Origin of the sequence: Streptomyces fractus (genome assembly GCF_049844455.1) — a bacterium.
Lineage (GTDB): Bacteria > Actinomycetota > Actinomycetes > Streptomycetales > Streptomycetaceae > Streptomyces > Streptomyces fractus.
This window is the reverse complement of record NZ_JBMYHI010000002.1, coordinates 1,479,984-1,537,654: the sequence shown is the minus strand read 5'-3', so window position 1 is coordinate 1,537,654 and position 57,671 is coordinate 1,479,984. Positions and strand designations below refer to the sequence as shown.

The following is a 57,671-nucleotide window of genomic DNA, read 5'->3' as shown; positions in this document are numbered from 1 at the left end:
AAGAACAAGTACGACCACGAGTTCACCGTCCGGCCCGCGAGCGAGGCGTCGGAGGTTGTCGACTGGGTGACCCGCATCCTCTCCGAGGAGCGCGACATCGTCATCTCCGCGCGCCCGCTGGAGGCGACATCCTTCGAGGTGGACGGGCTTCGAATGGCTTACGTCTTCTACGAGTCCGGCCTGGCGATCAACGTGATGTACGGCATCGAGAACGGATCGAAGCGCGCGGTGGGGTTCAAGCTCTCGCAAGGCATGGACGTCCCCGAGGAACTGGAGTCGAAGTTCAAGTTCGCGCGCCAGAAGTCGAAGCTGGCCGGCGAGATCCGTGGCTCCTTCTTCGTGATCAAGGGCGAGTACTGAGCGCCGTCCCGCGGTGCCGGTGCCCCTGCGATCCGACGATCGGAGGACGATCGCAGCCGATCGGTTGATGCCGGGAGGCAGGTGGGCCGCCGATGATTGGGGTATCGACATCATCTCGCTCGCGCACGTGATTCCCGGCGAGTGAGGTGCGGTACGGCCGACTAAGGAGACAACATGGGTCTCTTCTCTCGAATGCACGAGCGAACTGCCCGGAAGATGGACGAGTCACGCACGAAGGCCTATGAGAAGGCCCGCGCGCGGGGCGCCACGGAGCAGGACGCGATCGCCGCGGGCGAGCGAGCCGCGCGGCGCCGCCGTCGTGCGCGCCGGTCGATGCCCATGTAGCGCGGTCCAAGCGGGGAGCCCGGCGGGCGGGGTGTTTCACCACACGCGGCCCGCCAGAGTCAGCGGTTCACCGCGGCACGGAACCGGGCGATGCGCTCGGGCAGCGGAGCGAAGAGGTCCTCCGGTGGAACGGATGCCGCGATCCGCGCTACTTCGGTGGCCATGTCCTCGTGACGCGCCCAGAAGTCCACCGGAACCTCCAGTACAGATCCCAAGAGGTCCCCCGGGTAGTAGTCGCCTTCGGCGAGTGGGGCCTCACGCAGGAGCGTCACAGCGCGTGGGACCAGCACCTCAAGGCCGATGTCCTGGCTGATGAGCAGGCGCAGGCTCTCGGCGTCCAGTGCGCCGATCGGCTCTTGGCGCAGCGCATGGGCGGTCCGCACCATCCTGCTGTCGTCGTCGCTGGGGGCGGGCCAGGGGGCACCCTCGATCTGTTCGAGGGAGAGTTCCAGGTGGGTCATTCCTGACTCCGATGGGTCGTGAAGTGGGCGGTTCGGATGGTCGTCACCTGGTCCTTGGTCCTTGGTACGTACTGCTCGGAGGGGTCGAGCAGGGGACGAGCCGGACCGGGGTAGCGCCTGCCCCCGGCCCGCGCCGGGTCAGCGTCTGCCGCCCGCGTGCAGGTCCAGGTGCTCGGCCTCGAAGCTCGTGCGGAAGTCGCGGTCGTGTGAGACCGCGACCACCGCCCCGGGGTACGCCGCGAGGGCCGACTGGAGGTCCTCGGCCAGGTCGACCGCGATGTGGTTGGTCGGCTCGTCGAGGATGAGGAGGTCTGCGGGGCGGGTCACCAGGGTCGCGATCTGAAGCCGCCGCTGTTGTCCTACGGACAGGGTGGCGACCGGGACGTACAGATCCTGTTCGCGGAACAGGCCCAGGGACAGGAGCTGTTCGGCGTACTCGTCCGGCGGCCCGGGCCGCCCGGAGGCGAACGCGGCGAGCAGCGGCAGACGCGTGGCGTGCGCGGGAAGTTCCTGGGCGAGGTAGCCGATGCGAGCAGGGCGGCGCGCCGTGCCCGCGTCCGGCTGGAGGTCGCCCGCCAGAACGCGAAGCAGCGTCGACTTGCCCGCGCCGTTCTCGCCCGTGACGAGGAGGCGCCCTCCGGGCTCGATCGACAGGAGCCCGTCGAGGCGCAGCCGTTCCCCGACCCGTACGTTGTCGAGCTCGGCGAGCGCGCCCTGGGCCGGGGCGCAGGCCGCCGACGACAGGGCCGTCGTGAACCGGAGTGGCACCGGCGGCTTGGCCACCGGGTCGCGCCGCAGCCGGTCCAGGCGCTCCCGCACCGAGCGCACCTGCCCGCCGAGCTTCGCCTCGCTGGAGCGGCGGTGCTTGCCGAAACCCTGCTTCGGATCGCGGCCGGTACCGGCGAGCCGCCGGCCGGCGGACTCCAGCAGCTCTTCCGCACGGGCCACTTCCTCGACCCAGTCCGCGTACCGCTGCTCCGCTCCGCGCCGGGCGGCGGCCTTCGCGGCGCGGTAGCCGGCCCACCCGTCGCCGTACCGGCGCACGGTGCGCTCGTCCCGGTCGACCTCGAGGATCGTCGTGGCGACGCGCTCCAGGAAGCCGCGGTCGTGCGTGACCGCGATGACGGTGCCGCGGTGCGCGCGCAGGTGTTGCTCCAGCCAGCGCACGGCGGACGCGTCGAGGTGGTTCGTCGGTTCGTCCAGGAGCAGGAGTTCGGGGGAGGCGGCCAGGACGCAGGCGAGCGCGAGGCGCGACTGCTCGCCGCCGGACATCGAGCCGAGCGTGCGCTCCCGGGTGATGCGGGCGAGGCCGAGCCCGTGCATGGCGGCTTCCACGCGGGCGTCCGCCTCGTATCCGCCGCGTTCCTCGTAGGCGATCAACTGCTCGCCGTACGCGGCGAGTTCGTCGTCCGACGCGTCGGCGAGGGACTCCTCTGCGGCACGGAGTTCTCGTTCCATGGCGCGGAGTTCGGCCAGGGCGAGGTCGACGGCGTCCTGGACGGTGCGGTCGGCGCCGAGGTCGAGGGTCTGGGCGAGGTGGCCGGTTCCGCCGGGGAAGTGGACGGTGATCTCCCCGGCGTCCGGCGTCTCGGCCGTGGCGAGCAGCCGCAGCAAGGTGGACTTGCCGGAGCCGTTCTCTCCGATGACGGCGGCCCTCTCGCCGGGCCGGACGGTGAAGGACACCTGATCGAGGACGGTACGGGTGCCGTACGACTTGGTGACGGACCTGACGGACAGTTGCGCCACGGCGGGAGCGGGGGCGGTGGTGGACAGGCCGGTGTGAGCGCGATCGCGCATAGAGCTTTTCCCTGGGCGTGCGAAGGGTCGACGGGCAGCAGAAACGGCGGCAGGGGCCGTGCCCGGACTCAGACGAAGAAAAGGAAAGCCATGCCCTCACCATAACAAGACGAACCGTCTCGCCTCAACACCTGCGCTTGGCCGAATCGCTAACCTTGTACGTGTCAGGTGACAGTCGTAAGGTGATGCTTCCGGGATCGACGGGCCGACGGAGGCCCGCCGAAAGTGATCACTGAAAGGTCGAGTGACGTGAAGATCACTGTTGATGAACCGAAGTGCTGCGGAGCGGGCCAGTGCGTGCTGGTCGCCCCGGAGGTGTTCGACCAGCGCGACGAGGACGGCATCGTGCTCCTCCTCGACGCGACGCCCCCGCAGGAGCAGCACGCCGCGGTTCGTGAAGCGGCGCAGGTGTGCCCCGCCGCCGCGATCGCCGTCGAGGAGGGCTGAGGTGCCGGCCGGGCCGGAGCCGCGCAGGATCGTCGTGGTCGGCGGTTCGGCCGCGGGGCTCGCGGTCGCGGAGGAGGTGCGGCGCCGCGGGTTCGGCGGCGAGGTGGTCCTGGTCGACCGGGAGCCCGGTCTGCCGTACGACCGGCCGCCGCTGTCCAAGCAGTTGCTGGCGGGGGAGTGGGAGGTCGAGCGGCTGCTGCTGCGCCCGCAGGAGCAGTGGTCGTCCCTGGGCGTCACCCACATACCCGACACCGACGCCGTGGGTGTCGACGCGGCCACGTCCACGGTGACGCTCGCCGACGGCAAGGAGCTGGCGTACGACGCACTGGTCGTCGCCACCGGCGCCCAGGCCGTCCATCCGCCGTCCCTGGGCGCCGAGTTGTCCGGTGTGCAGGTGCTGCGGAACCTGCCGGACGCGCTCCGGCTGAGGGACGTGCTGAGGCAGGGCGGGCGGCTCGTCGTGGTGGGTGCCGGCTTCGTCGGCGCGGAGGCCGCGGCGGTGGCCCGGGGCATGGGTGTGCCGGTGACCCTGGTGGATCCGCTGCCCCTGCCCATGGTCAACGTGCTGGGCGAGGAGGTGGCGCGCATGGTCGAGTCCCGCCACCGCGCCGCCGGTGTCGATCTGCGCTGCGGCCGGGGAGTCGGCAAGGTCCTCGCCGAGGACGGCCGGGCCACCGCGGTGGTGCTCGACGACGGAACCGTCGTCGAGGCGTCCACCGTCCTCGTCGCGGTCGGGGCCCGCCCGGCCGTCGGCTGGCTCGACGGGTCCGGCGTGCCGCTCGGCAGCCGAGAACGCGACGGCGTCGAAGGTGTGTTGTGCGACGCGCGCGGCCAGGCCACGGAGAACATCTGGGCCGTCGGTGACGTGGCGGCCTGGCTCGATCCGGCCACCGACCGGCACGTCCGCAGCGAGCACCGGCTCGCCGCCACCGAGCAGGGCCGCTCCGTCGGCGCCGCCCTCATGGGCGCCGAGCCGAGCGCACCCTCGCTGCCCTACTTCTGGTCCGACCAGTACGACCTGAAGCTCCAGTCCTACGGGGCGACCGGCCGGGACATGGCATTCACGGTCGTCGAGGGATCGCTGGACGAGGGCCGATTCGTCGGCGTCTACGGCCACCGCGACGCCGAGGGACATCCGCACCGGATCGACGGCGTACTGGGCAACAGAATGGCCCGCTCCCTGCGCACTTGGCGCCAGGCCGTGATCGACCGTGCCCCCTGGCCCGCCGCCACCCCCACGGCCGCGGCCCGCACCACCGCACAAGCACCGGCTCTCTGACCGAGGAAGACACATGACGACCACCGCATCCGAGACGTCCACACCCGCCGGGGACGCACCGTTCTTCCCGGCCGAGCGGAGCTGCCCGTTCAGCGCGCCGCCGAAGTACACCGAGTTCCGGGAGGCCGGCGGCCTGCACAAGGTCACCATCTGGGACGGCTCCCAGCACTGGCTGGCCACCCGGCACGAGGACATCCGCGCCGTGCTGTCCAGCCCGGCCTTCAGCGCCGACGTCCGCAAGCCCGGCTTCCCGCTGGTCCACGAGGGACAGGACGAGCACCAGGGCGGCCTGTTCCTGCGCCTGGACGACCCCGAGCACGCGCGGCTGCGGCAGATGCTCACCAAGGAGTTCAGCGTCAAGCGCACCCAGGCGATGCGCGAGAAACTCCTTGAGATCACGGACGAGTTGATCGACGCGATGCTCGCCAAGGGCGGCCCCGTCGACCTCATCAAGGAATTCGCCCTCCCGATGCCCTCCCTCGCCATCTGCCTGATCCTCGGCGTCCCCTACGAGGACCACGAGCTCTTCCAGGAGCACGCGAACGCGGGCACGGACCTGGACGTCAGCCCCGAGGAACGCGGGCGGCTCCAGCGCAAGGCGTTCGAGTACTACACGGCGCTCGTCGAGCGAAAGCGCCGCGAGCCCGCCGACGACATGGTCAGCCGCCTCATCGCCGACCGCACCGGGCCCGACGGCTTCGCGCCGGAGATGCTGCCCAGCCTGGTCGCCATCCTGGTCGGGGCCGGCCACGAGACCACGGCGAACATGCTCGGCCTCGGCACCGTGGCCCTGCTGCTCAACCCCGAGCAGCGCGAACGGCTGCGCGAGCACCCCGAGTTGGCCCCCGGCACCGCCGAGGAGATGCTGCGGTACTGGAGCATCGTCTCCACCGACCCGCGGCGAGTGGCGACCGAGGACGTGGAGATCGGCGGGCAACTCGTCCGCGAGGGCGAGGGAGTCATCGTCTCCCTGGTCGCCGGCAACCGGGATGCGCGTGCTTTTGGCAGTGGTGAGGGCGAGTGCCCGGTGGACCACGTGGACATCGGCCGCAAGGCCCGCCACCACGTGGCCTTCGGCTTCGGCTCCCACCAGTGCCTGGGCCAGAACCTGGCACGCGTCGAGATGCAGGTCGCCTGGCCCCGGCTCTTCGAACGCATCCCCGGCCTGAAGCTCGCCGTCCCCGAGGGCGAACTGCCCTTCAAGAAGAACTCCATCGTCTACGGCCTCAAGTCCCTCCCGGTCACCTGGTGAACGCCATGCCTGAGCACGAGACGAGCGGGACGAGCGGGACGTTCGAGGTCGGCGGGCACACCGACGGCCGCGGCACCCGCCTGGCGGGCAAGGCGGTGCTGGTGACCGGCGCCGGGAGCGCGGGCGACTTCCTGGGCACCGGAGCGGCGACGGCCATGCTGCTCGCGGCCCAGGGCGCCACGGTCGGCATCGTCGACATCGACGTAGAACGGGCCGAGCACACACGTAAGCGCGTCGAGAACAGTGGCGGGCGGGCGATAGCGATCGCGGCCGACATCACCGACGAGGCGTCGGCGACGGGCGCGGTGGACGAGTTCGCCGACCGGGCCGGCCGTCTGGACGGGGTCGTCAACAACGCGGGCATGAGCGGGGACGGCGGCCTCATGGGCGCCACCCGCGAGGGCTGGGACAAGGTCTTCGCCCTCAATGTCACCGCGGCCATGCAGGTGGCTCGCGCCGCCCACCCCCACCTCGTACGCGGCGGTGGTGGCTCGGTCGTGAACGTCTCCTCCATCGCGGCGCTGCGCGGGTTCGGCAGCGGCGCGTACGGGGCCAGCAAGGGTGCGTTGCAGTCCCTGACCACCGACCAGGCGTACGCCTGGGGGCCGGACAACATCCGCGTCAACTGCCTGGTCCCCGGTCACCTGCACACCCCGATCGGTGACCGCGGCGGCGAGGAGGGCCGTCGCATGCGTGCCGCCGCCAACCTCCTCGGCGTCGAGGGCACGGCCTGGGATCTCGCCTGGGCGGTCCTCTTCCTCGTCGGCGGCGAATCGCGCTGGATCACCGGCACGGTCCTCCCCGTCGACGCGGGCACCACCACGGCCACCGTGCTCGGCATGCTGCCGCGCATGACATCCCACCAGGAGGACACCGATGAGCAGCAGTGAGGCGACCGACCGCCGGGCGGCCGGTGAGCAGGTCGTGCGGGAGATGTTCGGCGAGGAGTTCTTGCAGGACAACATGGTGGCCCAGGGGCAGGGCGAGGGCCCCGCGGCCGACATGGCGCGATTCGCGCTGGAGCAGTGCTTCGGTGACATCTGGGCCCGGCCCGGCCTGGACCGGCGCAGCCGCAGCCTGGTCACGCTGGGCGTCCTCGTGGCACAGGGCCACCAGTGGGAGGTGCGCAATCACGTCCTCGGAGGGCTGGCCAACGGCCTGACCCCGGAGGAGATTCTGGAGGCCGTCGTCCAGACGATCCCCTACGTGGGGCTCCCCGCCGCCGGGCAGGCCATGGGGTCCGCGACCCGAGCCATCGCGGAGACGTAGTCAACGCCGCGTGTGGGCCCCCGGCCGTGGCCGGGGGCCCACACGCGCTGGTCTGTCGCAGAATGAGGGACATGAACGACTCCGACTCCGACACCGAGGTCGCCCGCAGACGCAATCCCCGTGGCCAGGGGGACCGGCTCCGTGCGGAGATCCTGGCCGCCGTGGCCCGCCTCCTCGACCAGAAGCTGACGGACAACGCCCTGCCGGTGTCGCTCCGGGAGGTCGCGCGCGAGGTCGGCATCGCCGCCCAGAGCATGTACCTGCACTTCGCCGACAAGGACCAACTCGCCCACGCCGTCGCGGAGGACGGCTACCAGCGGGTGGTCGCCGCCATGCGCGAAGCCGACAGCCGGGCGGCGGCCGACGGAGCCGATGCCACCGACCGCCTCCGCGCCCAGGCCAAGGCCTTCTGCACGTTCGCCGTCGCCGAACGCGGCGTCGTACGCATGATGTTCGGCCACGACGCCTCCAGCTTCGGCGAGCCCGGCCAGGTGCATCCCGCACGCCTGCTGTGGCGCCAGTGGGTGGACGCCGTCCACGCGTGCGAGAAGGAGGGGCTGCGCTGGCCGGGCGGCGCCGAAGAGGTCGCGATGATCCTCTGGTCCGGTCTCTTCGGCCGCTTCGCGCTGTGGACGACCACGTTCGGACGCCACGACGACCAGGACCTCACCGCGTTCGTCGACCGCCTCGTCGACGTGATCCTGCGCGACGCGGACCGGTAGCCGACCCCCCGGACTCCTTGGTCTCCCCGGCCAGGGGTCGCCACCTCGCGTCAGACCGCCATGCTCCCCATCTTCCAGACCGTCAACGACGTGATCGTGCTGCCCTCGCCGAAGAGCTGCAGCCCGAGGGAGTCGTCGCGGGACGGGTAGGCCCGGGTGGTGATCGAGCGGTGGGTGTTCGCGTACGCCTCGATGATCGAGCGGTCGACGAACACGTCCAACGTGAGCTTGCCGTCGGCGAGCGCGAGCGGGCCCTTCTGGGTGCCGAGATCGGGTGTCGCGCTGGAGACGTTGCCGGAGCGGGTGCGGTCGACGCCGAACTCCGAGGCCGCCTTGTCGTAGAAGAGGCGGGTGCGTTCCTCGTCGCCGGGGCTGCGCAGCACGTCGAGGCCGAACGTGGACGCGCTGCCCGCCTCCAACGTCAGCTTGATGTGGAGCAGGGCTCCCTTGACCGAGGCCAGGGCGGCGTTCGCGTCGGACACGGACGTCGGGCTGTCGAGGGAGACGAGTGCCGCGCCGTCGTGGAGGTTCGCCACCTCGGCCACCGGCTCGAAGGCGAGGTCGCCGTCGTCCCGCATGGACAGCGCGATCGGCAGGCCCGCGTTGTGCGCCCAGCCGGCGTCGTAGTGGCCCTGCTCGGAGCGCCGGTCCTGGGCGATGGTGAAGACGATCGAGCGGCCCTTGGAGTCGACCAGGCCGCTGGGGCCGGTGAAGTGGTCACCGTAGTCGAGGAGTTGGGGCTCGGTGCTGTCCGGCTTCCAGGTGCGGGAGGACGCGTCCCAGGTGCCGACCCAGTAGAAGACGTACTTGCTGCTGTACTCGCCGGGGCCGTCGGGGAAGGCCGGGTTGATGAGGAGTGCGCGGCGCTCGCGGCCCTGCGCGTCCTTCCCGATGGGGAGGAAGGTGGGCAGCTCCCACACCTGGCCCGTCTTGGCGTGGGCGGCCACGTCCCCGACCATGAGCGGGCCCGCGTACGTCCAGTCGGTGAGGTTCGTCGAGGTGTAGAGGAGGGCGGTGCCGCCGACGGCGCCGCCCGAGGATGTCTGGACGCCCGAGCCCACCAGCTGGAACCAGGTGCTTCCCTCCTTCCAGGCGAATGGATCGCGGAAGTCGCCGAAGCGGACCTTGCGGTCGGCGCCGACGTCGAGGTCGGCCTTCTGGCTGATCACCAGCGTGGGGTGCATCTTCCACTCGGCGAAGTCGGGATCGCTCGGGTCGGCGGGGCGGGCGAGGCCGACCGCCTGGTTGGGCTTCTGGGAGTCGTTGCCCGCGGTGAACAGCAGGGCCGGGACGCCGTCCGCGTCGAGGGTCGAGGCGCCGGACCAGACGCCGTCCGGTGCCACGCTGTCGGCCGTCGGGACGAGCGCGACGGGGAGGTCGCGCCAGTGCACCAGGTCCTTGCTGACCGCGTGGCCCCAGCAGATGTTGTGCCAGTACGGGCCGTGCTGATTGTGCTGGTAGAAGAGGTGGTACGAGCCGTCGACCTGGATGGGGGCGTGCGGTTCGTTCATCCAGTGGTTGGGCGCGGTGAAGTGGAACGCCGGGCGGTAGCGGTCGCCGTCGTAGCGTGAACGGTCCATCGCCAGGGCCGCCTTGGGGATCGTGCCGCCCGAGAACGTCTTGACGTCGGCGTCGTGGCTCGCCGCGACCTCGGCGGCGGTCAACGCGCCACCGTGCAGCTTCAGTTCGTCGATGAGGCCGTTGAACATGTTCACCGCGAACGTGCCGTTGATGACGGCGGGCTGGTTGTGCCGGCCGACGAGCAGTGGGACATCCGCCTTGCTCAGCCGGGCGGCCGCGGGGACCGTTCCCTGGGCGACCGACTCGCCGTTGACGTACAGCGTGATCGCGCCGTCGGCGGGGGAGAACACGCCCGCGACATGTGCCCACTTGCCCGCGGTCAGCGCGGCGGACTTCGGGACGGTCACCTCGTACCAGGCGTCTGACGTGCCGACGCCGAACTGCCACAGGCCGTGCCTGCCGACGCCCAGGCAGAAGCCGCGCTGGGCGCCCTTGTCCTGCTGGTTGACGATGACGGAGGGCTTGCCCTCGTCGCCCCATTCGAAGGCGCGCGGCGCGACCCACGCCTCGACGGTCAGCCCGTCCGTGGGCAGCGTGGTCTCCGCGGCCCCGCGGGCGACCCAGGTGGAGTAGCCGTCGAACAGCAAGGCACCGGAGAGGACCCCGTCAGCGGCCTTCTTCGCGCCCCACAGGGGGTCGCTGTCCGGCTTGTAGACGGCGTCGTTGAAGACGTAGTCGATCGGGTTCGTGGTGTGGGTGACCTGTTCCTGGGTCGTCGCGCCGGTTCCTTCGGCGAAGTCCCAGTGGGCGGCGAGACCCGCGGCCAACTGCCGTGGTGTGGCTGCCGAGGCGGCGACGGGACGGGCCGGCGGGACGAGCGCGCCGCCGGCGGTGAGCGAGAGGACGCGCAGGACTGTTCTTCTCTTCATGGGGGCTCCTGAGCGATCGGTGGGGTCAGGTGATGCCATGTGGGGTCAGGTGGAGCCAGAGATGCCAAATCGGTTTACCTCCGGCGACCGGTGGCATCGTTCGACCGCTGAGGCTGCTAACGCAAGAGCTAACGCAACGTGGGTTACATCCCCGTAGCGTGAAAACGGGCACAACTGCCCATAGTGGCAGCGGTTGTTGATCCCTGGTGTCCGGGATATTGACAGGGCGTGGAACGCGCAGCATTCTCATCGGCGACTTGCTAATCCGATTTAACGGAGGTCGAGACGTAGATGCCCGGGAACCGAGTGACCATGGCCGATGTGGCCCGACGCGCGGGGGTGTCACCGACGACGGCGTCCTTCGCACTGTCCGGCCGTACCGACATGCGGATCTCGGACGCGGCCCGGGACAAGGTCCTCGCGGCGGCCGCCGACCTGGGGTACCGCCCCAATGTCACGGCCCGCAGCCTGCGCACGAAGTCCAGCCAGACCATCGGCTTCGTCTCCGACACCATTACCACCACACCCTTCGCCGGGGAGGTGATCCGCGGGGCGCTCGACGCGGCGCGCGAGAAGGACCACCTGCTGTTCATCACGGAGACCGGCGGCGACAGGGCCGTCGAATCCGGCCTGGTCAACGCCCTGTTGGACCGCCAGGTCGACGCCGTGATCTACGCGGCGATGTACACCCACTACGTCACCCCGCCGCCCGAACTGCACGGCCGGCGCGTGGTCCTGCTCAACTGTCTGGCCCCGGGGTTCGACGCTCCTTCGGTGATCCCGGACGAGATCGAGGCCGGCCGGACGGCGGGACGCACACTGCTCGCCGCGGGACACACCACCGGTATCTGGGCGATCGGCGGCCACCAGGCCATCCCCGCCTCCCCGGACGGTGTGTTCGCCGGGCAGGAACGCATGCGGGGCCTCCAGGAAGTCCTGCGCGACGCCGGGGTCGGACTCGACGGCGTGGTGGAGTGCGACTGGGGGGCCGAGGACGGCTACGTGGCGGTGCGGCGGCTGCTCACCACCGGGAAGCGGCCCCGCGCGCTGGTGTGCTCCACCGACCGGGTGTCCTTCGGTGCCTACCTGGCGCTGACCGAGGCCGGTCTGTCCGTCCCTCAGGACATGTCCGTCGTCTCCTTCGATGACCAGGACATCGCCGGCTGGCTCAAGCCGGCGCTCACCACGGTCGCCCTACCCCATCACGAACTCGGCCGCAGGGCCGTCGAGTTGATCCTCGGTGACGGCCCCCTGGGTGCGTCCACGCACCGCGTTCCCATGCCGCTGCGTGACCGCGACTCCATCGGGCCCGCCCGCCAGGCGGACTGATACCGGCACATCCGGTGGGGCCGGGCTGCCACCCGGCCCCACCGCAGTCCATCCGTGCTCGCCACAATTCAAGAACGGACGAACCTCTATGCGCAGAACCATCGTAGCCGCGGCCTGCGCCGCTCTGGCGCTGACCGCCAGCGGTTGCTCGGGATCGGGCGACGCCGCCTCCTCGGCAGGCTCGTCGTGCGACGGGAAGATCGACGGAAAGCGGACGATCAGCGCCTTCTACCACGCCGGCGGTGCGGAGAAGAAGGCGTTCCTGAACGTGGTCAAGGGCTTCAACCAGAGCCAGGATCAGGTCACCGTGAAGGTGCAGAGCGTCCCCGAGGGCACGTACAACGACTCCGTCCAGGCCGCGTCGGCGTCCGACAAGCTGCCCGACGTGCTCGACTTCGACGGGCCCAATCTCTACAACTACGCCTGGAACGGCGACCTCATACCGCTCGACGAGTGCCTCAAGAAGTCGACGCGCAGCGATTTGCTGCCGTCGATCGTCCAGCAGGGCACGTACAACAAGAAGCTGTACGGCGTCGGCGCGTTCGACTCGGGCATCGTCCTGTACGCGTACAAGTCCGCCCTCAAGAAGGTCGGGGCCCGCATCCCCACCGGCGTCGACGACGCGTGGAGCGCCGAGGAGTTCACCGACATCCTCGGCAAGCTGAAGAAGGCCGGCTACGACCGGCCGCTGGACACACACATGTGGTTCGGCCGCCAGGGCGAGTGGTTCACCTACGCCTTCAGCCCCATCGTCGAGTCCGCCGGCGGCGACCTGATCAACCGTGACGGGTACAAGACGGCGGCGGGGTCACTGGACAAGCCCGAGGTCGTCAAGGCGCTGACGACGTTCCAGTCCTGGTTCAAGAAGAAGTACGTGAACACCGAGGCCCAGGACGACAGCCCGTTCCTCAAGAAGAAGAGCCCGATCTCCTGGCACGGCATGTGGGCCTACAAGAACGGCAACAAGAAGGCGGCGGGCGACGACCTCGCCGTCATCCCGCTGCCCGACTTCGGCACCGGCTCCAAGACCGGCATGGGGTCATGGCAGTTCGGCATCACCCGCAAGGCCGAGGACCCCGACGCCGCCGCCGCGTTCCTGGAGTATCTCCTCAAGAAGAAGAGCCTGCTGTCCATGTACAAGGCCGTGGGCGCGCCGCCCTCGACGAAGGCGGCCCTGAAGGGCACCGACATCTACGCGCCCGGCGAACCGATGAGCCTGGTGACCGACAGCCTCAACAAGTCGCCCAAGGTGGCGGTGCCGCGTCCGCAGACGCCGGCGTATCCCGCCATCACCCAGGCGTACTCGCAGGCCATCGACGACATCAGCCAGGGCAAGGACGTCAAGGCCGCGCTGAAGAAGGCCGTCGCGACGATCGACCAGGACATCAAGGACAACGACGGCTACCCCGTCAAGTGAGACCGGCCCCGGCGCGGCGCTGTCCTCCCCGGACAGCCGCCGCGCCGGGCGCCACACACGCCGGCACCGCACCCTGTCCTGCGCCTTGAGGTGACCCACCATGTCCCACACCACTCTCGACAAGCCCACGCGAGGGGCGCCGCCGATCCCTGCGATCCGGCGCCGGTCCCCCTCGAAGGCGAGCGGCCGCGGCCGCCTCGCCGCGATCCTGTTCTCCGCCCCGGCCGTGATCCTGCTGGCCGTCTTCCTGATCTTCCCGTTCGTCTCCGCGGTCGTTCTGTCGTTCACCAACCAGCGGCTCGCGTCGCCGCTCCCGGTCGAGTTCACCGGCCTGGAGAACTACCAACGCATCTTCACCGACCCGCAGTTCTGGCGCTCGTTCGGCAACAACACCCTGTTCGCCGTCATCGTCGTGCCGGTGCAGACGGCCGCCGCGCTCGCCCTGGCCGTCCTGGTCAACCGGCAGCTGCAGATGCGCCTCTTCTTCCGCACGGTCTACTTCCTGCCCACCGTCACGGTGATGGCGGTCGCCTCCGTCGTGTGGAAGGTGCTCCTGCTGCCCGACTCGGGCCTGGTCAACGGGGTGTTGGGGACGCTGACGTTCGGTCACCTCCAGCCCGGCTGGCTGTCCAGCACGAGCTGGGCGATGCCCGCGATCGTGCTGACCTCGGTGTGGCAGGGCGTCGGATTCCAGATGGTCATCTTCCTGGCAGGACTCCAGGCCATCCCCGCCTCGCTGTACGAGGCGGCCCGCGTCGACGGGGCGAGCGCCTGGCAGCAGTTCCGCCATGTCACGATCCCGGGCCTGCGCAACACTCTGGTGTTCGTGATCAACGTGACGGCGATCTTCGCCTTCCGGCTCTTCGATCAGGTGTACATGATGCCGCAGTTCCCCGGCGGCCCCACGGACTCCACTCGCACGATGATGCTGCAACTGCTCCAGACCGGCTACACCCGGCGCATGATCGGCCAGGCCTCCGCCATCGCCGTCGTCTTCTTCCTGTTCGTTCTCGCCGTCACGCTCGTCCAGCGCCGGCTCGGCCGTGAGGAGCGCGCCGTACGATGACCCTCTCCACAGCTCCCGGAAGCCGCGCGGCGAAGCGCGCCCCGGGCCCCACGAAGCGTGCCTCCGGGCGCTCCCGCAGCGTCCACAACCGGCCGCTCCACTATCTGATCTGCACAGTCCTCGCGCTGGTCATGCTGGTCCCGCTGGTGTTCATGTTCACCGGCGCGCTCAAGCCCAACGCCAACGTCCTGTCCGACGGCGGCAGTTGGCGCGCCCTGATCCCGCTCCATCCGACGCTCGACAACTTCGCCAGCGCCTGGGAACGCTCCGACTTCGGCCGCCTTCTGCTGAACTCCCTGATCGTGTGCGGCACCACGGTCGGCCTCGGCCTCGTCGTCAACAGCATGTTCGGCTACGCGCTCGCCCGACTGCGCTGGACGGGCCGGAACATCGTGCTCGCGGCCGTGGTCGCGCTCATCATCATCCCGTTCGAGGCGCTCGCGATCCCGCTTCTGCTGATGATGACGGAGCTGGGCTGGCTGGACACCTACCAGGCGCAGATCGTGCCGTTCATCGCCAACCCCTTCTTCGTCTACCTCTTCTACTCGTTCTTCCTCGCGCTGCCCCGGGAACTGGAGGAGGCCGCCCGCGTGGACGGGGCCGGCCCCTGGCGCGCGTTCCGCAGCATCATCGTGCCGCTGTCGAAGCCCGCGTACGCGTCAGTGGCGATCCTGAGTTTCCTGATGACGTGGGGGCAACTGCTGTGGCCGGTCATGGCGACGCGCAGCGAAAGCGTACGGCCGCTGCCGGTGGGCATGTCCGTCTTCCAGACACTGCCGCCGCTGCAGTGGGGCGACATCATGGCGTTCGCCGCGATGATGACCGTCCCGACGCTCGTGGTGTTCCTCATCTTCCAGCGTGCCTTCGTGCAGGGCGTGGCCGCGCAGGCGGTCAAGGAGTGAGCCCGGATCCGCATCTGCCCGAGGTGCATCTCAGACCGCCGGCCAACTGGATCAACGACCCCAACGGCCTTGTCCACCACGACGGTTGGTACCACGTCTTCTTCCAGTACAACCCGCAGGCGCCCACGCACGAGCAGGTCCACTGGGGCCACTTCCGCAGCCGCGACCTGCTGCGCTGGGAGCCCCAACCCCTCGCGCTCGCCCCCGACTTCGGGGGGCCGGACGAGGACGGCTGCTTCTCCGGCAACGCGGTCTCGCACAACGGCCGCATCACCGCCTTCTACTCGGCCCACCGCGCCGGACACCCCTGGCAGCCCGTCGCCGCGGCCGACTCGGGGCCGGACGGCACCACGTTCGTCAAACGACCCGAACTGCTCGTGCCGGAGGCCCCGTCGGGAGTCACGACCTTCCGCGATCCGTACGTATGGCGGGACGGCGGCCGCTGGCGCATGCTCGTCGGCGCGGGCTGCTCCGACGGGGACGGCGCCGCACTGGCGTACTCGTCGCCGGACCTCGACACGTGGACGTACGACGGGCCCCTCCACCGGAGGGCGGACGAGGCGCCGACGGCCGACTCGACGGTCCGCACGGGCGAGGCATGGGAGTGCCCGCAGCTCGCCGTGTACGAGGACGGGCGAGCCCTGCTGCTCACGAGCGCGTGGTACCAGCGCACGGGGCCGTCCCACGTGGTGGCCTGGTCGGGTCATCGGGACGGGGACGGGGGTGGGAGCGGCCCCGGCGGCGGCTTCGGATTCGATGACGGGGCGACCCGCTTCGACCACGGGCCCGACTTCTACGCCCCCGCCCTGATGCGCGCACCGGGCGGCCGGTGGCTGCTGTGGGGCTGGTCCTGGGAGGCGCGCGACGCGATGTGCGCCAAGGAAGCGGGGTGGGCGGGAGTCCTGACCGTCCCGAGGGAGATCACCCTGCGACCCGACGGAACCCCGCACCAGGCACCGGCGCGTGAGCTGGCCGGCCTGCGGGCCGATGGGTGGCGGGAGACCTGCCGGGCCCTGCCGGACACCACGACTGTGCTCGGCGGCATCGGCGCCGCAGCGGATGTCCGGGTCCGCGTGGGCTTCACCGGTGACCCGGCATGGGGGCTGCGGATCGTGTGGGGGAGCGGCGGCGCCGAGTACCTCGACCTGGAGATCCGTGACGGCGCGCTGACGGTCGACCGCGGGCACGCGTCGGGCGATACCCGCGCCCATGTGGGGGCGTACAGGATGCCGCTGCCCGAGCTCGTCGCGGGAGGAGAGGTCGAGCTGCGGATCATCCTGGACCACTCCATCGCGGAGATCTTCAGCGGCTCCGGGGAGGCGCTGACGGTCCGCTTCTATCCGTCGGCCTGCGACACATGGACCTTGGTGTCTCGCAGTATCGCGAGCGACGGGGTGGTTGATGTGTCGGTGGAGGCGCACGAGTTGAGGACGCCTTGAGGTTGCCGTACCCGCCAACCCGATGCCCCCCTTGGAAAGGAAAACGGAAACAGAATCGGGGCCCCGTCGGCCACCCCGGCCCCCGGCCCCGAGCTGGGCCCCGAGCCGGCTCCGCGCCACGGGGCGACCGCCGACGGGCTCGCCGAGATGCGCGCCGCGCACGAGGCGCGCCAGCTCCGCTGTCAGGGCGTTCAACTCCCGTACCGCAGATGCCCGTTCCAACCATGCCCGCTCCAGCGCCCCTGTATCCGCAGCGAGAGCTGACCCGTGCAGACCGCCGCCGTACGAAAGGCAGAGACGTGCCCTCCACCGCGCGGGACCCTCACTTCCCCGCATTCCATCTGCGCCCACCGCTGGGCTGGGTCAACGACCCCAACGGCCTCGTCTTCCACGACGGCCACTACCACGTGTTCTTCCAGTACAACCCGCAAAGCGCCCGCCACTCCGCCATGCACTGGGGCCACTTCCGCAGCGCCGACCTCCTGCACTGGGAGCTGCTGCCGATCGCGCTCGCACCCACACCGGACGGCGAGGACTCGGACGGTGTCTGGTCCGGCAACGCCGTCACCGGGCCGGACGGCGACCTGGTCGCCTTCTACTCGGCCAAGCGCGACGACCGCTGGTACCAGCCGGTCACCGCGGCCCGCTCGACCGACGGCGGTGTCACCTTCGCCAAGCGCGACGGCCTGCTGATCGCCGAACCGCCCACCGGCACGACGATGTTCCGCGACCCCTACGTGTGGCGGGACGGCGAACGCTGGCGGATGCTCGTCGGCGCCGCGCTGGACGACGGCCGGGGCGTGGCCGTCCAGTACGAGTCGCACGACCTGGAGAGCTGGGCGTACAAGGGTGTCTTCCTCGCCCGCTCGCCCGAGCCACTGCCGGGTGGCCGGGACACGGAGGAGGGATGGGAGTGCGCCCAGTACGCACCCTTCGGTGACGGGCGCGGCGCCGTGCTGGTCAGCGCCTGGGACCCGAACGAGGGCGCGCTGTGCACGGCGGCATGGCCGGGACGCGAGGAGGACGGCGCGTTCGTCGCCGAATCTCCGCAACGCCTCGACCACGGACCCGACTTCTACGCCCCCGCCCTGCTGCCCGCGCCCGACGGCCGCATGCTGATGTGGGCCTGGATCTGGGAGGCGCGCGACGAGGAAAGGGTCGGCGCGCCGAGTGACTGGACCGACGAGGTGGGCTGGGCCGGGATGCTCAGCGTGCCGCGCGAGGTGAGCCTCGACGCGGCGGGCACGCTGCGCCAGCGCCCCGCCGCCGAGATCGACCGGCTGCGTGGCCTACGGCGCGTGCACGTCGAGGGCGTCGGCGCGGCCGGGCTCGGCGACATCGGACGCAGTACGGACGTGGTGGCGCGGCTCGGAACCGACTCCGGTCTGAGGGTGGTCACGTCGTCCGACGGCGACGAGTTCCTGGACGTGCGCCGTGACGCGGAGACCGGTGACGTGGTCGTCGACCGGTCGAGCGCATCGCTCGACTCCCGTGCGAAGAGGGGGAGTTGGCGCCTGCCGGCCGCTCCGGGACCCGTCGAGTTGCGCGTTCTGCTCGACGGGTCGGTGGCCGAGATCTTCACCGCCGACGGGCAGGCGCTGACAGCCCGGTTCTACCCGGTGGGTGACGCGGACTGGCGGCTCGTCACGACCGGGACCGACGCCTACGCGGTCGACGCCTGGGACATCGACGCACCCGCCGTTCAGGACAAGCGTCCTGCCACCGAGACCCCGGCGGAGGCCCGGCCATGACCGCACTCGTCATCGGTGAGGTCCTCGTCGACCTGGTGTGGCGGGCCGGCGCGGAGGCCATCGTCCCGCTCGCCGGCGGCAGCCCCGCCAACGTCGCCGTAGGTCTTCAGCGCCTCGAACGGCCCGTGCGGCTCGCGACGACCTGGGGCGACGACGTGCCCGGCGAACTCGTCGCCGCGCACCTCGCCGCCACCGAAGTCACCATCGACCGGGCCGCCACTGCCTCGGGCCGCACCACCCTTGCCCTCGCCTACGTCGACAAGGGGACGGGCGCCGCGACGTACGACTTCCTGGCGGCGTGGGACCCGGTCCACATCGACGTACCGCCGGAGGTGACTCTCCTGCACACCGGGTCCCTCGCGATCGTCGTGGAACCCGGCGCCTCACGGGTGCGGGAGGCAGCGCGCACCGTACGCGGCCGCCCCTGCGGCGCCGTCGCCGTGGACCTCAACGTACGGCCCTCCGCGCAGCCCGACCGCGCCGCCTACCTCGAAGCCGTGCACGCCATCGTGGGCGAGGCCGACGTCGTGAAGGCCAGCGACGAGGACCTCGCCTGGCTCTACCCGGACGACACACCCGAACAGGCTGCGCGGGCACTCCTGGAACGCGGACCCGGCCTGGTCGTCGTCACCTCCGGCGGCACCGGTGCCTACGGCGTCATCGACGGCGCCGAAGCCCGGTGCCCCGCGCCCGCCGTGGACGTCGTCGACACCATCGGGGCCGGCGACTCCTTCCAAGCGGCCCTGCTCGCGGCGCTGTTGGAGCCCCAGCCGGACGGGACCCACACCGTGTCCCTGCCCAAGGACGAGAAGGACCTGGCGGGCGTGCTGCGCCGGGCCGTCACCGCAGGAGCGCTCGCCTGCCAGCAATCGGGCGCCCAGCCACCCACCCTCGCGCGGCTCGAAGCCGCCCTCACCACCGCCTAGTCCGAGTCACCTCGGACGGGCATTCCTACCGCGGCCGGCTGCCTGAGACGGGCGGCCCGCCGCGCGGAGGAAGGGAGGCGACGGAACGCGAATGATTCCTCGCCTCCGGTCGGGGACGCTGACCCCGACACGTCACGGCGGAGGAGGCAGCTCCCCCGACCCCCGTTCCACGAGCCTGACCGGAAGCGTGATCGTGCGTGCCCCGGAGCGGTCGCCGTCTAGGCGGGCGAGGATTCGGTCCGCGGCTGCGTGGCCGAGGGCCGCCGGGTCCTGGGCGACGACCGTGAGGCCGGGCTCGACCGCGGCGGCCAGCGGGAGGTCGTCGAACGCGACCAGGGCCACATCGCGCCGCCCCGATTCCGCGAGGGCCGGGACGACGCCCATGGAGGCGAAGTTGTTGCCGCAGAACACGGCCGTGGGCGGCGACGGGGAGTCGAGGAGGCGGCGGACCGTGACCGCCGCCGTGTACGGGTTGTGGGCCGAGACCGCGAGCGTCGGGTCGTACGGGATGCCGGCCGCGTCGAGCGCAGAGCGGTAGCCGCGCTGGCGCATCTTGCGGGTGTAGAGGGTGGCCGGGCGGTCGCCGATGAACGCGATGCGGCGGTGCCCGTGGGCGATGAGGTGGGCGACGGCCGTGCGTGCGCCCTCCTCGTTGGCGCTGACCACCGCGTCGGCCGCGAGGCCGGCCGCGGGCCGGTCGAGGAAGACCAGCGGCAGGCCGCCCTCGCGCTCACGGCGCAGGTAGCGGTGGCGCGAACCGGCGGCGGGGACGACGAGCAGTCCGCTGATGCGGCGCGCCAAGAAGGCGGTAATCAGGGCGAGTTCACGCTCCTCGGACTCCTCCGACGAGCCCAGGAGCAGGGTCAGGCCCCGGTCCCGCACGACGGACTCCACGCCGCCCGCGACCGTGCCGAAGAACGGGTTGCCCATCTCGGGGACGACCAGGCCGACCGTGGCGTCCCGCGCCCCGACCCGCATGTTCCGGGCCATGAGGTTGGGCCGGAAACCCAGCTCCTCGACGGCCGCGAGCACCTTCGCCCGGGTCTCCTCGGAGACCGGACCGTCCTCGTTCAGGACCCGGGACACCGTCTTCCCGCTGACCCCGACGCGCTGCGCGACATCGGCCAGGGTCGGCCGCCGGCCGCCGCCACCACCTGCCATGGTCCCCGACCCACCCCTTCTACTCCCGCATGCCGACCGCCTTCGCGGCCGCCTCGTCCGCGATGACCGTACCCTTGCCCTCCGCCTGCACCTCAAGAGCCCCGGTCATGATCGCGACGACCTCGGACATGGTGTGGTCGCCGGGCCTGAGCTGGGCGACCCGGCGGCCGAGGCGCTGAACGTGGATACGGTCGGCGATCTCGAAGACGTGCGGCATGTTGTGGCTGATGAGGACGACCGGCAGGCCCCGGTCGCGGACCCGCCTGATCATGTCGAGGACCTGGCCCGACTCCTTCACGCCGAGCGCCGCCGTCGGCTCGTCCATCACGACGACATGGCGCGCCCAGGCGACCGCGCGGGCGACGGCCACGCCCTGCCGCTGGCCGCCGGACAGCGTCTCGACGGACTGCGTGAGCGAGCGCAGCCCGATCTTCAACTCGGCCATGTGCGCGGCCGATTCCTCCCGCATCCGCTTCTTGTCGAGCATGCGGAACACGGAGCCGAGCGGTCCCCGGCGGCGCAGCTCGCGCCCCAGGAACATGTTCGACGCGATGTCGAGCGACGCCGCCACCGCCAGGTCCTGGTACACGGTCTCGATGCCGTGCCGGCGGGCGTCGAGCGGGCCGCGGAAGCGGACCGGCGCGCCGTCCACCTCGATGGTGCCCTCGTCGGGCTGTACGGCGCCGGTGAGCGCCTTGATGAGGGACGACTTGCCGGCGCCGTTGTCACCGATGACGGCGAGCACCTCGCCGGGCATGAGGTCGAGGTCGGCGCCGTCGAGCGCGGTGACATGTCCGTAGCGCTTGACCAGGCCGCGGGCGCGCAGCACGGGAGTGGGCTCGGTCATCGGCTGGCCTTCCTGCGGGAGAACTGGTCGACGGTGACGGCGAGGATGACGAGGCCTCCGGTGATCAGCGTCTGGTAGATCGAGCCGACCCCCATCAGTTGCAGGCCGTTGCGGAACACACCCACGATGAGCGCGCCCACGAGCGTGCCGAGGACGGCGCCGCGCCCGCCGAACAGCGACGTGCCGCCGATCACGACCGCCGTGATGGCGTCCAGGTTGTCCGTCTGCCCGGCCTTCGGGTCGCCGACTCCCGTACGGGACACGAGGAGCAGAGCCGCGATCCCGTACACGACACCGGCCAGCGCGTAGATGCCGAGGCGCAGGCGGGTGGTGCGGATGCCGGTGAGGCGGGCGACGTTGTCGCTGTTGCCGAGCGCGTACGTGTGCTTGCCCCAGGCTGTCTGGCCGAGCGCGTAGGCGAGGACGAGGAAGAGTCCGATGGTGAGGATCGAGCCGTACGTGATGTCGGTGCGGCCCATCGGGAACGTCTGGCCGAGCGCCGTGAGCGGGCCCGGCAGGTTCGTGATCGTCTGCTCGTCGGAGTAGATGTGGGTGAGGGCGAAGGCGACGTTCAGCATGCCCAACGTCACGATGAACGGCGGGAGTTTGACGTAGGTGACGAGGGCGCCGTTCGCGATTCCGAAGGCCGCGCAGACCGCGATGCCGACGGCTATCGCGACCAGCGGCGGCAGGGTGCCGTCCGCGGCGAGCTTGGTCATGACGATCGCGCCGAACGCCATGACCGCCCCGCAGGACAGGTCGATGCCCGCGGTGAGGATGATCAGGGTCTCGCCGAGGGCCAACGTGCCGACGACCATGACCTGTTGGACGACGAGCGAGAGGTTTCCTCCGGAGAGGAACTCGTCGGACTGCGCGGCGAAGAAGACACACGCCGCGAGCAGGGCGACGAGCGGCCCCGCGGTGGGGTGGGTGGTGAGCCTGCGCCAGTCGAGCGCGGCGGCGGACGTGGTGGGTGGCGTAGTGGGTGGCGTGGTGGTGGTCATGGGCGTCCCAATGGTGGTGGTCATGAACTGAACGGCGGGGTCCGGGCCGGAGCCCCGGGGCCTATCCCCAGCAGTTCTTCAGGCCGTACGACGTGTCCTTGGAGTCGACCGCGGCCTGCGGCTCGTTGGTGATCAGGTGGACGCCCGTGTCCACGTACCCCTTCGGCTTCGTCGACTTGTCCTTGGCGTACGCGGTGACCGCCGCGACACCCTTGGACGCCATCAGCAGCGGGTACTGCTGCGAAGTCGCCGCGATCTGACCGGACTTGACGGCTCGCGTGCCGGTGCAGCCGCCGTCGACGGACACGACGAGGACGTCCTTCTCGCGGCCCTTCGCCTTGAGCGCCGTGTACGCGCCGAGGGCGGCCGGCTCGTTGATGGTGTAGACGACGTTGATGTCGGGCGCCTTCTGCAGGCAGTTCTCCATCGCCGTCTGGCCCTTGGCCTGGTCGCCGCCCGTGTCCTGCTGGCAGACGATCGCCGGGTCCTTCTTGCCGAGGCCGTAGCCCTTCAGGAAGCCGTCGTGGCGGAGCTGCCCCACGGCGACCCCCGGCGCGAGGTCGAGCGTGGCGATCTTCGGCTTCTTGTTCTTCATGGCGGCCTTGGTGTACCGGCCGATCAGCTCGCCCGCCTTGAGGTTGTCCGTGGCGAACAGCGCGTCCACGGCGGACTGCGGCTCGGTGGGGGAGTCGAGGGCTATCACCAGGACACCCTTGTCTCGGGCCTGCTTGAGCGCGGGGACGATGGCCTTGGAGTCGTTCGGGGTGATCAGGATGCCCTTGACGCCGGACGCGACCATGTTCTGCACCGCGGTGACCTGGCCCTCGTTGTCACCGTCGAACTTGCCCGCCGCGGTGATGAGTTGGGATCTCGTCCGCTTCGCCTCGCGTTCGGCGCCCTGCTTCATCTTCACGAAGAACGGGTTGGTGTCCGTCTTCGTGATCAGGCCGACCTTGACCTTGCCCCCGCCCCCTCCCGCGGAGCCTTTCGCGCCCTCCCCACAGCCCGTGAGCAGCAGGGTGGCGGACGCCGTACAGGCGAGCAGGACCGTCGTGCGATTGCGCTTCATGGCGCGGCTCCTCAACCAGACACACAGGGTGTCAGCGTTGACTTATGTCAACGTTGACATCGACAGAGCAGGATGATGGACTCCGCGGCGCACCCCGTCAATGCCCTTTGCTCGTAACGAGTTGGCATCGGAGGCCACCCAGATGAGCCGCTCAAGATCACCACTGAGATCGCCCCGCACCATGACCTGCCTGGTCGCGACCGCTCTGGTCGTCGCCATGGGGACGACGGCCGCACAGTCCGCGCCCCGAACGACCGCCCCGCTCAATCCGAGTTTCGAGACCGGCGACCTGACCGGATGGACCGCCACCGGCGACGCCTTCGGCCCCGGCGCGGTCACCGACGCCACGACGTACTGGGACACGAAGCTGCCCTTCCACCAGAAAGGCGCCCACCACCTGTGGGGATTCGCCGCGGCCGGCGACGACGCCACCGGAACCCTCAAGTCGTCTTCGTTCAGCGCGGGTTCACGCCTGAGCTTCCTCGTCGGAGGCGGCTGGGACCCGGACAAGCTGTACGTCGCCCTCGTACGGGACAGCGACGGCGCGCAGCTCCTCAAGCAGACGGGTCCCGAGGACGAGGCGTACGTCCGGATCCTCTGGGACACCTCCGCATGGCGGGGGCAGGGCGTCCACCTGGAGGTCGTCGACCGCAAGACCGGCGGCTTCGGACACCTCAACGTCGACGACATCCGCACCGGATCCGCCGCCACCCGCGACGACAACGGCCTCACCTTCCGCGCCCTCGGCCAGGCCAACCAGCCCAAGAAGGCCACCTATTCGGCCGACCCGCTGCGCCCGCAGTTCCACTACACGCCCTACCAGGGCTGGATCAACGACCCGAACGGGCTCGTCCAGTTCAAGGGGCGTCACCAGCTCTTCAGCCAGTTCAACCCCGACGCCCCCAAGTGGGGCCCGATGCACTGGGCGCACGCCGACAGCGCCGACGCCGTCCACTGGCGCAATCTGCCCGTCGCCCTGTACCCGCCGAAACCCGCGACACCCACCGACAACTCCGGCATCTTCAGCGGCAGTTCGGTGGTCGACACGGACGGCTGGCTCGTCGTCGCCTACACCCGCTCGACCGACACCGGCGCACACCCGGGCGCCACCCCCGAGACGGTGGAGACCGCCCGCTCCACCGACGGCGTCACCTTCGACACACCCCGCGAGGTCATCAAGACCCCGCCCGCCGGCTCCTCCGCCGGATTCCGCGACCCGAAGGTGTTCCGCGACCCCACCGACGGACGCTGGAAGATGATCGTCGGGTCCGGCGACGGCGGCCACGGGAAGGTGTTCCTGTACGCCTCCGACGACCTCGACTCATGGACGTACGAAGGGGTGCTGGCGAGCGGCGGCGACGGCGACGGCGCCATGTGGGAATGCCCGAACCTCTTCCCCCTCGACGCCCCGTCCGGCTCCGGCGAGGGCCGCAAGTGGGTGCTGCTCACTTCCGTGAACGAGGGCGGCGCCTCCGTGCAGCACTACGCCGTCGGCACGTACGACGGGAAGACGTTCACCGCGCAGAAGAAGGGCGTCCTCGACGGCGCCGGAGACACCTACGCCGCCCAGACCTACCGCGACGACAGCGGGCGTGAGCTGCTCGTCTCCTGGATGAGCGACTGGAACGACAAGGAACCGACCCGGGTGAACGGCTGGGCGGGCGCGCAGTCCGTCACCCGCGAGCTGTTCCTGCGCGCGGACGGCGGGCTCGGCCAGCGCCCCGTGAAGGAGGTCGCCTCGCTCGCGGGCGGCACCGTGGCATCCGCCAAGAACAAGACGGTGACCGGCAGTTGGCGCCTCGGACGGGCGGACGTCGCCCGTCTGAAGGCCGACATCGACGTGGCCGGCACCACCGCCGACACCGTCACGGTCCGCCTCAAGGCGGCCCCGGACGGCAGCGAGGCCACCGAGCTGCGCTACAGCAAATCCACCGGCACGCTGACCCTCGACACGACCGGGTCGGGCTACGGCACCGCGGCGACCCACAGCGCGCACGTGGAACCCGTCGACGGCCACCTCTCCCTGGAGGTACTCATCGACCGCTCCTCGGTCGAGGTCTTCACCGGGGACGGCGAGTCGCTCACGGCCCGCGTGTACCCGAGGTACGTCGAGTCCGACGGGGTCGAGTTCGCGGCGGCCGGCGGCGAGGTGCGGCTCCGCAGTGCCTCGTTGACGCGGTTGGGGAGCAGTTGGGGGAAGTGAGGTGAGCGAGTAGAGGTCACTGGTGGCGGGCCGGCCCACGACCGCACGGGCCGGCCCGCCACTTCCGGCAGACCTGGTCTTCCATGAGGCGGAAGCGCGCGCGGTTCTGCGCGTCCAGATCATTGACGTCGACAATTATTGAGAAATACATTCCACGCACTTCGCGGCAGCCGTCCGGCCGCCCCTCACGAACGGAGTGCGTACATGCCCGCAGCACATCCCCGCACCCTCGCCGTCCTCGCGACCGCCACGGTTCTGGCCTGCACCCTCCCGGTCGCCGCCGCGTCGGCGGACACCGGTGACGGCGGGAACCGGCAGCTGACCGGCACCCTCTCCGACGGCGCGACCTGGATCGGTGACGTGCCGGCCCAGTGGAACGGCACGCTGCTGCTCTTCTCGCACGGGTTCGGCCCGACCGTCGCCCAGGACGCCCCGCGTCCCGCCGTGAAGGAGCGACTGCTCGCCGAGGGGTACGCGCTGGCGGGCTCGTCCTACGACCCGCACGGCTCCAACTGGGCGCTGAACAGCGCCGAGCGCGACCAGTTCGAGACTCAGAAGGCGTTCGGCAAGGCCGTCTCGAAACCGAGTCGGACCATCTCCGTCGGCCAGTCGATGGGCGGTCTCGTCAACGCGCAGATCGCCCGGGACGGCGCCGGCCGCATCGACGGCGCGCTCGGACTGTGCGGGCTGGTCGCGGGCGGCAACGACCTCGACAACTATCAGCTCAACGCCGAGTACACGCTCGCCCACCTGCTGCTCCCCGGCGAGCAGGTCAAGCTCACCGGGTTCACCAGCGACGCCGACGCCGCCGCCACCGCCACCCGGCTCACCGCCGCCGTGAAGGACGCGCAGCAGACCGCGGCCGGCCGTGCCCGCATCGCGCTCGCCGCCGCCTACTTCAACCTCCCGGCCTGGTCGTCCGGCGACACCCCGCCCGCCTCCGACGACGCGCAGGGCCAGGAGGACCAGCAGTACGGATGGCTCGCGCAGGGCATCCTGTCGTTCGTCGAGGGCGGCCGGTACGCGATGGAGCAGTCGGCGGGCGGCAACAACTCCGACAACACCCGCACCGACTACTCGGCCTTGCTGAACGACTCCGAACACGCCCCGCAGGTACGGGAGTTGTACCGGAAGGCCGGGCTCGACCTGCACGCCGACCTCGGCACACTGGCCAACGGTGCGCGCACCGCCGCCGACCCGAAGGCCGTCGCCGCCGCCGAGCGCAGCTCGTCCGCGGGACAGTCCCTCGGCGTGCCGCTGCTCGACGTGCACACCACCGCCGACAACCTCGTGCCCGTACAGCAGGAGAACGTCTTCGCCGGGCGGGTGCGCGCCGCGGGCGACCAGGGGCTGCTGCGCCAGGCGTACGTCGCCCGCACCGGCCACTGCACGTTCACGACCTCCGAGACCGTTGCCGCGGTGCACGCGATCGACCGGCGGGTCTCCCTTGGCCACTGGGACGGGTCCACGACGCCGCAGGCCCTGCAGAAGTCGGCACTCGGGCTCGGTCTGGACGGGGCGGCGTATGTGCCGTTCCGGCCGGGCGAGTTGAACGGCGCAGACACGCGCCGCCGCCACGACAGCTGATCCCCCGCTCCAAGAAGTTCCCCACTCCTCTCGCTTCAGGGATGACCATGTCCATACCCAGACCACGCCCAGCGGCCGGCACGTTCACCGCGGTCGGCACGCTGATCGCCGGCTGCCTCGCGGTGTGCCTCGCGCAGATCGGCATCGCCCTGCCGGCCACGCTCAACGGCCTGTTCCAGGAGCACCTGCACCCGGTCGGCTCCCAACTCACCTGGATCTCCGACGCGTTCCTGCTCCCGGTCACCGTCCTGGAGCTGACCTTCGGCGTCCTCGGCGACCTGTTCGGCCGCAAGCGCCTGCTCGTCGGCGGGGCGCTGCTGCTGGCCGCCGGTGAGGCGGTGGCAGCGGCCAGCTCCGGCATCCACCAGCTGTGGGTGGGGCAGGCGCTGGCGGGGCTCGGTGCGGCGGCGCTGTTCCCGACGTCGCTCGCGATGATCGCCGCGGCGAGCGACACCCCCGCGCGCCGCACCCGCTCCATCGCGCTGTGGGCGTCGAGCCTGTCCGCGGGCGGCTTCCTCGCGCCGCTCCTCGGCGGGATCACCGGCACGTACGGCTCGTGGCGTGCGTCGTTCGTCGTGGTCACCGGTCTGGCCGTGGTCAGCGCCGTCGTCAGCGCGCTGCTGGCCCGCAACTCATCGGCGCCCGAGGGGCGTTCGCTCGACGTGGGTGGTCAGATCACCATCGGCGTGGGCGCGTTCGCGCTGCTGTACGGGGTGATCCAGGGGCCCGAGGACGGCTGGGGCTCGGCCGGGGTCGTGGTGGCGTTCTGCGTCGCGGCGGTGTTCCTCGTGCTGTTCGTGCTGGCCGAACGGCGGGCGCGCTCGCCGCTGTTGCGGCTCTCCCTGTTCAAGGACCGGTCGTTCGCCGTCGCGTCGATCGTCGCCGTCGTCGGCATGTTCGCCTTCCTCGGCACGGCGTACGCCACGAGCATCCGGCTCGGCCCGATCCAGCACCAGAGCCCGATGCGCACCGCCTTCGCGTTCCTTCTGCTCAACGGGCTCACGCCGGTCCTGACGCCGCTCACCACGCGGCTCCTGCACCGGGTGGCGCCACGCATGCTGCTCGCCGGGGGCCTGGTCCTGATGGCGGCGGGCGACTTCGTCGCGGCGACCCTCGACGTGAACGACCGCGGGCTGCCCTCGCTGATCGTGCCGCTGGGCCTCGTCGGCATCGGGTTTGCGTTCACGGTGTCGTCGCTCACCACGACGGCCGTGACGGCCGCGCCGCCGCACCTGGCGGGGATGGCCAGCGCCACCACGAACCTGCTGCGCGACTTCGGCTTCACGCTCGGCCCGGCCGTCATCGGCGCGGTGGCGCTGGGCCAGGCCGCGTCCAGCCTCCAATCCTCCCTGGGAGCCGCCCACTTGGCGCCGCACGCCAAGGAGGCGGCCGGTGAGGTCCTCGCGGAGGGCGGCCCCCTCGCCCTCAACTCGGTGCCGCCGAACTCCCCGCCGGGCAGCGCGACATCGTACGCGTTCGAGGCCCTCGGCCACGGCTACTCGATCGGCTACGTGGTGTGCGGCGCGGCGGCGGCCCTCGCGGCGCTCCTGGTGGTCGCGGTGCTGCGCACGGAACGCAGGACACCGGAGGAACTCGACGCGGAGTCCGAGACGAAGAACGCCGATAGCGCGGGAAACCCTGACTCCCTGACGAAATAAGGGAGTTCAGGCGACGGCGGCGAGATTCACGGCGTCCACCCCAACGCCCGCGATATCCCGCGCGCCGTCACCCGTACCAACGGCCCGAGCCCGACCGGCGGTTCGCCCTGGGCCGACCGGACGAGGGACACGGCGGCCACCACCTCGCCGCGCGCCCCGCGCACCGGGGCCGCCACCGAGACGAGGTCGTCCGCGAGCTGCCGGTCCGCGAGCGCGCAACCGTTGCGCCGCACCTGAGCGAGGGTGCGGCGCAGCAGCGCGGGGTCGGTGAGGGTGTGCGCGGTGAGCGCGGGCAACGGGCGTGCGCACAACTGCTCCTGAAGGGCCGGGGCGCTGTGCGCGAGCAGCACCAGGCCGGCCCCGGTGGCGTACAGCGGCCCGCGGGCCCCGGCCCGGCCGCGTACGTCGACGGGCCGACGGCCGGACACCCGCTCGATGGTGACGGCGTCGAGGCCGTCGCGGACCGCGAGGTGCACGGTGTCGTGCGTGACGTCGTACAGGTCGTCGAGGTGCGGCAGCGCAGCCTCGCGCAGGGCGAGTCCGCGCGGGGCGAGCGCGGCGAGTTCACAGACCTTCGGGCCGACGTGATAGCGGCCCGCCGCGTCCCGCTCCAGGGCGCCCCACGCGGCGAGTTCGCCGACGAGCCGGTGCGTGGTGGCCAGCGGCAGAGCGGCCCGCCGGGAGATGCCGGTGAGGCTGAGCGCGGGCCTGCTGTGGTCGAAGGCGCCGAGCACGGCGAGCAGCCGCCGGGCGGCCGACCGCCGACCCGTCTCCTGGACGTCCGGTCCCGACGTCACGGCTGTCAGCCCTGAGCGCTTTCCGCGACGCGGGCGAGGAGCCCGTGGAGCGTCTCGCGCTCGGCGGCGTCGAGCGGGGCGAGCAGCTCGTCGACGACGCGACGGCTGCCCTTGTCGGTCTCGCGCAGCACATCGGCGCCGCGCTCGGTGAGCACGACGATGCGGCTGCGGCGGTCGCCGGGGGCCGGGCGACGCTCGGCGAGCCCGAGACGCTGCAGGTCGTCGACGAGACTGACGATGGCGCTTGGGTCGTACCCGAGGCGTTCGCTCAGCTCCCGCTGGAGGGTGCCGTCGGCGGTCGCGAGGTAGCGCAGCAACGCGTAGTGCCGCAGCCGCAGGCCGAACTCCTCCAACGTGGCGTTGAACAACCGCCCCGAGTGGATGCCGAGCCGGTACAGCAGATAGCCGGCGTCGGAGTTCAGCGCGCGCATCCACGGCGCCTGGTTGTCGGTGATGGCGGGCTCCGGGGTGGATCGGGGGGCGGGTCACGGGCGGATCACGGGTGGATCGGACGGTGAGAATCTGACGCTGAACAGCATGGGGCACACTGAGGACGTCAGCAACTATTGTCCGAAACAATTATTTCCCCCGTTATATTTCCGTGTGCTCCGTCCCCGCCATGTGTCGCTCGCCATGCCACCAGGGATCGGCCATGCGCTTGGCGCGCCGGATGCGCTGCTTCTTCGGATCCGCGACGGGAGCCGCCATTTGCAGCTTGCGGGTGTACGGGTGCTGCGGATCCGTCGCGATGGCATGGGCCGTGCCGATCTCGGCGATGTGCCCCTGGTGGAGGACGGCTATCCGGTTGCTCACCTCGTGCACGACGCCGAGGTCATGGCTGATGAACAGGTAAGCCACGCCGGTGCGGCGCTGGATGTCCTGCAGCAGGGTCAGTACGCGGGCCTGTGTGGTCACGTCCAGCGCACTGGTCGGCTCGTCGCAGATGATCACCGAGGGGTCCAGGGCCAACGCGCGGGCGATGGCGATGCGTTGACGCTGCCCGCCGGAGAACTCGCGGGGGTAGCGCCGCCCCGCGTCGGACGGCAGACCGACGGCGTCGAGCAGCTCCCGCACCCGGGTACGGGCGCCCTCGACGTGGGCCGCGGCAAGCGGCTCGACGAGGATGTCCTCCACCGTCATCGACGGGTTCAGCGACGAATAGGGGTCCTGGAAGACCACTTGGATGTCATGGGCGACCTTGCGGCGTTCGGCCCGTTTGATGTTGCTGATGGTCCTGCCGCGGAAGGAGATCGTGCCGCCGGTGACCGGGGCGAGCCCGAGGATCGCGCGGCCGATGGTGGTCTTGCCCGAGCCCGACTCGCCCACCAGGCTCAGGGTCTCGCCGGCGTGCAGGTCGAAGGAGACTCCGTCGATGACGACGGTCCCGCCACCGCGGCGCGTACCGCCGTAAGCGACCTTCAGACCTTCAACGTTCAGTACGGGTTCCGGCACGTCACACCTCCGCGATCTCGACACGGCGTGCCGATGTGAGCAGTTCCTCGGTGTAGTCCTGCTCAGGAGAGTCGAACAGGGCGTCCACGGTGTGGCGCTCGACGATACGGCCGTCCCGCATGACGCTGACGGTGTCGCAGATGTCGGCGACGACACCGAGGTTGTGGGTGACCAGGACCATGGCGAGGCCGCGTTCGTCGCGCAGTTCCCGCAGCAGTTCCAGGACCTCGGCCTGCACGGTGACGTCCAGGGCGGTCGTCGGTTCGTCCGCCACGATCAGCTCGGGATCCGAGGCCACCGCGCCGCAGATGAGGACCCGCTGGGCCATGCCGCCGGATATCTCGTGCGGATACTGGCCGAAGACCCGCTTGGGGTCCTTGATGCCGACGCGGGCCAGCAGCGTGAGCAGCTCCCGCTCCGCCTCCGGCTTGGTCATCCTCCTCACCGCGCGCAGGGCGTACGTGAGTTGGGCGCCGACGGTGAAGCAGGGGTCCAGGTTCGACATCGGCTCCTGCGGGATGTAGGCGATGCGGCGTCCCCGCAGCTCCCGCAGGTGCTGTTCGTCGGCGAGCAGGTCCTTTCCGCCCATCGTGATGCTGCCGCCGAGGACGAAGGCCTCCCGGGGCAGCACACCGAGCGTCGCGAAGGCGATCTGTGACTTGCCCGACCCCGATTCGCCCACCAGGCCGTGGATCTCACCGCGCCGGACGTCGAGGTCGACACCGTGCACGACCTCTCTCACGCCCTCGCCGTCCGGGTATCCGATACGCAATGCGCGGATCGACACCAGTGCGTCGTCCGCCGGTGCCTCGGCAACCGCGGGGTGTTCGGCGCGCGCCCGGTCGAGCAGCGCGCGGCGGGCACGGGGCGACGGGGCCCTGCCGCGGCCCGACGACTGGAGGATGTCGCGCAGGGCGTTGCCCAGAAGTACGAGGGCCAGGACGGTCAGGCTGATCAGCAGCGCCGGCCACAGCACGCCGGCCCGGTTGTTGTAGATGTTGCCGAACGCCTCCTGGAGAACGCCGCCCCACGACGCCTTGGCCGGGTCGGTGAGGCCGAGGAAGCCCATGCCCGCCTCGATGCCGATGGCCGAGGCGAGGACGAACGAGCTCTGGATGATGACCGGGGCGCGGACCGCCCACAGCACATGACGGCCCACGATCCGTACGTCGGAGAGCCCGACCACCTTCGCCGCGTCCACGTACAGCTCCGTGCGCACTCCCACCGCGACCGACCTGACCAGCCGGAAGTAGGACGGCGCGACGATGAGTCCGTAGGTGGCCATCGCGGCGACGATGTTGGCGCCCGTCCGCGTATACAGGGCGATGAGCAGGATGATGCCGGGCGTAGACATGATCACGTCGGAGACCCAGTTCGACACGGCCTCGAATCGGCCCCGGTAGAAACCGGCGATCAGGCCGCTCACCACGCCGAGCAGCCCGGAGACCACGAGCACCACCACGCAGGCGAGCAGCGTCTGCCGGGTGCCGTACATGAGGCGGGACAGGATGTCCCGGCCCGTCGCGTCTGCCCCCAGCGGGTGCCCGGGGGAGAAGGGGGCCGCGTTCACCGCGTTCATGTCCGTCACGTTGGGGCCGTGCGGGGCCAGCCAGGGGCTGGACAGGCCGAGGACGATCACGAACAGCAGGAACGCCAGGCAGATCGCGGACTGCGGGTTCGTCAACAGCCGCCGGGCCAAGGAGCGTTCCTTGTCCGGCGGTGCGGCCGCGACGGTGCTTGCCATCTCGGGAACCGAGGTCATCGCTTCCTCGCTTTCGGGTTGACCGAGGCGGTGACCAGGTCTCCGAGCAGGTTGACGATCAGGACGATCACGATGGTCACCAGGACACAGCCCATGACGACGGGGACGTCACCCTTCTGGGCGGAGGTGTTGCTCAGGTCGCCCAACCCCGGCAGAGCGAAGACCTGTTCAATGATGACCGCGCCACCGATCAGGCCGAGGGTCTGCAGACTCAGAGCCGTCAGACCCGGGCCCGCGGCGTTGCGCAGCACATGGCGGAAGACCACACGGGACTCCGGGATGCCGCGGGCCCGCAGGGTCCGGACGAAGTCCTGGGCGAGGGTGTCACGTACGGCCCCGCGGAACTGGGCGGCGGCGTTGGCCACGGACCCGGCGAGCAGTGCGAGCACCGGTAGGGTCACCGACGCCAGCCAGCCGCCGAGGCCCTGGTCCGGCGAGACATAGCCGGTCGCCGGGAGCAGCCGGACCGAGATCGCGAAGGCGAAGACCAGGCCGATGGCGATGATGAACGGCGGCACGGCCGCGCCGAGGACCGACAGGAACTGCACCACCCGGTCGAGCCAGCCGCCGCGGACGGCGGCGGCGACGCCGATGAGGACGCTGATCACCGCGGTCAGCAGCATCGACAGGACGATCAGGGCCAGTGTCACCGGGACGCGGGAGGCGAGCGCCGAGTTCACCGACTGGCCGGTGAAGAAGGAATTACCGAAGTCACCCGTGACGACGCCGCCCAGCCAGTGCCAGAACTGCACCAGGAGCGGATCGTCAAGACCGAGCCGGACCACTTCCCGTTGAACGTCGGCGTCCGTGGCTCTCGACCCGAGGACCGCCCGGGCGATCCCCGGCCCGTTCCCGTACATCAAAGTGAAGGTCGCGAAGCTGACCAGCAGCAGTACGCCCACCGAGCGGGCCAGCTTCTTCGCTGCAGCACCCCACACCTGCGGCTCCTTACGTTCGAAGAGTTCGAGGCAGTCGGATCCGGCGGGCTACTTGAAGTCCCACAGCATCGGGTGCAGGCCGGCGGGGTCCGTGGAGGGCTGGATCCTGACCTTGGGGCTGTAGGCGTAGAACGTCCGGGTGGCGGCCAGCGGCACGAACCACGCCTGGTCGATGAGGTACTTGTTGACGGCCTGCTGGTCCTTGACGGACTCCGCGGGCGTCTCGGTCTGGATCTTGTTCCAGAGCCCCGCGATCTTCGGGTCCTTCTCGTGCATGACGTTCCAGATGCCGTCGGGAAGGACGTAGTCGGCCATGTCGAGGCGCGAGTCACCATAGTTGCCGAGCATCCACATGGGCACGGGGTACTTGCCACTGAGCAGCTCGGTGATGGCGTTCGGTCCTGACAGGTTCTTCTGCTTCACCTTGATGGTCAGCAGACCCAGCTGCTGCTTGACGACCGGCATCAGGGAGTCGATGTTCTGCCCCTGCATGAAGGGAATCTCCAGGCTGAATCCCTTGCTGTAACCGGCCTTCGCCATCAGCTTCTTGGCGGCCTTCACGTCGTACGGGTAGGGGTCCTTGAGGCCTTCTAGATAAGCGCTGCTGCCGCTGCGGAAGATCTGAGCGGTGGGCTCGGCGAGGCCCCGGTAGAGGTTCTTCGCCATGGCGTCCTTGTCGAAGACCATGTTCATCGCGCGGCGCACATCACGGTTTCCGAGGGCCGGAATCTTCTTGCCCTGGTGGTCGGTCAGCAGCAACCGGGCGACCCCGTTCACCTTGCTCTGGATCTTCAGTCCCGCGCTCTTCGCCTGGCTGTATGTGGCCTGGGTGATCAGTGAGCCGTCGAGTTGGTCCGTCTTCAGCGCGTTGATGGCGGCCGTCTCGTTGGTGATCACCTTGACGCGCAGCCTTTTGTACGGGAACGACTTGGAGTCCCAGTAGTCCTTCCTCTTGACGAAGGCGTACACCGAGCCGTTCGTCGTCGCCGACTTGTCGAGGCGGTAGGGGCCCGAACCCACCGGCTCCTTGTTCGTCTTGCCGGACGCCAGATACTTGGGGCTGGCGAGCCGCACATCGCACAGCCGAGCGGTGAGCACCGGGTTCGGTTTGTCTGTCGTGATGACGACGGTGAGGTCGTCGGGCGTGGACACCTTCATGGCCTTGTAGCGGTTGGCGCCGCCTCCGTGCGTCTTGCTGTACTCGATGGCCGTCTTGACGGCGGCGGAATCGACGGGGGCGCCGTCCGTGAACTTCATGCCAGGGCGCAGCTTGATGGTGGCCCCCGTGTTGTCCGGCTTGAAGGTCCAGGACTTGGCGGCTCCGGGCTGCGGCTTGCCCTCGGCGTCGCAGCGCAGCAGGTTGTCGTACACCGCAGACGAGGCCCAACCCTGGTAACTGGGCTGTGCGGTGATGTCCCAGCCCTGGATGTCCTGGGACATCCCGAGGGTGAGTGTGTCCTTGCCGCCGCCGGCCTTCCCCGAGGACCCCGAGGTGGTGCCCGCGTCGGTGCAGGCGCTGAGTGCGGCCAGAGCGGCGAGGGCCGAGGTGGTGGCCATTGCCGCACGAGCAGTTCGGGTGGTGCGCCGCATCGTGACTCCTTCGGAGGCGAGAGAACAGGAGAGGAGGAGTGGGCTGGTCGCAGGCCGGCCGGCACAGATGAGTCCCGTGCGCCGCGAGATCCTGACGTGGGAGGGGCGGCGTCGGCGGGACGATGCGTTCGTGCATCTTGTGCAACGTTCTACGCGGCAACGTACGGAGACGGATCCGGTGCGTCAAGGGATCGCGCCCGCTCTGCGCGGTAACAGTTGCGCAACGTGGCGGTAGCCTGCGCGCCGACCACGCGCTTTGCGGGCGCGTCAGCAGCGGCTTCCCGGCGGGAGCGGTGCTCGACCGGAGTGCGGTCAGGGGGAACGGGGTGTGCGGGCCCTGGTTGCCTTGCCTGCTGAAGCCGTCGTGGCGCTCGACGGTGCGGCGCTCGTCTCCCGCGGCACGAGCCGAGGCGCGACCACGTAGTGCACCGGCTGGGTGCGGCCCTCGAGTCGTTCGAGGAGCAGGCGCGCGGTCGTGCGGCCGGTCAGTGCGCCGGACTGGTCCACCGTGGTCAACGAGACGCGGCCGATGGACGACGCGTTCACGTTGTCGTAGCCCGTCACGGTCAGGTCCTCCGGCACCCGCAGGCCGCGCTCCTCCGCCGCCCGCAGCACCCCGAGCGCCGCGATGTCGGCGCCCGCGAAGATCGCGGTAGGGGGCGTCGGCCGGGACAGTGCCTGGACCGCTGCCCGGTAGCCGCCCTCCTCGGTGAACTCGGACTCGATGACGTCCGGCTCCAGGCCGTGCCGCTTCATCGCCTTGGCGTAGCCGTCGGCGCGCGCGGTGTGCGACAGGACGTAGGGCCGCTCGAGGTCTCCGGTGGGGTGCGTCGTGTGCGCGATCCGGCGGTGGCCGAGGCCCACCAGGTGGTCGACCATGAGGCGGGCGCCGCCCTGGTCGTCGTCCACGACGGTGTCGTACGCCGTGGCTCCGCCGTGCCGGGCGACCACCACCGTGGGCAGCTGGGACCCGAGTTGTTCCAGCCAGGCGGTGCTCGCCTGGGGCGCGATGACGACGAGCCCGTCGATCTGGCGGTCCATCAGCGCCTCGATGCTGCGCTGCTGCCGCTCCACTGACAGGCCGCCGGTGATGAGGATCTCCTGGTACGGGGAGGGCTCCAGCTCATCGGTGATGCCCTGGACGATCTCGGGCTGGAAGGGGTGGGTGAGCGCGACGAGCATGACGCCGATGGTGTACGAGCGTCCGCGCATGGCGCGCGCCCCGGCCTGCGGGCGGTAGCCCAGCTCCTTGATCGCCGTGGTCACCTTGGTGCGCATCTCCGGGCTGACCCCGTACGCGTCGCGCAGCACCTTGGACACCGCGGACACGGAGACCCGGGCCTCCTTCGCGACGTCCTGGATCGTCACGCGGCGCGCTCCGGGGGCCCGGCTGTCGTCCTCGTTCCCCGGGCGCCCCTTCGGCTGCGTCGCCTTCTCGCGCGCGGTCGTCATATTGCCGCGCGGGTCGGCGTCAGCAGCGCTGTTGTCCATTCGCGCCATGCTACAAGCGCCGCATTCCTTCGCGGATTCGTCCGACGCGGGTTCGTGCGCGGGCTCATGGATCCGGGCCTCCCTGGTCTCTTGACATGAATTCGGGGGCTCCCTACGCTCCCTGTCGTAGAACGTTACACACTATCTACCGGCCCGTCACCCAGCTCACCTCCCGTCCGCTCGGGCACTCATCAGCAGAGTGACCCCCGCCGAGCCCGGGCCCGGTCACCGATCGCTTGATGAGTCTGGAGACTTGCATGGTCGCGGCTGCTGCCCCCTGCGCACCTCGGATCGAGCACCACACCGATACGGCGCCGATCCTCGGCATCGGAACCGGCACCCCCCGTCTGTCCTGGTCCGTCGCACAGGCGGACGCCGACTACCAGCAGACCGCGTACGAGATCGAGACTTCGCGGGGCGCGGAGGTCGAGGTCCACCGGGTCGAATCGACGGAGCAGGTGCTGGTGCCGTGGCCGGGTCGGCCGCTCGGCTCGCGGGAGGCGGCGACGGTACGCGTGCGCGTCTCCTGTCGCGAGTGGTGGAGCGCGTGGAGCGCCCCTACGGTCGTCGAGGCCGGACTGCTCGAAGTCGCCGACTGGAGCGCCGAGTTCATCTCCCCGGTCGGTATCGGTGGCCCTCGCATGCCGGCGCCGATCCTGAGCGGTTCGTTGAAGGTGGCGGGGGAGGTGCGAAGCGCCCGCCTCTACGCCACGGCACACGGCCTGTACGAAGCCACCCTCAACGGACGACGTGTGGGCGACCACGTCCTGGCCCCCGGCTGGACGTCGTACGACCACCGGCTGCGCTACCAAACGTACGACGTGACGGACCTGATCCGCGGCGGCACCAACACCCTGGACGTCCTGCTCGGCAACGGCTGGTACCGCGGCCGGCTCGGCTTCCTGAATGAACGGGCCCAGTACGGCGATCAGTTGGCACTCCTGGCGCAGTTGGAGGTCACCACCACCGACGGTCGCACCCACGTCCTCGCTACCGACGGCACGTGGGAGGCGCGCGAGAGCGAGGTCCTCGCCGACGACCTCTACGACGGTCAGCGCAGCGACCTGCGCCGCCGCGGCGGCGACTGGCGTGCGGCGGCGCGTGGAGTCGAAGTGGTGCGGGCCGAACACGGGCGGCTTATGGCGCCCGACGGGCCGCCGGTACGGGTCAGTTGCCTGCTCGCCGCGGAGAAGGTGTGGACGTCGCCCTCCGGCCGCACCCTCGTCGACTTCGGGCAGAACACGGTGGGCTGGGTACGGCTGCGCGTGCGCGACCTCGAGCCCGGCGGCGAGGTCGTCGTCCGGCACGCCGAGGTCCTGGAGGACGGCGAACTCGGCACCCGCCCCCTGCGGTCGGCGGCGGCCACCGACACGTATCTGGTGGCCGGGACGGGGGAGGAGATACTCGAACCGAGCCTCACCTTCCACGGTTTCCGGTACGCGGAGGTGTCGGGCGTCGAGGGGCTGCGGGCCGAGGACATCGAGGCCGTGGTCATCGGCACCGACCTGAGGCGCACCGGCTGGTTCCACTCCTCGCACGAACTGCTCAACCGGTTCCACGAGAACGTCGTGTGGAGCACGCGCGGCAACTTCGTCGACGTCCCCACCGACTGCCCACAGCGCGACGAACGCCTCGGCTGGACAGGCGACATCCAGGTCTTCGCCCCGACCGCGACCTTCCTGTACGACAGTGCGGGCTTTCTGTCCTCGTGGCTCGCGGATCTCGCGGCCGAGCAACTTCCGGACGGATCAGTGCCGTTCGTCGTCCCCGACGTACTCGGGATGTCGTCGCCGACCGCAGCCGCATGGGGCGACGCCGCGGTCCTCGTGCCGTGGGTGCTGTATTGCCGGACCGGCGACCGGGGCATCCTGGAGCGCCAGTTGCCGAGCATGCGCGCCTGGGTCGACCGGCTCGAGGCGCTCGCGGGTCCCGACCGGCTGTGGGCGGGCGGCTTCCAGTTCGGCGACTGGCTCGACCCGACGGCCCCGCCCGAGGACGCGTCCCGGGCCAGGGCCGACCCTGATGTGGTGGCCACCGCCCACTTCGCACGATCCGCGGAACTCGTGGCACAGGCCGCCCAGTTGCTCGGGCACGCGGGGTCGGCCGCGCGGTACGCGGCCCTTGCGGAGGAAGTGCGTGCCGCGTTCGCCCGTGCGTACGTGACCCCAGCGGGCCGTGTCCTGTCCGATGCGCAGACGACCTACGCGCTGGCCATCGAGTGGGCCCTGCTGCCGGAGGAGCATCAGCGTGAACTGGCGGGCCGGCGCCTAGCGGACCTGGTGCGTGCGAGCGGCTACCGCATCAGCACCGGCTTCGTCGGCACCCCGCTGGTGACCGACGCGCTCGTCTCGACCGGACAGGCCGACGTCGCCTACCGACTGCTGCTGCAGACCCGGTGCCCGTCCTGGCTCTACCCCGTCACGATGGGGGCGACCACCGTCTGGGAGCGCTGGGACAGCATGCTGCCCGACGGGCGGATCAACCCCAGCGGCATGACCTCCTTCAACCACTACGCCCTGGGCGCCGTGGCCGACTGGCTGCACCGCACCGTCGCGGGACTCGCCCCCGCCGCCCCTGGCTACCGGGAGGTCGCGGTGCACCCGCGCCCCTGCGCCGACCTGACCTCGGCGTCCGCCACTCACCTGACGCCCTACGGGGAGGCGCGCGTCGCGTGGGAGCGGGCCGACGGCACGTTCCGGCTCGACGTCCGCGTCCCGGTCGGCGCCACGGCGTGCGTCCAACTGCCCGGGCGGCCCGAGGCCGTGACCGTCGGACACGGCGACCACCAGTGGAAGACAGCCGATCCCCTGAGCGACGCCGTCGCGCAGGCCCGGCCCACCACGATCCGCGACCTGCTCGACGCCCCCGACCTGTGGGCGGCCGTGGTGGCGGCGGGAGTTGAGACCGGAGCGCTGCCCGGAGGGGAGACCGAGGCCGCCGCCCGGCTCGCACCCTACTTCGACGCCCCGGTCACCGACCTCGCCACCGCTCTGACACCGATGGGCTTCCCGACCGGCATGGCCGCACTGACCCGTCGTCTCTCGGCCATTCTCGAGCTGGAGCCCACCGATGTCTGAGCTGCCCAACCCGCTGATCCCCGGCTTCAACCCGGACCCGAGCTGCGTACGTGTCGACGGGGTGTACTACCTCGTGACGTCCACGTTCGAGTACCTGCCCGCGCTGCCCGTCTACCGCAGCATGGACTTCGTCACCTGGGAACACATCGGCAATGTCGCCACGCGCCCCGAGCAGGTGCGGATCGCCCGCAGCGCCGACGCCGCCGGGGTGTGGGCGCCGACCATCCGCCACCACGACGGCCGCTTCCACGTCATCGTCTCGATCGTCGACAGCCCGCGCGGCTGCGTCGTCTTCACCGCCGACGACCCGGCGGGGCCCTGGAGCGACGGCGTCACCCTCGACGGCATCGTCGGGATCGACCCCGATCTCGCCTGGGACGAGGACGGCGCCGCCTACGTCACGTACAGCACCCTGGAGCTCGACGGGGTGCGATGGGTCGGCTTCCACGGCATCCGGCAGGCTCGCGTCGACCTCGCCGCGGGCAAGACGCTGGAGGAGCCGCGATCCCTTTGGTCGGGCGTCGGCATGGTCGCCCCGGAGGCGCCGCACCTGTACCGGCGCGACGGACACTGGTACCTGCTGATCGCCGAGGGCGGCACCGAGCACGGCCACGCCGTCAGCGTCGCCCGCGGCCCGTCCATCGAGGGGCCGTTCGAACCCGCGCCGCACAACCCGGTGCTGCGCGGGGCGGGCTTCGCGCACGGCACGGAACGCGTCGGGCACGCGGACCTCGTCGAGGGCCCGGACGGCACCGATCTCATGGTCGTGCTGGGAACGCGGTACGCGGGCGCGGCCTCGCCCCTGGGCCGGGAAACGTATGTCACCGAGGTGACGTGGGCCGACGGCTGGCCGCAGCCGGCACCGGTGCGCCTCAACCCCCGGCACGAACCGGTCGATGAGTACTTCGACTTCACCGCAGGCGCCCGCATTACCGACCCTGGCTGGCTCGCGGTGGGCCGCCTGCCCGCCGACCTGGTGACCTCCGGAGGACCCCGGGGCCGCCTCACCCTCATCGCCACGCACGCCGACGGCGGGATCGACACGTTCCGGCCCACCTTCGTCGGACGCCGCCAGCGCCACCTGAACTGCACGTTCGAGACCGGCGTGGAGCCCGGCAGCGGCCGGGGCGGCCTCGGGCTGCGGTTCGACGAGGACTTCACCATCGCGCTCACCGCCGAGCACGCCCCGTCCGGCGACGGCACCCGGGTCACGGCACAGGCGAGGATCCCCTCGCTCGACCGGTCCTGGAGCGTCGACGTGCCCGACACACGGGTCCTGCTGCGGCTGCGCACCCTGCCGCCGGCCCCCGCCGGGGCGCCGTGGCTGTCGGGCGGAGACCGCATCCTGCTGTCCGTCGTGGACGGCGGCGGCACCGAACACCTCCTCGCCGAACTCGACGGCCGCTTCTGGTCGGTGGAGAACGCCGCGACGTTCACCGGCCGCGTCGTCGGCGTCTTCGCCGAACAAGGCACGGTGTCCTTCGCCGACTTCCGCTATCGCGGCGAGGGCGGATCATGACCTGCGGGCGCCGCCGGGCAGGTGACTGACCGTGCCGGCCTCGGCCTACAGCGACCTGCTGCGCGTTCCGTCCGTGCCGTGGCTCCTCTTCACCTCGGTCCTCGGCCGCTTCAACCAGGGCATGTCCGGTCTCGCGCTGCTGATTCTCATCAACGAGCGGTACAGCTACGCCGTGGCCGGCCTGGTGTCGACCACGACCGTGGCGGGGATGTTCATCGCAGGCCCCTTGCTCAGCCGATGGGCCGACCGGCACGGCCGCCGCCGCGTACTGGCGATCACGGCCGTCCTCAACTCCGTCACCGTCGGCGCGATCGTGCTGGCGCCCCTCGGGCCCGTTGTCCTGACCTTGCTGTCCTTCCTGTCGGGGCTCTGCACGCCTCCGCTCACCGCTTCGGTGAGGGCGGTACTGCCCGCCCTCGTCGGCGAGAAGCGGCGCAAAAGCGTCTTCGCGCTCGAATCCACCCTGCAAGAACTGATCTTCGTGCTCGGCCCGCCGGCGACCACACTGTGCGCCGCGCTCGGTGGCCCCCGCCTCGCGCTCGGCGTCTGTGCCGTGCTCGTCCTGGCCGGCACCCTCGGTTACGTACGCGACGGCAACGTCGACACCGGACGCCGGACCAGTGGCCCCCGGCCCAAGAGCGGGCGGGTGCTGCGCAATCCGGGCGTCGCGCGCGTCCTCGGCGCGGGCGCCCTGCTGTACGGCGCCCTCGCCTGCCAATCCCTCGGCGTGATCGCCTCGGTGAGCGGCTCCCAGGTCGCCTCCGAAGCCGGTTTCGTGGTCGCGGCCGGCAGCCTCGGCTCACTGATCGGCGGACTGGTCTACGGGTCGCTGACCCACCACCGGGCGCGGCTCAGACATCTGATGCTGTTCGTGGCGGCCGGGCTCGCCACCCTGCCGTTCGCGCCGGGCCGGACGGTACTGACGGTGCTGGTGTTCTGCTGGGGGCTCACCCTCGCCCCTGCCATGTCCCAACTCTTCGAACGCCTCTCGTCCTTGACGCCGCCCGAATCGGCCACCGAGGCGTTCGGCTGGATGAACAGCGTCGTCACCGCCGCCAACGCCCTCGGATCGGTCTTCAGCGGCGTACTGATCAGTGCCTTCGGCGCTCGAGCCTCGCTCGTGGCGGCCTGCCTGGCGGCGACCCTGGCCGCCCTGCTGTGCGAACCGTGGTCGCGGTCGAGTCCCCGGCCGCCCGCCGCCCGTTCGTCCGAGTCCGCAGACCTCAATGAACGCACCTGAAGCCGTCGGCCGGTTCACAACGCCGCCCGGTCGACCCACCACACCATGGAGCCCGCCATGACCTATGGACCGTCCACCGTCCTCGGCGACCTGCTGCGCGACCCACGCGCCGCCGCCGTCCTGCGCTCCCACCTCCCCGACGTCGAGAACGACCCCGTACACGTGCAGTTGAGGCACGGCACCCTCGCTCAGGTGACCCAGATCGTCGGAGGTGTCAGGACGGATGCCGCGGCCCGCGAGGCCCTCTACGCCGAGCTGGCGGCCATCGAACCGGCCCCCGACGCGGCGCCGGACAACGCCTCCGAACCCGACATCCTCCCGTCCGCCGACTACGAGGACGAGGGCACGAAGGCCGGCAGCGCCCGCCTGCTCGCCGCCCCAACTGCCGTGCGCCTGCGCCCCTTCGAGGTGGAATTGCACGGGTCCGACCACGGCAACCCGTTCACCGAGGTCCGGCTCCACGCCGAGTTCAGCCGCGGCGGACGCACCGTGACCGCCCACGGCTTCTACGACGGCGACGGCGTGTACCGGATGCGCGTGCTTCCGGACGAGGAGGGCGAGTGGACGTACCGCACGGTCAGCAACGCCCGCTCCCTCGACTCGATCACCGGCTCGTTCCACTGCGGCCCGGCCGGCCCGGACGACCACGGTCCGGTGCGCGCCCGCGGCGGCCACTTCCGGCACGCCGACGACACCCGCTTCCTCCCGCTGGGCACCACCGCGTACGCCTGGACCCTCCAGGGAGACGTACTGGAGGAACAGACACTGCGCTCCCTCGCGGACAGCCCGTTCAACAAGATCCGCATGTGCGTGTTTCCCAAGTCCTACACCCACAACCTGAACGAGCCGCCGCGCTACCCCTTCGAAGGCTCACCCGAGAAGGGCTGGGACTTCGAGCGCCCGAACCCGGAGTACTTCCGGCACTTGGAGCGGCGGATCGAGCAGCTCGGCGCCCTCGGCATCCAGGCCGACCTGATCCTGTTCCATCCGTACGACCGGTGGGGCTTCTCCGCGATGAGCCCCGCCCAGGACGACCGCTATCTGCGGTACGTGGTCTCCCGGCTGTCCGCGCACCCCAACGTGTGGTGGTCGCTGGCCAACGAATACGACCTCGTGTGGTCGAAGAGCCTCGACGACTGGCACCGCATCGCCTCCGTCATCCGCGCCCACGACCCGCACCGACACCTGGTCGGTGTGCACAACTGGGTGGAGCTGTGGGACCACAGCGCGGAGTGGGTGACACACGTCAGCGTCCAGCGGCCGCCGGACAGGACGCGCGAGTGGCGGGAGCGCTGGGGCAAGCCCGTGACCATCGACGAGATGGGCTACGAGGGCGACATCGAGTGGGGCTGGGGCAACCTCAGCGCCGAGGAGATGGTCCGCCGGAGCTGGGAAGGCGTCGTACGCGGCGGATACGTCACCCATGGCGAGTGCTTCCTGGCCGACGACGATGTGCTGTGGTGGTCCAAGGGCGGCGCCCTCAAGGGCGAGAGCGTTCCCCGCCTCGCCTTCCTGCGGCAGATCCTCGAACAGCTCCCGACCGACGCCCCCGGTATCGACCCGCTGCCCTCCGACTTCGACGTGCCCGTCGGTGGTGTCCCGGGTCGCCTCCTCCTCGCGTACTTCGGCGTCACGCAGCCCCGGCAGCGGACCTTCGTGCTGCCCGCCGGTTCGCGCTTCCGGGCCGAGGTCATCGACACCTGGGACATGACGGTGACGACGCTCCCGGACCGCTACGAGGGCACGTGCACCCTGCCGTTGCCCGCGCGCCCGTACATGGCGGTCCGGTTGACTGCCGAGGACCGATAAGGGGCGGCTCCGCACCGCCGGCCCTGCCCAACACCTCAAATATGAGTGCCAGTTGGAGTTCGCTTCGGACATCGGCGATATTTCGACGTCCGACCTCTTGTTGCCACCACAACCCGGTGTTTCACTCAGGTTTCGTTCTGGGGTCCATCGGACACCGCAGACCTTCCCGCAATGGAGACGCCCGTGAACGATCGGCCGCATCCCGTCGGATCACCTCCAGTCGTGCCACACCGCGACGCCGGGCCCGCGACACACCCCCCGCGCGTCGGTCTCGTGCGGATCGGCCTGGCCCTGACGGCATCCCAGATGACGGTCTACGTGACCCTCAACGCCGTCGTCGCCGTCCTGTTGCCCGTCAGGATCGTGGACGCGGTCGGGGAGGCGCACAAGGAGACCTGGCTGGGCGTCATCTCCTCGGTCGGCGCCGTGGTCACGATGATCGCCAGCCCCGCGATCGGCATGCTCTCCGACCGCACGCGCCACCGGCTCGGCCGCCGCGCCCCGTGGCTGCTCGCGGGCGGCGCGGGCTCGGCCGTCGCGTTCGCCGCGGTCGGTTTCGCACCCGGCCCCGTGCCCCTGCTGCTCTCCTTCAGTCTTGCTCAACTCGCCGTCACGCTCGTGCTGATGCCGGTCAGCACGGTGCTCCCGGAACGGGTGCCGCTCAAGCGCCGCGGCACCATCTCCGGAGTCACCGGGCTGGCCACCACCATCGCGGCCGGCTCCGCGGGATTCCTCGGTGCCGCCTTCATCGACAAGCCCGCTGTGGGCAGCACGATCCTCGGCGTCACGGTGCTGGCCGGCACGATCGCGTTCGTCCTGCTCGCCCCCGACCGCGACAACCGCGGCGAGCCCCGTCCGGGGGCGGCCACCGCCGAGCCGGTGCCCGTGTGGCGGACGATGGTCGCCGGCCTCGGCGACCACAACTTCCGCTGGGTGTGCGTCGGACGACTCCTGGTGGTGATGGCCTACCAGGTCCTGCAGACACGACTGTTGTACTTCACCCAGAGCCGCTTCGACCTCGGCCTGCACTCGGCGGCCGCCACCGTCGCCACGCTCAGCGCGTTCGCAGGGGTCCTCACGGTGGTCGGACTCGTGGCCGCGGGCCCGCTGTCGGACCGCTTCGGGCGACGCCCCTTCGCGTGCTTCGGCGGCGCCGTCGTCGGACTCGGCCTGCTGCTGGTCACCCAGGTGTCCACGCAGGGCCAGTTCATCGCCGTCTGGGCTGGCGTCTCACTCGCCTTCGGCGCCTTCAGCGGCGTCGATGCCGCCCTCGCCGCCGACGTGCTGCCGGACGCCGACGGCGTCGGCAAGGACCTCGGCGTGATCAACCTGGCCCAGACCCTTCCCCAGACGTTCGCACCCGCGCTCGGCTCGGCCGTGCTGGTCGTCACCGGCGGCTCGTACACCCTGCTGCTCGTCTTCGGCGCCCTCGCCGGAATCGCCAGCGTCGGGGCCACTCTGCGGCTGCGGGGCGTGCGATGACGGAGCGCCCTGCCGCCGCGCCTTACCGTGCCCCCATGACCGACACCGCACCCACCGCACCCACCGCCGCCAAACGCGGGCCCTACGCCCGGTCCCGCAAGCGCCGCGAGCAGATAGCCGACGCCGTCCTGCGCCTGGTGGACGAGCAAGGGCACGAGCACCTCACCACCGCACTGGTCGCCCGGTCCTCCGGCGTGGCCGAGCCCAGCGTCCTCTACCACTTCCCGACCAAGGACCACCTCCTCGTCGCCGCCCTGGAACGGGCGGACGACCTGAGCGCGGCCGAGTCCGGAGCCGAGGAGGAGGACTCCCGCCTCGACCTCGACGGCATCCGGAAGGCCGCCGCTCTCGTCAGCGGCACCGAGCGGCGGACACGGCTGTATCTGATGCTCAAGGGGCAGGCCGCCACTCCCGGTCACCCGGCGGGCGCGTACTTCCGGGCCCGCACCGAACGCAGCGTCCGGATCTTCGCCCGGCTGATCGCCCACCGCCAGCGCGAGGGTCTCGCGCACCCCGGACTCGACCCCGAATCGACGGCACGTCAAGTCACCGCGCTCTTCGACGGTTTGACGCTGATGCAGGTCACCGACAACGACATCGACGCGGGCGGACTGCTCGCCGACGGCGTGCGCCGGTTGACCGGCCAGAACTGGATGCAGGCACGCGCCCTGCTCGACGACCCGGGGGTCGGCCTGTGACCCCGTACCTGATGAAGGAAGACATATGACGGACCTTCAGGAAGACGCCCCTGCTGGACAGGGCGCCACGGACGGCCTCATCGGTACGCCCTACACGGACGTGGACGAGTGGCGCGCGGAACCGGTGCGCCACCGCTACGTCCATGGCGGCTTCCACGGCACCGACACCCGTTTCTCCGCGTACTTCCCGCCGACCGAACAGTACGAGGGCCGGTTCTTCCAGCACGTCACCCCGGTGCCGGAGAGCGAACACCTGGCGCAGTCCGCCCGCGGCCAGGAGGACCGCATCGGCTTCGCCGTCAGCAGCGGCGCGTACTTCCTGGAGACGAACGGCGGCGGCCCAAACTACGGCAAGCCGGGCTCGGACGCCGACCCCACCGTCGCCGCCTACCGGGCCAACGCCGCCTGCGCCGCGTACTCCCGTGAACTGGCCGCCCGGGTCTACGAGCGCGACCACCGCCCCTTCGGCTACCTGTACGGCGGAAGCGGCGGCGGCTACCGCACCCTCGCCGCGGCCGAGAACACCGAGGGTGTGTGGGACGGCTTCGTCCCCTACGTGATCGGCAGCCCGATGGCGATCCCCAACGTGTTCAGCGTCCGGATGCACGCCCAACGGGTGCTGAGGGAACACCTCGACACCATCGCCGACGCCGTCGAGCCCGGCGGCGGTGACATGTATGCGAGCCTCGACGACGAGCAGCGCGCCGCGCTCACCGAAGCGACGCGGATGGGCTTCCCGCCCCGCTCCTGGTTCGGCCACCGCACCATGGGCACCCAGGCGTTCAGCGTCCTCTACTCCGGCCTCGTCTCCCTGGACCCCGGCTACTTCGACGACTTCTGGACCGAGCCCGGCCACCTGGGCGCCGACACGGCCCCCGACGGCTCGGTCCACCGAGACCGGGTACGGCACCGCAGCACGGTGGCCGAACTGATCACACAGGCGGTCGGCGGCACGGACGACGGCGCGGCGCGCGGCAACGTCGACAACTCCTTCGCGGCAGACAGCACCGGCGAGACGGTCACCGGGCTGCGGCTCGCGACGCCAGCCCCGGCCGACTCCCAGGGGGCCCAACTGGCCGTGCGTTCCGGCCGTCTCGCCGGTTCGTCCCTCCCGCTGAGCGAGGTACGCGGGGACACCGCTCTGCTCGCCCAGGAACTCGGCGGCGCCGACCCGGCGCTGCTCGCGCCCGGCGACGAGATCGAGATCGACAACAGCGACTTCCTCGCCGCCCAGACCTACCACCGCCACCAGGTGCCGGGTCCGGCGTACGCGGTATGGGACCAGTTCCGGCACGCCGACGGAACGCCCCGCCACCCGCAGCGCCCCGTCCTCGCCGGACCGCTCTTCACCGGCTCCGCGATGGGCGCCCTGCCCACCGGCCGCCCCCACGGCAAGATGATCGCGGTGTGCTCTCTGCTGGACCGGGAGGCCTTCCCCTGGCAGGGCGACTGGTACCGGTCCCGCGTGCGTGAGCACCTGGGCGAGGACGGCGAGCGCGCCAACTTCCGCCTCTGGTACACCGATCACGCCCTGCACGGCGACGTCGAGGCCCAGGAGGACCCCACGCACACGGTGTCCTACCTCGGCGTGCTCCACCAGGCCCTGCGGGACCTGGCCGCCTGGGTCGAGGACGGCACCGAGCCGCCCGCCACGACCGCCTACGCCGTCCACGAGGGCCAGGTCCACGTCCCCGAGGCCGCACATGACCGGCGTGGCATCCAGCCGGTGGCACGCCTGACCGCCGACGCAGAAGCGCGGGCCGACATCAAGGCCGGTCAGGAAGTGCTGCTGCGCGCGGAGATCACCTGCCCGCCGGGCGGCGGCAGCGTCGTCGCCGCGGCCTGGGACCTGGACGGAACCGGAGCCTTCGCGGCCGTGGAGGCGATCGCTCCCGGGCCTCGGGTCGTCCTGGAGCGCCGCGAGGCTTTCGCCGAACCCGGCACGCACTTCGTCACGCTGCGGGCCTCGGCCCACCGCGCGGCGGACCGCGACACCCCCTTCGGCCGACTCGACACCCTGGCCCGTGTCCGGGTCGTCGTCTCCTGAGCCCACCGCAGGCACCCCACTCCATGACCGTCGCGCCGTCGCGCCGTCGCGCCGTCGCGGGGGCCGGAAAGGACGTACGACACATGCGCGTGAACGAGAGGGACCCGGAGCCCGGCAGCACCGCCGACGCGGTCCCTGGCACCGTGCCCGAAACGGCGATCGTCACCGGAGCGGCGGGAGGAATCGGCGAGGCCGTCGCCCGCCGGCTTGCCGCGTCCGGGACACGCTGCGTCCTGGTCGACCGCAACCCGGCCGTCACCGAGGTGGCCGCGGAGATCCACGGCACCGCCGTCATCGGCGATCTGACGGACCCCCAGGTGTCGGCCCGCGCCGTGACCGCCGCAGGGGAACGGCTCGATGTGCTGGTCCTGAACGCCGGGCGCAACAGCCCGGACAAGGACCCGGCAACCCTCGACCTCGACCTCTACCAGCAGGTCGTCGGGGTCAACCAGCACTCGGTGGTCTACGGCCTGAGGGCCGCCCTGCCGGTGATGCGCCGACACGGCGGCACGATCGTCGTCACCGCCTCGCACGCCGCCCTCAAGGGCGTCCCCCAGGACCCGATCTACACCATGACGAAGCACGCCGTCATCGGACTCGTACGGGCCCTGTCCGGGACACTCGCCGACGAGGGCATCCGCCTCTCCGCCGTGTGCCCGGGCCTGGTCGACACCCCGCTGACCGCCGCGGGCCGCGAGCGGTTCCGCGCCGCCGGCATTCCCATGCTCGGCGCCGACGAGGTGGCGGCAGCGGTGCTCGACACCCTGCGCACCGCACCGGCCGGAACCGAGCTGGTCGTCAACCCCGGGCGGGCGCCCGCCCGTTACACCCCGGCCCCGTTGCCGTAGGCACACCGACCCGACCCGCCGAGTGCCCGCACAGCCCTGACAGTAAGTGAGTACGGGCCCCAGCCCGTGCTCTGCCGGATCGTCCCCGGAGTCACCACCATCCACAGAAACGGACGAACTCACCCATGGCGACCGAGGATTACCGCGACACCCGACTGCCCGCAGCGGAGCGCGCCGCTCTGCTCCTGCGCGAGATGACCGTCACGGAGAAGTGTCACCAGCTCGTCTCCGTCATGCCGTGGACCCTGGTCCGCGCCGACGGATCCGACACCGCCGAGACCGAGCACTGGCTGAGCCATCCGCCCGGCCACGTCGCCCAGCTGATCGTCGACACTCCGGACACGCTCGCGCACCTGGTCGGCAGCATGCAGCGGCAGGCCGTCGAACGCACCCGCCTGGGCATCCCGATCCTCTTCCACCAGGAAGCACTCAGCGGCCTGCTGGCCGGCGGACACATGTCCTTCCCGACCGGTACGGGCCTCGCGGCGACCTGGAGCCCGGACCTGGTCCAGGAGATGACCGAGCTGATCCGCCGGCAGATGATCCGCGCCGGCATGCGGCACGCGCTCTCGCCCGTGATGGACGTGGCGCTCGACCCGCGCTGGGGCAGGGTGCACGAGACGTACGGCGAGGACCCGTACCTGGCCGCCGCGCTCTCCGTCGCCTTCACCCGCGGCCTCCAGGGCGACGACCTGCGCCAGGGGGTCATCGCCACCGGCAAGCACTTCCTCGGATACGCGCTGCCCATCGGCGGCGTCAACACCTCCGCGTTCGAGGCGGGTGCACGCTGGACACGTGACGTGTTCGCCTACCCCTTCGAGGCCGCCGTCCAACTCGCAGGTCTTCGCTCGGTGATGAACTCCTACTCGGACGTGGACGGCGTACCCGCCGGTGTCTCCAAGGAAGTGCTCACCGACCTGCTGCGCGGGGTCCTCGGCTTCGACGGGTTCGTGTCCTCCGACTACACGACCCTGGAGCAGGTGGTCGACCGCCAGCGCGTGGCGGCCGACGTGGGCGAAGCGGCATGTCTGGCCATCGCCGCCGGCCTGGACACGGAGTTCCCCAAGCCGTACGCGTACGGACAGGTGCTCGCCGCCGAGGTCGAGCAGGGGCGGGCCGACATCCGGGACATCGACACCAGTGTCCTGCGGGTGCTGAAGGCCAAGTTCGACCTCGGGCTCTTCGAGCAGCCCTACCCCGCCGAGCGCATCGATGTCGCCGCCGTCGCGGGCGAAGGCGCGGAACTCTCACGGGACTTGGCCGGGCGCGCCGTGGTCCTCGCCAAGAACGACGGCGTCCTCCCGCTCACACCCGGGGCACCGAAGATCGCGGTGATCGGCCCCCACGCGGACGCGGCCAAGCTCCAGTTCGCCACGTACACCTACGCGTCGTGGCGCGAGGCGACCGACTCCGTCATGAACGGGGCGCTCGGCAACATGCTCGGCACGGACGATGTCACCACCCCCTGGTACGAGGCGCTCCTGTCGCCCGTCGACCCCGACCAGCTCGTGCGCGAGCGGTTCGGTACCCGTTCCATCGCCGGCGAACTCGCGGACCGTGCCGCCGAGGTACGCACCGAGCATGGCAGCACGCTGACCCGCTCCCTGGGCGACGACGCGGTCGAGCGGGCCGTGCGGATCGCCCGCGAGGCCGACGTGGTGGTCCTCGCGCTCGGCGGCGGCAGCCTCTGGTTCACGGGGGAGCGCACCGAGGGCGAGGCCAGCGACACCGCCGACATCGCGCTCCCGGCCGCGCAGACCGCGCTCGCCGAGGCGGTGGCCGCGACAGGCAAGCCGATCGTCGCCGTACTGGTGCAGGGGCGTGCCTACGCGCTGCCGGAGGCGGTCCGCAACGCCGCGGCGATCGTCGTCGCGCCGTACGGCGGCCCTTTCGGGGCGAAGGCGATCTCCGATGTGCTCTTCGGGACGGTCAACCCGAGCGGCAAACTGCCGTACAGCGTCCCCCGGCACTCCGGCCAACTCCCGCTCTACCACCACCAGAAGGCCGGCTCCGGCTACCGCAACCCGCTCCCGCCGAGCGTCCCCACGCACTACCTCGATCTGGAGGCCACGCCGCTGTACCCGTTCGCGCACGGCCTGAGCTACACCGAGTTCGACCTCGGTGACGGGGCGGCCGACGCGACGATCGACACCGAGGGAACCGCCCGCATCAGCGCGACGGTCACCAACACCGGCGCGGTGACCGGGGCCACCGTGGTCCAGCTCTACGTCCGGGTCAACACCAAGGGTCTTACCCGCCCGGCCCAGCAACTGGCCGGCTTCTGCCGCGTCGAGCTCGCGCCGGGAGAGTCCCGCCGCGTCACCTTCCACCTCGCGGCGGCACAACTGGGCTACACCAACCTCGCCCGCGACTTCGCCGTCGAGCCCGCACGCGTCGACTATTTCCTCGGCCTCGACTCCGACGACCGGCGCGTGGAGGGGTCCTTCGAGATGACGGGCAAGCCCCGCGCCCTGCGCAGCTCCGAGCGCGCCTTCCTGTCCGAGGCGGAGATCAACCATGTCTGAGCACGCGCCATACACGTCCTTCCGACCCGGTCGCGAATGGCTCGACACGAACGGTAACCGCATCCATGTGCACGGCGGTTCCCTTCTCCACGAGGACGGCACGTACTACTGGTACGGCGAGAACAAGGAACACTCCACGCCGGGCAGCGGCATCTGGACGTACGGCGTCCGCTGCTACTCCTCCAGCGACCTCTACAACTGGCAGGATCGCGGCTTGATCATCCCGCCGGCCCTCGATGACCCGTCCTCGCCGCTGCATCCGTCCCGATTCATCGACCGGCCGCACATCGTCCGCGATCCCCGCACCGGCGCGTACGTGTGCTGGCTCAAGATCATGGGGGAGGGCGACGAACAGCTCTGCACGATTCTCACCGCGGCTGCTCTGCTCGGGCCGTACGAGATCGTGCGCACCGGATTCCGTCCGCTCGGCATGAACGCGGGCGACTTCGACCTCGTCGTCGACCCGGACGACGGTCGGGGCCGCTACTTCTTCGAGCGGGTCCACAGCGAGCTGATCTGCGCCGACCTCATCGACGATCTCACCGATGTCACGGGGGAGTTCTCCACCCACTTCCCCCGCTCGCACCCGCCGCACGTACGCGAGGCGCCTGCGTACTTCCGGCGTGGTGACAAGCACTACCTGATCACTTCCGGAACGTCGTGGTACTACCCCAACCCCTCGGAAACGGCGGTGGCGGACTCGTACCACGGCCCGTACACCGTTCTCGGCAGCCCGCACCCCACCGAGGAGACCAGCACATCCTTCAGGTCCCAGATCAGCTCAATCTTCCGGCACCCGACGGAGGCGGACCTGTACATCGCGGTCGCGGACCGCTGGCTGCCGCACCTCTCGGAGCAGGAGTCCGACCGGACCGTGGACTTCCACCGTCACTACGGGGCGGAGGCGGCCGGGGCCATCGCCCCGGCCCTCGACCTCCCCGAGGCCGACACCTCCCGTGCCGACCATGTCTGGCTACCCCTGCGTTTCGAGGGCGAGCGGCCGGTGATCGACTGGCACGAGGAGTGGCGCTGGGAAGACCTGGCGAAAAGCGGTACAGGAGAGGGGAGTTGAGCCTGACCGTCCACGCCCTATCGTGACCGCTGCCTCCCCGGGACGAGCCTGGTCGGCTCGTGCCCGGGGAGGACCAGCCGGGCCCGGACTCCGTGCGGGATCGTCGTGTCGACGTGCCATGTCGATCCGTCCCGCCGCCACTCCACGCCGATCGGCCCGTACGGGGTCCGGTGTCCGATGCGCGCCCACGGCACCCGGGGGTCGGGGAGCGGGGCGATGTCGAGCGTCGACCAGCCGGGGGCGGTCGGGCGCAGGCCCGCGACGAAGCGGTGCATCCAGGCGCCGGTCGAGCCGAGGAAGTAGTGCTCGTGGGAGCGGGCGTCGGCGTCCCAGTGTTCGTGCAGCGTGTGGGAGCCCGCGCGGTGCCAGGCGCCCCACCCCGGACGGTCGGGCCTGGTCGCGACGGTGACGGCGAGGTCGTGGCGGCCGTGCGAACTCAGCACCGGGAGAAGGTGTTTCACGCCGATCGCCCCGCAGTCGAGGTGCCCGGCGGTGCGTTCGGTGATGTCGGTGACCAGGCTCTGGAACACCGAGTCGGTGTGTTCTTCGGGTACGGCGCCGAAGGCGAGCGGGAGGACGTTCATCGACTGCCGGTACCCGGTTCCGGTGGTCGCGCGGTACGCGCCCGCGGCCGGGTCGAAGTAGGTGTCGTGGTAGGCGGTGAAGACACGCCGCGCCGCTGCCCGGTACGTCCGCGCCAGGTCGGTGTGGCCGAGAGCGGTGCTGATGTCGGCCATGCGTTGGGCGATCCGGCCGAGCATCATCGTGGCCGTGGGGGTGGGTCCTTCAGGGGCGAATCCGTGGCCGGGGGAGAGCCAGTCGCCCCAGCTGTGGCACGTCCAGATCCCGTCGTCGGACAGGTCGAGGAGGCGGTCGGTCAGGGCGCGGCCGGGCCCGAAGTGCCGTCGGAGTATCTCCGGGTCGCCGTACTCGCGGTACAGGTTCCACGGGATGAGCACCATGGACGCGCTCCACGCCGGGTCGGGGCCACGGCCCCATTCGGGCGTCGGCACGATCTGGGGGACCGCTCCGTCCGGCCCCTGGGCGTCGGCGTGGTCGTCGAGCCACTTTCCGAACGTGCCGCGCAGGTCGTAATGGTGCAGCAGCGTCTCCGTCGCGAGGTGGGCGTCGGCGGTCCAGCCGTTCTTCTCGTACACGGGGGTGTCCGTGGGGACGCCGTGCAGGTTGTTGAGGAAGGTGCGCGCCGTCGCCCGGTCGGTCCAGGTGAGGGTGTCGTCGGCGCAGGCGAACTCGCCGACCCGTTCGACGTCGGTGTGCAGCCGGATCGCTTCGATGTCACGTATCGCCACACCCCGCGGCCGGTCGATCTGGACGTAGCGGAAGCCCTTGTAGCTGAACTCGGGCTCCCAGCAGGCGGGTTGATCGTGCTCGGCGGGCAGGACGATGCGGTCGACCTGTGCCTCGCCCGCCACGAGGACGTTCTCGCAGAACACCCGTGCGTCGCGAAGGTACTCGCCGTAGCGGACCGCCACCGTCTCGCCGGGAGGTCCGGTCAGCGTCATGCGCACACGGCCGGCGACGATGGTTCCGAAGTCGTGGATCGACGTGTCCGCGTCCGGGTGTGTCACGGACACCGGACGGCTGGTCTCCGCGCGTACGACCGGAGGCAGCGGCGCCGGGCGCAGGGCGCCTTCGGGTGGGGTGACCTCGTGTGCCGGTTGCCACGGGCCGCTGCCGCGCGACAGATCGTGGGTCTCACCGCCGTACAGGGTCTCCTCGGTGACGGTGCCCTCGGCGGTCTGCCAGGTGCTGTCGGATCTGACGATGTGGCGGTGCCCCTCCCGGTCCTCGTACTCGAGTTGGGCGATCAGGCACGGCTCGCGGTGCCACGGTGCGAGATGCCAGCCCCAGGTGCTCGCTCCGCGCGCGGCGTAGAAGCCGCGTCCGAGGTGTGCCGTGATGGTGTTGTCGCCCCGCCGAAGGAGGTGTGTCACGTCGTGGGTGCGGTACAGGACCGTGCGGTCGTACGCGGTCGGTGCGGGGTCGAGGACGCTCTCGGTGACATCGGTGCCGTTCACCTGGAACGTTCCGTAGCCGAGGCCCACCGCGTAGAGGCGTGCCGTGCGTACCCCGTCCGGCACGGTGAACCGGTGCCTGAACACCGGGTTGGCCGCGGGCACGGTGTCGACGCCCAGGGCGCGGACCCCGGGCTCGGGCCGGCCGTCGCGCAGCGCGGTGCCGCGCACGGGGACGGGCGAAACCCCGTCGTCCGCGGGCGGTTGGCCGGGGCTCGCGAGGGTGCGCCAGCCGATCCGACCAGCCGTGCCGCGCACCGAGACGGTGTACGTTCCCGGCGGCGCGGGCGGGTCGATCTCGACGTGGTGGGTGAACCGGTCCCAGACGAATGCCCCGCCCTCCACGTCACGGCTCGCCACCACCGTGCCGGACTCGTCCGCGACGTCGACGGTGGCCTTGACCGGTGTGCCGAGCGCGCAGGCGAGGTCGGGGCTGACGGAACGGAACGCTCCGGCGCAGGTGAAGACTTGACCCAGTGAGGCCCCTGCCTCGATTCCCTCGGCGTCCTCGATCCAGCTCACGGTGTCGGATTCGGTCTGCCGGTGTACGCGCCTGTCCGCCGGCACCGGGCGGGCGATCCACCGGGCGGCCCAGTCAGCCGGAGTCAGGAGACCTGTCTCGAACCGGTGGACGTCACTCCACAAAGATCCGGAACCGCTCTCGGAGATCGAGCGGACCTGCCATGCGTAGAGGGTGCGTGAGGTGAGGGCCGGTCCGGTGTAGCGCGTTTCGGGCTTGGACCCCGGGATGCGTTCCGACTCCCAGACGACGTTCCCGTGCTCGTCGCACACGACGACTTCGGCTGCCTGCTGGTCGCCCGACGGCGTCCAACTGAACAGGGGTGACTCGGCACCGATGCCCATGGCGTCGGGTGAGCCGTTGACGCGCAATTGCCGTGGTGCCTGCAGTGGTGACACGGGGACCTCTCGTCAGTGGGGCGAGGCGTTTCAACGACGGGGATCGATATGGAACTTCGGGCCGTGACCGGCTTCGCCGGGGCGTCGGCCGGCGAGAATCCCGGCTGCTTCCGCGAGGCCGACCGTGCCGGCCACGAGCGGACGTGGGTCCACCGACCCGACGGCGTACGCGGCGATCGTGTCGGGCAGGCCTGCCGATCCGCCGAGAATGCCGACCGCGGTCACCTCCCGCAGTGCCAGGGCGCGGGTGTCGAGGGTGCTCGGGGTTCCGGCGAGTCCGATGAAGACCACGCGGTGCGCGGGTTCGACGAGGTCGACCGCCATGGCGGGCAGCTCGGGGGCGTTGGAGGCGTCGATCACGGAGTGCCAGGGCAGATCGGGCAGCGTCCGGCGGGTCCAGGTGTCGCTGAGGCCGAGGGTCTTCGCCAGCGGTGGCCGACTCAGCCCCATGAGGTGCGTTTCGATGCCCTGCGCCCGGGCGAACAGCGCCGCCAGCAGACCGATCGTGCCCGTGCCGAGTATCAACAGGCGTTCCCCGGCGCGGAGTTGGGTGGCACGGACGGCTCTGAGTGCGTTGGCCCCCGGTTCGACGAGCGCGCCGAGTGTTGAATCCACGGTGTCGGGCAGAACGTGCAACGCGCTTGCAGGGACGGCGAGTTGTTCCGCCAACGCGCCGTGGCGACCCCGGCTGATGCCGATCTCGCTCGCGTCGGCGCACACATGGTGGCGTCCGGCACGGCACCGCGCGCAGCCGCCGCAACCGAGCAGGGTGTCCCCGGTGACGCGTCGGTCCAGCCAGGTCCGCGATACGCCCGACCCGAGGGCCGCGACACGGCCGCACCATTCGTGGCCCGGGCGCAGCGGGTACCGGGACCGGCCGGTGCGCAGATAGCTCATCTCGCCCGTGAACAGCTCTGCGTCCGTTCCGCACACGCCGACCCGTTCCACGTCGACGACCACCTCGCCGGGGCCGACCTCGGGCTTCTCGACGTCCTGGACCTCGGCCGCACCCGGACCCGTGAGCACGAGCGCCCGCACTAGCGGGGTCCCACGACGGCTTGCCGCTGCCGACCCAGGCGCTCGATGCCCAGCTCCATCACGTCCCCGGGCTTCAGCCACACGGGCGGGGTGAGTCCCATGCCGACGCCCGGCGGAGTACCGGTGTTGATGAGGTCACCGGGTTCGAGGACCATGAACTGGCTCAGGTGGTGGACGATGACGTACGGGTCGAAGATCATCGTCTTGGTGTTGCCGGTCTGCCGCCGGGTCCCGTTCACATCCAGCCACATGTCCAGGTCCCGGATGTCGGGTATCTCGTCCGGTGTGGCCAGCCACGGCCCGGCCGGGTTGAACGTCTCGGCCGACTTGCCCTTGCTCCACTGCCCGCCGCGTTCCATCTGGAAGGCCCGCTCGCTGACGTCGTTGCAGACGAGGTAGCCGGCGATGACATCGGCTGCGTCCTCGGGGTGGTCCAGGTACGAGGTGCGCTTGCCGATCACGATGCCCAACTCCACCTCCCAGTCGGTCTTTTCGGACCCGCGCGGGATGCGCACGTCGTCGTGCGGGCCGACCAGCGTGTTGGGGGACTTGGTGAACAGGATCGGCTCGTCGGGGACGGCCTGGCCGGTC

Annotated in this window: 45 protein-coding genes (2 of these 45 cut by a window edge); 28 read left to right on the top strand and 17 right to left on the bottom strand. The window is 70.8% G+C overall.

The genetic code is table 11. The features are described 5' to 3' along the window. Together ACP4E5_RS08955 and ACP4E5_RS08950 are read left to right on the top strand one after the other, a co-directional pair. Window positions 1–360, top strand: the 3' portion of a protein-coding gene (locus ACP4E5_RS08955) for a hypothetical protein (RefSeq protein ID WP_425826716.1). Its footprint begins 105 nt before the window's first position; the window shows 360 of its 465 coding nt (coding positions 106–465); the start codon falls outside the window, past its left edge; its stop codon occupies window positions 358–360. Window positions 361–534: 174 nt separating this feature from the next. Further along, entirely contained in the window at window positions 535–705 is a 171-nt protein-coding gene (locus ACP4E5_RS08950) for a hypothetical protein (protein WP_425826714.1), read from the top strand. A 59-nt stretch (window positions 706–764) separates the two neighbouring features. On the opposite strand, the gene ACP4E5_RS08945 is transcribed toward ACP4E5_RS08950, so the two are convergent. Beyond that, window positions 765–1,166, bottom strand: coding sequence for a contact-dependent growth inhibition system immunity protein (locus tag ACP4E5_RS08945; protein WP_425826712.1), 402 nt, complete (start codon window positions 1,164–1,166; stop codon window positions 765–767). Window positions 1,167–1,304: 138 nt separating this feature from the next. After that, the gene (gene abc-f / locus ACP4E5_RS08940) at window positions 1,305–2,963 is read right to left on the bottom strand and encodes a ribosomal protection-like ABC-F family protein (RefSeq protein WP_425826710.1); all 1,659 of its coding nucleotides are present in this window, start codon (window positions 2,961–2,963) and stop codon (window positions 1,305–1,307) included. A gap of 249 nt (window positions 2,964–3,212) precedes the next feature. On the opposite strand from abc-f, the gene ACP4E5_RS08935 reads away from it, so the two are divergent. From ACP4E5_RS08935 to ACP4E5_RS08910, 6 genes are all read left to right on the top strand, one after another. Then, window positions 3,213–3,410, top strand: a complete 198-nt coding sequence (locus ACP4E5_RS08935; RefSeq protein ID WP_425826708.1) for a ferredoxin — start codon at window positions 3,213–3,215, stop codon at window positions 3,408–3,410. A gap of 1 nt (window position 3,411) precedes the next feature. Further along, window positions 3,412–4,689, top strand: coding sequence for an NAD(P)/FAD-dependent oxidoreductase (locus ACP4E5_RS08930; protein WP_425826706.1), 1,278 nt, complete (start codon window positions 3,412–3,414; stop codon window positions 4,687–4,689). A 13-nt stretch (window positions 4,690–4,702) separates the two neighbouring features. Further along, a complete protein-coding gene (locus tag ACP4E5_RS08925) occupies window positions 4,703–5,941 on the top strand; it encodes a cytochrome P450 (RefSeq protein WP_425826704.1) in 1,239 nt (412 codons plus the stop codon). A 5-nt stretch (window positions 5,942–5,946) separates the two neighbouring features. Then, window positions 5,947–6,831, top strand: a complete 885-nt coding sequence (locus tag ACP4E5_RS08920) for an SDR family NAD(P)-dependent oxidoreductase (RefSeq protein ID WP_425826702.1) — start codon at window positions 5,947–5,949, stop codon at window positions 6,829–6,831. Then, the gene (locus ACP4E5_RS08915) at window positions 6,818–7,210 is read left to right on the top strand and encodes a carboxymuconolactone decarboxylase family protein (RefSeq protein ID WP_425826700.1); all 393 of its coding nucleotides are present in this window, start codon (window positions 6,818–6,820) and stop codon (window positions 7,208–7,210) included. Before ACP4E5_RS08920 ends, ACP4E5_RS08915 begins: the two co-directional genes overlap by 14 nt. A gap of 71 nt (window positions 7,211–7,281) precedes the next feature. Continuing rightward, complete coding sequence (locus tag ACP4E5_RS08910) at window positions 7,282–7,932, top strand: TetR/AcrR family transcriptional regulator (protein ID WP_425826698.1); 651 nt, start codon at window positions 7,282–7,284, stop codon at window positions 7,930–7,932. 50 nt (window positions 7,933–7,982) lie between these two features. Here ACP4E5_RS08910 and ACP4E5_RS08905 read toward each other — a convergent pair whose 3' ends face one another. Beyond that, the gene (locus ACP4E5_RS08905) at window positions 7,983–10,382 is read right to left on the bottom strand and encodes a GH32 C-terminal domain-containing protein (protein WP_425826696.1); all 2,400 of its coding nucleotides are present in this window, start codon (window positions 10,380–10,382) and stop codon (window positions 7,983–7,985) included. 291 nt (window positions 10,383–10,673) lie between these two features. Between ACP4E5_RS08905 and ACP4E5_RS08900 the strand changes: the two genes are divergently transcribed. From ACP4E5_RS08900 to ACP4E5_RS08870, 7 genes are all read left to right on the top strand, one after another. Beyond that, window positions 10,674–11,711, top strand: coding sequence for a LacI family DNA-binding transcriptional regulator (locus ACP4E5_RS08900; protein WP_425826694.1), 1,038 nt, complete (start codon window positions 10,674–10,676; stop codon window positions 11,709–11,711). A gap of 88 nt (window positions 11,712–11,799) precedes the next feature. Further along, entirely contained in the window at window positions 11,800–13,128 is a 1,329-nt protein-coding gene (locus ACP4E5_RS08895; RefSeq protein WP_425826692.1) for an ABC transporter substrate-binding protein, read from the top strand. Between the two features lie 100 nt (window positions 13,129–13,228). Then, the gene (locus ACP4E5_RS08890; RefSeq protein ID WP_425826690.1) at window positions 13,229–14,194 is read left to right on the top strand and encodes a carbohydrate ABC transporter permease; all 966 of its coding nucleotides are present in this window, start codon (window positions 13,229–13,231) and stop codon (window positions 14,192–14,194) included. Next, window positions 14,191–15,096: a carbohydrate ABC transporter permease gene (locus tag ACP4E5_RS08885; RefSeq protein WP_425826688.1), complete on the top strand. Its 906-nt coding sequence runs from the start codon at window positions 14,191–14,193 to the stop codon at window positions 15,094–15,096. The genes ACP4E5_RS08890 and ACP4E5_RS08885 overlap by 4 nt, the downstream gene beginning before the upstream one ends. 23 nt (window positions 15,097–15,119) lie before the next feature. Further along, window positions 15,120–16,535, top strand: a complete 1,416-nt coding sequence (locus ACP4E5_RS08880) for a glycoside hydrolase family 32 protein (RefSeq protein WP_425826686.1) — start codon at window positions 15,120–15,122, stop codon at window positions 16,533–16,535. Window positions 16,536–16,834: 299 nt separating this feature from the next. Next, complete coding sequence (locus ACP4E5_RS08875) at window positions 16,835–18,286, top strand: glycoside hydrolase family 32 protein (protein WP_425826684.1); 1,452 nt, start codon at window positions 16,835–16,837, stop codon at window positions 18,284–18,286. Continuing rightward, window positions 18,283–19,212, top strand: a complete 930-nt coding sequence (locus tag ACP4E5_RS08870) for a PfkB family carbohydrate kinase (protein WP_425826682.1) — start codon at window positions 18,283–18,285, stop codon at window positions 19,210–19,212. The genes ACP4E5_RS08875 and ACP4E5_RS08870 overlap by 4 nt, the downstream gene beginning before the upstream one ends. Before the next feature lie 132 nt (window positions 19,213–19,344). Here ACP4E5_RS08870 and ACP4E5_RS08865 read toward each other — a convergent pair whose 3' ends face one another. From ACP4E5_RS08865 to ACP4E5_RS08850, 4 genes are read right to left on the bottom strand one after another with little or no spacing between them, the layout of a single operon-like run. After that, entirely contained in the window at window positions 19,345–20,373 is a 1,029-nt protein-coding gene (locus ACP4E5_RS08865; protein WP_425826680.1) for a LacI family DNA-binding transcriptional regulator, read from the bottom strand. Window positions 20,374–20,392: 19 nt separating this feature from the next. Further along, window positions 20,393–21,220: an ATP-binding cassette domain-containing protein gene (locus ACP4E5_RS08860; protein WP_425826678.1), complete on the bottom strand. Its 828-nt coding sequence runs from the start codon at window positions 21,218–21,220 to the stop codon at window positions 20,393–20,395. Next, on the bottom strand, window positions 21,217–22,248 hold the full coding sequence (locus tag ACP4E5_RS08855) for an ABC transporter permease (protein WP_425826676.1): 1,032 nt from the start codon (window positions 22,246–22,248) through the stop codon (window positions 21,217–21,219). Before ACP4E5_RS08855 ends, ACP4E5_RS08860 begins: the two co-directional genes overlap by 4 nt. Before the next feature lie 37 nt (window positions 22,249–22,285). Continuing rightward, window positions 22,286–23,293 (bottom strand): sugar ABC transporter substrate-binding protein, encoded by a 1,008-nt coding sequence (locus ACP4E5_RS08850; protein ID WP_425826674.1) that lies wholly within the window; start codon window positions 23,291–23,293, stop codon window positions 22,286–22,288. Window positions 23,294–23,474: 181 nt separating this feature from the next. Here ACP4E5_RS08850 and ACP4E5_RS08845 point away from each other — a divergent pair, with 181 nt between their 5' ends. The 3 genes from ACP4E5_RS08845 (at window position 23,475) to ACP4E5_RS08835 (ending at window position 28,741) form a co-directional block, all read left to right on the top strand. Further along, window positions 23,475–25,496, top strand: a complete 2,022-nt coding sequence (locus ACP4E5_RS08845; protein WP_425826672.1) for a glycoside hydrolase family 32 protein — start codon at window positions 23,475–23,477, stop codon at window positions 25,494–25,496. Between the two features lie 204 nt (window positions 25,497–25,700). Beyond that, a complete protein-coding gene (locus ACP4E5_RS08840; RefSeq protein WP_425826670.1) occupies window positions 25,701–27,083 on the top strand; it encodes an alpha/beta hydrolase in 1,383 nt (460 codons plus the stop codon). Between the two features lie 47 nt (window positions 27,084–27,130). Further along, window positions 27,131–28,741, top strand: coding sequence for an MFS transporter (locus ACP4E5_RS08835; RefSeq protein ID WP_425826668.1), 1,611 nt, complete (start codon window positions 27,131–27,133; stop codon window positions 28,739–28,741). A 26-nt stretch (window positions 28,742–28,767) separates the two neighbouring features. Here ACP4E5_RS08835 and ACP4E5_RS08830 read toward each other — a convergent pair whose 3' ends face one another. The 7 genes from ACP4E5_RS08830 to ACP4E5_RS08800 form a co-directional block, all read right to left on the bottom strand. Further along, a complete protein-coding gene (locus ACP4E5_RS08830; protein ID WP_425826666.1) occupies window positions 28,768–29,538 on the bottom strand; it encodes an IclR family transcriptional regulator in 771 nt (256 codons plus the stop codon). A gap of 5 nt (window positions 29,539–29,543) precedes the next feature. Next, window positions 29,544–29,969 (bottom strand): MarR family winged helix-turn-helix transcriptional regulator, encoded by a 426-nt coding sequence (locus ACP4E5_RS08825; RefSeq protein ID WP_425826664.1) that lies wholly within the window; start codon window positions 29,967–29,969, stop codon window positions 29,544–29,546. Between the two features lie 160 nt (window positions 29,970–30,129). After that, window positions 30,130–30,990, bottom strand: a complete 861-nt coding sequence (locus ACP4E5_RS08820) for an ATP-binding cassette domain-containing protein (RefSeq protein WP_425826662.1) — start codon at window positions 30,988–30,990, stop codon at window positions 30,130–30,132. Window position 30,991: 1 nt separating this feature from the next. Next, on the bottom strand, window positions 30,992–32,734 hold the full coding sequence (locus tag ACP4E5_RS08815; RefSeq protein ID WP_425826660.1) for a dipeptide/oligopeptide/nickel ABC transporter permease/ATP-binding protein: 1,743 nt from the start codon (window positions 32,732–32,734) through the stop codon (window positions 30,992–30,994). Window positions 32,735–32,748: 14 nt separating this feature from the next. Next, a complete protein-coding gene (locus ACP4E5_RS08810; RefSeq protein ID WP_425826658.1) occupies window positions 32,749–33,690 on the bottom strand; it encodes an ABC transporter permease in 942 nt (313 codons plus the stop codon). Window positions 33,691–33,738: 48 nt separating this feature from the next. Then, window positions 33,739–35,280 carry an ABC transporter substrate-binding protein gene (locus tag ACP4E5_RS08805; protein WP_425826656.1) on the bottom strand — a complete coding sequence of 514 codons (1,542 nt, stop codon included), beginning with the start codon at window positions 35,278–35,280 and terminating at the stop codon, window positions 33,739–33,741. Window positions 35,281–35,592: 312 nt separating this feature from the next. After that, window positions 35,593–36,771, bottom strand: coding sequence for a LacI family DNA-binding transcriptional regulator (locus ACP4E5_RS08800; protein ID WP_425826654.1), 1,179 nt, complete (start codon window positions 36,769–36,771; stop codon window positions 35,593–35,595). A gap of 239 nt (window positions 36,772–37,010) precedes the next feature. On the opposite strand from ACP4E5_RS08800, the gene ACP4E5_RS08795 reads away from it, so the two are divergent. The 10 genes from ACP4E5_RS08795 to ACP4E5_RS08750 all read left to right on the top strand — a co-directional run bounded on the left by ACP4E5_RS08795 (window position 37,011) and on the right by ACP4E5_RS08750 (window position 53,088). Further along, window positions 37,011–39,848 (top strand): family 78 glycoside hydrolase catalytic domain, encoded by a 2,838-nt coding sequence (locus tag ACP4E5_RS08795; protein ID WP_425826652.1) that lies wholly within the window; start codon window positions 37,011–37,013, stop codon window positions 39,846–39,848. Continuing rightward, window positions 39,841–41,367, top strand: a complete 1,527-nt coding sequence (locus ACP4E5_RS08790) for a glycoside hydrolase family 43 protein (RefSeq protein ID WP_425826650.1) — start codon at window positions 39,841–39,843, stop codon at window positions 41,365–41,367. Before ACP4E5_RS08795 ends, ACP4E5_RS08790 begins: the two co-directional genes overlap by 8 nt. A 31-nt stretch (window positions 41,368–41,398) precedes the next feature. Further along, window positions 41,399–42,607: an MFS transporter gene (locus ACP4E5_RS08785; protein ID WP_425826648.1), complete on the top strand. Its 1,209-nt coding sequence runs from the start codon at window positions 41,399–41,401 to the stop codon at window positions 42,605–42,607. Window positions 42,608–42,664: 57 nt separating this feature from the next. Then, the gene (locus ACP4E5_RS08780) at window positions 42,665–44,416 is read left to right on the top strand and encodes a DUF5605 domain-containing protein (protein WP_425826646.1); all 1,752 of its coding nucleotides are present in this window, start codon (window positions 42,665–42,667) and stop codon (window positions 44,414–44,416) included. Between the two features lie 222 nt (window positions 44,417–44,638). After that, the gene (locus ACP4E5_RS08775) at window positions 44,639–45,898 is read left to right on the top strand and encodes an MFS transporter (RefSeq protein ID WP_425826644.1); all 1,260 of its coding nucleotides are present in this window, start codon (window positions 44,639–44,641) and stop codon (window positions 45,896–45,898) included. Window positions 45,899–45,933: 35 nt separating this feature from the next. After that, window positions 45,934–46,596 carry a TetR/AcrR family transcriptional regulator gene (locus ACP4E5_RS08770; RefSeq protein WP_425826642.1) on the top strand — a complete coding sequence of 221 codons (663 nt, stop codon included), beginning with the start codon at window positions 45,934–45,936 and terminating at the stop codon, window positions 46,594–46,596. 25 nt (window positions 46,597–46,621) lie between these two features. Next, on the top strand, window positions 46,622–48,643 hold the full coding sequence (locus ACP4E5_RS08765) for a Tat pathway signal sequence domain protein (RefSeq protein ID WP_425826640.1): 2,022 nt from the start codon (window positions 46,622–46,624) through the stop codon (window positions 48,641–48,643). 83 nt (window positions 48,644–48,726) lie between these two features. Beyond that, the gene (locus ACP4E5_RS08760; RefSeq protein WP_425826638.1) at window positions 48,727–49,491 is read left to right on the top strand and encodes an SDR family oxidoreductase; all 765 of its coding nucleotides are present in this window, start codon (window positions 48,727–48,729) and stop codon (window positions 49,489–49,491) included. A gap of 125 nt (window positions 49,492–49,616) precedes the next feature. After that, complete coding sequence (locus ACP4E5_RS08755) at window positions 49,617–52,016, top strand: glycoside hydrolase family 3 N-terminal domain-containing protein (protein WP_425826636.1); 2,400 nt, start codon at window positions 49,617–49,619, stop codon at window positions 52,014–52,016. Beyond that, a complete protein-coding gene (locus tag ACP4E5_RS08750) occupies window positions 52,009–53,088 on the top strand; it encodes a family 43 glycosylhydrolase (RefSeq protein ID WP_425826634.1) in 1,080 nt (359 codons plus the stop codon). The genes ACP4E5_RS08755 and ACP4E5_RS08750 overlap by 8 nt, the downstream gene beginning before the upstream one ends. A gap of 17 nt (window positions 53,089–53,105) precedes the next feature. On the opposite strand, the gene ACP4E5_RS08745 is transcribed toward ACP4E5_RS08750, so the two are convergent. The 3 genes in view from ACP4E5_RS08745 to ACP4E5_RS08735 are tightly spaced (at most 30 nt apart) and all read right to left on the bottom strand, a layout consistent with a single transcriptional unit that may run on beyond the window. Next, on the bottom strand, window positions 53,106–56,042 hold the full coding sequence (locus ACP4E5_RS08745) for a family 78 glycoside hydrolase catalytic domain (protein ID WP_425826632.1): 2,937 nt from the start codon (window positions 56,040–56,042) through the stop codon (window positions 53,106–53,108). Window positions 56,043–56,072: 30 nt separating this feature from the next. Continuing rightward, window positions 56,073–57,080 carry a zinc-dependent alcohol dehydrogenase gene (locus ACP4E5_RS08740; protein WP_425826630.1) on the bottom strand — a complete coding sequence of 336 codons (1,008 nt, stop codon included), beginning with the start codon at window positions 57,078–57,080 and terminating at the stop codon, window positions 56,073–56,075. After that, window positions 57,080–57,671, bottom strand: partial view of a fumarylacetoacetate hydrolase family protein gene (locus tag ACP4E5_RS08735; RefSeq protein ID WP_425826628.1) — the 3' portion only. It continues 257 nt past the right edge of the window; 592 of the gene's 849 nt are visible here — the last part of the coding sequence; the start codon falls outside the window, past its right edge — the gene reads right to left on this strand; the stop codon is at window positions 57,080–57,082. Before ACP4E5_RS08735 ends, ACP4E5_RS08740 begins: the two co-directional genes overlap by 1 nt.

Bases quoted from the DNA above. Each gene is read 5' to 3' on its own strand.
- ACP4E5_RS08835 (WP_425826668.1), top strand. From the start codon at position 27,131: ATGTCCATACCCAGACCACGCCCAGCGGCCGGCACGTTCACCGCGGTC.
- ACP4E5_RS08750 (WP_425826634.1), top strand. From the start codon at position 52,009: ATGTCTGAGCACGCGCCATACACGTCCTTCCGACCCGGTCGCGAATGG.
- ACP4E5_RS08760 (WP_425826638.1), top strand. From the start codon at position 48,727: ATGCGCGTGAACGAGAGGGACCCGGAGCCCGGCAGCACCGCCGACGCG.
- ACP4E5_RS08790 (WP_425826650.1), top strand. From the start codon at position 39,841: ATGTCTGAGCTGCCCAACCCGCTGATCCCCGGCTTCAACCCGGACCCG.
- ACP4E5_RS08815 (WP_425826660.1), bottom strand. From the start codon at position 32,734: ATGGCAAGCACCGTCGCGGCCGCACCGCCGGACAAGGAACGCTCCTTG.
- ACP4E5_RS08755 (WP_425826636.1), top strand. From the start codon at position 49,617: ATGGCGACCGAGGATTACCGCGACACCCGACTGCCCGCAGCGGAGCGC.
- ACP4E5_RS08770 (WP_425826642.1), top strand. From the start codon at position 45,934: ATGACCGACACCGCACCCACCGCACCCACCGCCGCCAAACGCGGGCCC.
- ACP4E5_RS08860 (WP_425826678.1), bottom strand. From the start codon at position 21,220: ATGACCGAGCCCACTCCCGTGCTGCGCGCCCGCGGCCTGGTCAAGCGC.
- ACP4E5_RS08845 (WP_425826672.1), top strand. From the start codon at position 23,475: ATGACCTGCCTGGTCGCGACCGCTCTGGTCGTCGCCATGGGGACGACG.
- ACP4E5_RS08885 (WP_425826688.1), top strand. From the start codon at position 14,191: ATGACCCTCTCCACAGCTCCCGGAAGCCGCGCGGCGAAGCGCGCCCCG.
- ACP4E5_RS08800 (WP_425826654.1), bottom strand. From the start codon at position 36,771: ATGGACAACAGCGCTGCTGACGCCGACCCGCGCGGCAATATGACGACC.
- ACP4E5_RS08765 (WP_425826640.1), top strand. From the start codon at position 46,622: ATGACGGACCTTCAGGAAGACGCCCCTGCTGGACAGGGCGCCACGGAC.
- ACP4E5_RS08895 (WP_425826692.1), top strand. From the start codon at position 11,800: ATGCGCAGAACCATCGTAGCCGCGGCCTGCGCCGCTCTGGCGCTGACC.
- ACP4E5_RS08910 (WP_425826698.1), top strand. From the start codon at position 7,282: ATGAACGACTCCGACTCCGACACCGAGGTCGCCCGCAGACGCAATCCC.
- ACP4E5_RS08905 (WP_425826696.1), bottom strand. From the start codon at position 10,382: ATGAAGAGAAGAACAGTCCTGCGCGTCCTCTCGCTCACCGCCGGCGGC.
- ACP4E5_RS08865 (WP_425826680.1), bottom strand. From the start codon at position 20,373: ATGGCAGGTGGTGGCGGCGGCCGGCGGCCGACCCTGGCCGATGTCGCG.
- ACP4E5_RS08780 (WP_425826646.1), top strand. From the start codon at position 42,665: ATGACCTATGGACCGTCCACCGTCCTCGGCGACCTGCTGCGCGACCCA.
- ACP4E5_RS08915 (WP_425826700.1), top strand. From the start codon at position 6,818: ATGAGCAGCAGTGAGGCGACCGACCGCCGGGCGGCCGGTGAGCAGGTC.
- ACP4E5_RS08945 (WP_425826712.1), bottom strand. From the start codon at position 1,166: ATGACCCACCTGGAACTCTCCCTCGAACAGATCGAGGGTGCCCCCTGG.
- abc-f (WP_425826710.1), bottom strand. From the start codon at position 2,963: ATGCGCGATCGCGCTCACACCGGCCTGTCCACCACCGCCCCCGCTCCC.
- ACP4E5_RS08870 (WP_425826682.1), top strand. From the start codon at position 18,283: ATGACCGCACTCGTCATCGGTGAGGTCCTCGTCGACCTGGTGTGGCGG.
- ACP4E5_RS08840 (WP_425826670.1), top strand. From the start codon at position 25,701: ATGCCCGCAGCACATCCCCGCACCCTCGCCGTCCTCGCGACCGCCACG.
- ACP4E5_RS08890 (WP_425826690.1), top strand. From the start codon at position 13,229: ATGTCCCACACCACTCTCGACAAGCCCACGCGAGGGGCGCCGCCGATC.
- ACP4E5_RS08850 (WP_425826674.1), bottom strand. From the start codon at position 23,293: ATGAAGCGCAATCGCACGACGGTCCTGCTCGCCTGTACGGCGTCCGCC.
- ACP4E5_RS08825 (WP_425826664.1), bottom strand. From the start codon at position 29,969: ATGCGCGCGCTGAACTCCGACGCCGGCTATCTGCTGTACCGGCTCGGC.
- ACP4E5_RS08900 (WP_425826694.1), top strand. From the start codon at position 10,674: ATGCCCGGGAACCGAGTGACCATGGCCGATGTGGCCCGACGCGCGGGG.
- ACP4E5_RS08855 (WP_425826676.1), bottom strand. From the start codon at position 22,248: ATGACCACCACCATTGGGACGCCCATGACCACCACCACGCCACCCACT.
- ACP4E5_RS08920 (WP_425826702.1), top strand. From the start codon at position 5,947: ATGCCTGAGCACGAGACGAGCGGGACGAGCGGGACGTTCGAGGTCGGC.
- ACP4E5_RS08805 (WP_425826656.1), bottom strand. From the start codon at position 35,280: ATGCGGCGCACCACCCGAACTGCTCGTGCGGCAATGGCCACCACCTCG.
- ACP4E5_RS08925 (WP_425826704.1), top strand. From the start codon at position 4,703: ATGACGACCACCGCATCCGAGACGTCCACACCCGCCGGGGACGCACCG.
- ACP4E5_RS08950 (WP_425826714.1), top strand. From the start codon at position 535: ATGGGTCTCTTCTCTCGAATGCACGAGCGAACTGCCCGGAAGATGGAC.
- ACP4E5_RS08795 (WP_425826652.1), top strand. From the start codon at position 37,011: ATGAGTCTGGAGACTTGCATGGTCGCGGCTGCTGCCCCCTGCGCACCT.